Here is a 57671-nt window from a genome sequence, read left to right on the forward strand (position 1 = left end):
ACCTTTTACATGAGTCAAGTCGTCGGTTTGAGTTCGGGAGCTTCGCGACGTACCCTTAGTCGGTTGACTTGTGCCCTCGCGGCCGTCCCCGATTCATCGTCCCGGTGTGAGCATCCCGGCGACACCACATCCGGAAGTGATCTCATGAGCAAGCGTACGTTCCAGCCCAACAACCGCCGCCGCGCCAAGAAGCACGGCTTCCGCGCCCGCATGCGCACCCGCGCCGGCCGTGCCATCCTCTCGGCTCGCCGCGCCAAGGGTCGCAGCGAACTCTCGGCCTGACCTCACAGTGCTTGCGCGCGCCCACCGGATCACCCGGGGCGCGGACTATCGTTCCGTCGTCCGCCGGGGTCGGCGGTGTGTGGCTGCGCACCTCATGAGCTATACGACGGTTTCGGTGGATGCCGGGCCGTCTCGGTTCGGCTTCATCGTCAGTAAGCAGGTCGGCTCTGCGGTCACGCGCAACACTGTGCGTCGACGGCTGAAGGCGATCAGTGCCGGCCTCGTCGATGAGGTCCGCCCGGGGTCCCAGGTCGTCATCCGCGCATTGCCCGCCGCGGCTGACGCACCGTACGACGTTCTCGCCAGCGAGCTCAAGCGCTGTCTCACGGGAGAGCGTCGATGAGTCAGCTGCCCTCGTACGCTCTCGGCCACGCGCACCTCGATTCCGCCGACGTGGCTCGGGCTGTTCCCCTTGTTCCTCGCAACGCCGTGCTTGCGCTGTTGCACGGATACCGTGCGACGATCTCCCACCTTTACGGCGACGTGTGCCGGTACTATCCCTCGTGCTCGGCCTATGCCGTCGGCGCTGTACAACAGCACGGCGCTCTCAAGGGAGCAGCCCTCGCGGCGGCACGGCTGAGTCGATGCCATCCGTGGGCGAAGGGTGGCGTCGATGACGTTCCACCCCACGAGCACTTCCCCTTCGATCTCACCCGGCACGGGTTCGTCGTGCCACGCAGAAAGGACTGATCCTTGCTGGATCTCCTCGCCAATGCGACCCCCTCTCCGTCGCCCACCGCGGCGGCCGGCGGCGGCTTCGATCTGTTCGGCATCATCCTGTGGCCACTGAAGTGGGTAGTCGAACTCATCCTCGTCGCGTGGCACTGGCTCTTCACCGCGATCGGACTGCCTCCGGCCGAGGGCATCACCTGGGTCTTGGCGATCGTCGGCCTCGTCGTCGTCGTGCGTGCCGCACTCATCCCGCTGTTCGTCAAGCAGATCAAGTCGCAGCGCAAGATGATGGAGATCGCTCCCGAGCTCCGCAAGATCCAGGACAAGTACCGCGGCAAGAAGGATCAGCTCTCTCGCGAGGCCATGAGCCGCGAGACGATGGCGTTGTACAAGAAGCACGGGACGAGCCCCGTTTCCGGGTGCCTTCCGCTGCTCGTGCAGATGCCGGTGTTCTTCTCGCTGTACTCCGTGCTCAGCAGCGTCAAGGTCAACGCCGAACTCGGTCTCGGTGGTGTCGGCGTGCTCGGCCCGGAGCTCACCAAGCAGTTCTACGACGCCTCCCTCTTCGGAGTTGCGTCCCTGCACGAGACCCTCATCGACGCCTGGAACACCGGCAACACGCCTGCCGTGATGATCCTCGTCGTGCTCGTCATCCTGATGATCGCCTCGCAGTTCTTCACGCAGCTCCAGATCATCTCCAAGAACCTCTCCCCCGAGGCCAAGACCGGCCAGGCCTACCAGATGCAGCGCATCATGCTGTGGGTCCTGCCGTTCGCGTTCGTCTTCTCGGGTGTCTTCTTCCCGCTGGGTGTCGTGCTCTACTGGTTCACCAGCAACATCTGGACGATGGTTCAGCAGTTCATCGTCATCCGTGAGATGCCGACCCCGGGCTCCGAGGCGGCGAAGCAGCGCGAGGAGCGACTGGCTCGCAAGGGCAAGGCGATCGACTCCAGCGGCAAGGTCGTGCCGATGGACAAGTACTTGGCCGAGCAGCAGCGACTGCTGGAAGAGGCTGAGAAGGCGAAGGCTCAGGCTCCGAAGCGTGAGCAGCCGATGAGTAAGCAGCGCGCGAAGAAGCAGGGTAACCGCTCCGCTGGCGGCGCCACCTCTCGGCCACAGAATCCGCGCCCCACGGGCCGTGCAGCGGAGGGCCCATCACCCTCACCGGAATCGAACAAGTAGGAACAAGAGGGTGGAGATGACAACGACCCCCGGCACCGCTTCGTCTCGCGCAGAGGCGACGATCGAAGACCTGGAGCAGGAAGGCGACGTAGCCGCCGACTTCCTTGAAGGACTCCTCGACATCGCGGACATCGATGGCGACCTCGCCCTGGACGTTCGCAACGGTCGCGCGTACGTCTCTATCGAGCAGGACGGCGGTGAGGGAGCGGCAGATCTGGGTGCTCTAGCCGACCCGACGACCGTCCAGGCGCTCCAGGAACTTACGCGCATTGCTGTGCAGAACCGTACCGGGCGCTTCTCGCGCCTGATCCTGGACATCGGCGGTTCTCGCGACACGCGTCAGCGAGAGCTCGATGCCCTCGTGGATCGTGCTGTCGCTCGGCTGGACGAGGGTGCGTCGCAGGCCTCGCTCCCCCCGATGTCGAGCTACGAGCGCAAGCTCATCCACGACCTTGTTGCCGAGCGTGGCCTTGTCTCCGAGTCGTACGGCGAGGGCGCCGATCGACACACCGTGATCCGCCGCGCCTGAGTGCGCGTTTCACGTGAAACATCGATGACCACTCTTGAGGCCGAACCCGCCGCAGCGGCTGCCCTGTTCGGTGAGCGGATCGACCTTGCCCGTGAGTTCACGGCGGCTTTGGCCGAGCAGGGCGAGACCCGAGGACTCATCGGTCCCCTGGAGCTTCCGCGACTGTGGACGCGGCACATTCTGAATAGTGCGATCGCTGCCCCCCTCTTCGATGGGCGCGCTGCTGACATCGGCTCGGGGGCGGGCCTCCCGGGAATCGTCCTGGCTATCGCCCGACCCGACGTCACGTGGACGTTGGTCGAGCCGATGGAGCGGCGCGTCGCCTGGTTGACGGAGCAAGCCGACGCTTTGGGTCTCGGCAACGTCACCGTGGTTCGTGCTCGTGCGGAGGAATGGGCGCCCGAGGCATCCGTCGATGTCGTCACTGCGCGTGCTGTGAGTGCGCTTCGCACGCTGATTCCCATGACGGCTCCGCTGGTTCGTCCCGGAGGAAGGCTCATGCTCTTCAAGGGGCGAGGTGCCGAGGCGGAGATCGAAGCCGCCCAGAAGCAGATCCGTCGATTCGGACTCACCGACGTCGGGGTACTCACTCTCGGAGAGGGCGTTCTCGACGAGACAACCCGTGTCGTTCACGCTACCGTCGGTGGCTGAGCCGCTCGAGGCAGTCATGAGTGCGGCAGCATGTTTCACGTGGAACGGTGAGCCATCGGATCGACCCCGGGCCGGGTCGGAAGCCGCACGTAGAGTAGAGAAGCCCTTGACCCGATCGGAGCGTTTCACGTGAAACACGACGAGGATCCCGCGACGGACTCGTTCTACGACACCCCCTTGGCACGCGAGCTCGCAGACCTCACCGCCCGTCGTCGGGCCCTTGACGCGATCCCGCTGGAGTACGCGGGTCGACGACGGATCTTCACGGTGTCGAATCAGAAGGGCGGCGTAGGTAAGACAACGTCGACCGTCAACCTCGCAGCGGCATTCGCGCACATGGGTGCCCGGGTGCTGGTCGTCGACTTGGACCCCCAGGGCAATGCATCCACGGCGCTCAGCATCCCGCACAACGCGGAGACCCCGAGCGTGTACGACGTTCTGGTCGAGGAGCGACCGCTGTCCCAGGTCGTCCAGCAGAGTCCCGAGTCCCCCCGGTTGTTCTGTGCACCGAGCACGATCCATCTGGCTGGCGCCGAGATCGAGCTCGTTTCGCTCGTTGCTCGCGAACGACGGCTGCGTACCGCGCTGGAGAAGTACCTGTCGAAGAAGGGCGCGGATATCGACATCGTGCTCATCGACTGTCCGCCCTCGCTCGGCCTGCTCACGATCAACGCCTTCACCGCCGCAGACGAAGTACTCATTCCGATCCAGTGTGAGTACTACGCGCTCGAGGGGCTCAGCCAGCTGATGGGGACGGTGTCGATGATTCAGAAGCATCTGAATCCCACACTGACGCTCTCGACGATTCTTCTCACCATGTACGACGGGCGTACCCGCCTCTCGCAGCAGGTTGCTGACGAAGTCCGCGCGCACTTCCCGAACCAGGTGCTCACCACCGTCATCCCCCGTTCGGTGCGCATCTCCGAGGCCCCGAGCTTCGGGCAGACTGTGATCGCCTACGATGGTCAGTCGGTCGGGGCGGTGGCCTATCGCGAGGCGGCAGTGGAGATCGTCCGACGGGATCACCGTGCGGATAGCGCGGATGTCGACGCCGAGGGTTCAGCCCCGGATCGCGACGCTGAGGAAAGGGACGAGTGATGGCCAAGCGAACGGGACTCGGTCGAGGAATCGGCGCTCTCATCCCTACCGCCGATCAGGGCGAGAGTCGGCCGGTAGACGTGTTCTTCCCGGAGGCGCCTCCCGCGGAGGATCTCGTCACGGTACCGGGAGCCCGGCTGATCCACATCGACCCGAACACGATAGTTCCCAATCCGCGCCAGCCCCGCACGAACTTCGACCCTGACGAACTCGCGGAGCTCGTCCACAGTGTGCGCGAGTTCGGTGTGCTCCAGCCCGTCGTGGTCCGCGATCGCGGTGACGGGACCTATGAGCTCATCATGGGCGAGCGACGCACTCGGGCTTCCCGGGAGGCGGGACTCGACTCGATCCCAGCGATCGTCCGCGACACTGCAGACGAGCATCTCCTGCGGGACGCTCTGCTGGAGAATCTGCACCGCTCACAGCTGAATCCGCTGGAAGAGGCGTCGGCCTACCAGCAGTTGCTCGAGGACTTCGGCATCACGCAGGAGGAGCTCGCGGGACGCATAGGTCGCTCCAGGCCCCAGATCAGCAACACGATCCGCCTACTCAAGCTGCCGATCCCCGTGCAGCAGCGCGTGGCAGCCGGGGTCATCAGCGCCGGACACGCGCGCGCCATCTTGTCGGTCGAGGGAGATGACGCCATGGCGCGTCTCGCTGACAAGATCGTGAACGAAGACCTGTCGGTCCGTGAGGCTGAAGCTGCAGCGAAGGGCGCGGCATCCGCTGGCCGTAAGCCTGCGAAGCCTCAGGCTGGGGGCCGCCGCGGTCACCTCGACGAGTTGGCTGAGAGGCTCGGTGATCGCCTCGACACTCGGGTGAAGATCACACTCGCTGCAAAAAAAGGCCAGATCAGCATAGACTTCGCAAGTATTCAGGACCTCAACCGCATTCTTGCCGAGCTCGGTGTCGAGGGCTTCGGTTCCTGATCATTCACATCCGGGCGACGTAGCCTCAGAGCGACGTACGCTGGAGTAATGACGCGCGAGAATTCGGCCCCGACTCGTCGGGCGAGTGTCGAGCTGCTGCGCGCCGAAGCGGCTGATGAACTGTCGGTTCTGGTCGAGGAGCGGTTGCGCGCGGGCGAAGATCCCTGGGAGTTCATGGACGATCTCCCCACCGTGGATGAACTCGTCGTTCTGATGCTGCGTGCCGAGAACATCCTCACCACCGGCTTGCCCTCAACCGGCATCCGTCACTACCGGGTGCTCCGGCAGATCGCGCTGGACTACCCGCCGCTCACCCGTGCGGTGTGGCGGCTTCTCGGCTCCGCGCGCCACCGCACGTGGGATTCCCTGCTTCCCGACGTTCCGTGAGGCGATCCGTCAGCGCGACCCCGCGCGGAAGACGCACACCGCGCAAGGCCCAGAAATGACGGATGCCGCGGACCCTGAGGGAACCGCGGCATCCTGTGGGAACGAAGGGTCAGCCGATGAACTCGGCGAGATCCTGTTCCAGTGCGTACTTGGGCTTTGCACCAATGATCGTCGTCTTGACCTCGCCGCCCTGGAAGACCTTCATGGCGGGGATCGAGGTGATCTGATACTTCATCGCGAGGTCGGGGTTCTCGTCGACGTTGAGCTTGAGGATCGTGATCTTGTCGGGGTGCTCGGCCTGGATTTCATCCAGCACCGGGGCGACCATGCGACACGGGCCGCACCAGGCTGCCCAGAAGTCGACAAGAACGGGGCCTTCGGCCTGCAGGACATCCTGGTCCCACGTCGCCGAGGTCGTAGCTGAGGCACTCATGTGTTCTCCTTCGTCAAAACGTTCAGTTATGAAAACGCGTCAGGGGGCGCGATTGTTCCGATGCGTGCGCGGCGCTCAGGCCAATGCCTCGGAGGGGACGTCGACGGGCTCGTCAGGGAGGGGGTCGGTGGCGTCTTCGAGAAGAGCGGCGAGGTAGTGCTCCACATCCAGAGCTGCGACGGCGCCGGAGCCCGCGGCGGTGACAGCCTGTCGGTACGTCGGGTCGATGACATCGCCGGCGGCGAAAACGCCGGGGACCGACGTGCGCGACGACCGACCTTCGAGCTGGATCGTGCCGTCCTCGGTGAGTTCGAGCACGCCGTGAACGAGGTGCGTGCGCGGGTCGTGACCGATCGCCACGAAGATCCCGTCGAGCGCGAGCTCCGAGGTCTCGCCGGAGACGGTGTTACGCAGCGTCGCGCCAGTCACCTGGTCCCCGCCGCTGATGTCGATGATCTCGCTGTTCAAGATGAACTCGATCTTCTCGTTGGCGAACGCACGATCCTGCATGATCTTGGACGCACGAAGCTCGTCGCGACGGTGAATGATGTAGACCTTCGAGGCGAACTTGGTCAGGAACGTCGCCTCCTCCATCGCCGAGTCGCCCCCGCCCACGACCGCGATGACGCGCTCGCGGAAGAAGAACCCGTCGCAGGTGGCGCAGTAGGAAACGCCGCGACCCGAGAAGGTCTTCTCGCCCTCGATGCCGAGCTTGCGCGGGGCGGAACCTGTCGCGAAGATCACGGCGTGAGCGTCGTGGGTCGCGCCCGACCCAAGGGTGACGGACTTCACTGCACCGTCGAGCGACACGGAAACGACGTCGTCATAGACGATCTCGGAGCCGAATTTTTCCGCCTGGGCCTGCATTTTTGCCATCAGGTCGGGACCCATGATGCCGTCGGGAAAGCCGGGGAAGTTCTCCACCTCGGTGGTGTTCATGAGCTCGCCACCGGCTTCCACCGAGCTGGCGATAACGAGCGGCTGGTGCCCACCCCGGGCCGCATAGATAGCTGCGGTGTACCCGGCAGGACCGGACCCGATGATGATGACATTGCGCATGAGCGACCCTTCGTTGCGGTTCCGGATGCTTCAACACATGCTATCCGCGCGGCATTCCCCGGGCCTGGTTGCCCGCAGTGTCATTCACGGCTCAGTCGAGCGACGTTCACCGCCGAGAGATGATCCGCCGGACGGTCTGCCATGCCGTCGTGAGCTCGGGAACGCGCAGCAGGGCGAGGATGCCGACGTAGACCGCCAGGGCGACGATGCCGATCAGAGCAGAGCCGAGTGCGCCGGTGACCTGGTTCTCGAGCATCCAGCTGGTTTCAGCGCCGGACAGGAGGTACACGCCCCAGCCGACGAGACCCGCGGGAACAGCAGCTGCGGCAAACAGGGCAAGGGACGGCATCCATCGCCGGATTCCGATGCGAGACAGACGCCGACGCAGAAACCAGGTGGCCAGGGAGAGCTGGACGCACACGGCGAGGGACTGACCGAGCGCGATGCCGGCGGTGACGAATGCTGTCGGCAGGTTCAGTGCGAGCACCGCCGTGATCATGACGATGCTCGCCTGCACGAGGGTGAAGAAGAACGGGGTTCGCGTGTCGTTGTAGGCGTAGAAGACGCGTCCGATGATGAACAGGACGGTCTGGGGGATGAGCCCGACGAGGAAAGCCAGCAGCACCCACGACGCATCCACGGCGTAGTCCGGAGTGGTGGTGAAGATTCGGGAGGCCGGTACTGCGGCGGCGGCGAGGACCGCGGTGGAGATCACCATGAACAGGCCGAGAAGACGGATGCTGCGCGCGATGTCGGTGCGGACCTCTTCGTCTCGGCCAGCGGCGGCATGCTCGCTCAGCTGTGTGAAGTAGGGGGTGCCGATCGACAGGACGAACACCGAGAAGGGCAGCATGTACAGCAGCCACGCGTTCGCGGCGACGGTGGCGGCGGGCGCGTCACCAGACACGACCGACATGATCTGGCTCTGCACGATCCCGGCGATCTGCCCGACGATCACCATGAGGAAGGTCCAGCCGGCGAGGCGACCGATGTTGCGAAGACCCACGCCCCGCCACGCGAAGTCGGGGCGCAGATGCAATCCGGCTCGCACCCAGAAGACCATGAGCACTGCTGCCTGCACGACGATGCCGAGGGTGGCGGTTCCGGCGAGCAGCGCAATCATCGTCGGTGTCCAGTCGGATACCTCGGTGACCGGGCCGCCGAAGATCACGATGAAGGCGCCGAATCCCGCGATCGAGATGACGTTGTTGGCGATCGGGGCCCAGGTGAACGGGCCGTACACCCTCCGGGCGTTCAGGATTTCGCCGAGCAGCGCGTAGAGCCCGTAGAACAGCAGCTGCGGGATGCACCAGTACGCGAATGCGGTAGCCAGCGCGAACTGGGAGGGCGTGAACTGCGACGCATACAGCTGCACGAGGAGGGGAGCCGCGACCGTGCCAATGGCGGTGGTCACAACCAGGGCGACGGTGCCGAGGGTGAACAGTTTCGAGATGAAGGCGCGGCCGCCGTCGGCGTGCGCGGCAGCTTGCACGATCTGCGGCACGACGACCGCGGTCAGCAGGCCCGTCGAGATGATCGCGTAGAGGTTGTTCGGTAGCTGATTCGCGATCGTGAAGGCGTCAGCGGCGCGGCTCCCCACGGAGCCGACGGCCGCGACGAGCACCATCGAACGCAGGAACCCGGTGAGCCGCGACACCAGCGTGCCGGCGGCGATGAGGGTGCTTGCACGCCCGATCGAACTCACGACTGCTCCTTCGGCGCGGTGCTGTCGGCATCCGTCGCGGTGTCGGCGCCCGCGGTGTCGGTTGCTGCGGTCTCAGGGCCCCCGCTCTCGGGGCGGCGACGAATGCGACGGACGGTTCGAATCGCGCCGATAGCGAGGAACGCCGCCGCAAGGACCGACAGGATGACGAGCCCGATCGTCTCCCAGTCGGCGCGCACGTTCACTTCCAGCGACTGGTCGGTGCCGATACGGACGCCGGTGGGGCTGGTCAGTGACAGATCCACCTCGACGGTGCCGCTGCCAACCCGCGCCTTCACGGGGAGCGAGGCGCGCGTGCTCTGTTGCGGTCCGATCTCGACCTCGCTGCTTTCGGTGACCTCGAGTCGCAGGTCATCGCTGCGGGCGTGCAGGGTGACGGTCACGGGATAGGGCAGGTCATTCTTGATGCCCACGGGGATCTCGGCGTCGGCGGCGACCAGCTGGATCGGGCTCGGCGGCAGGATCGCAACCGACGAGAGGGTAGCCCGCGTGGCCTCGGCATGCGCGTCGAGGGCGTCGGCCCACGCGGCATCCTGCCCCGTCCAGCCGAGACTCAGGAGCTGCAGGATCTCGGCGCGCTCGGCACCCGTCAGCAGTGACGGCTCCGCGATGACACTGGCGAAGGACTCGATGCGCTGCTCACCGTCCAGCAGCGTCGGAACGACCTCGATCCGCGTCGTGGCGAGGGGTTGGTCGGTGATGGTCACCTCCCTCGATTCGCTGCTGATCAGAGCGGCGAGTCCCAGCGGCCGTGCGCCCGGGAGGGCCTGAGCCGCGTCGATGGCAGCACGCAGCGCGACGGCACTGCGCGTCGGGTTGCGGTCGAGGGCAACCACCGTCGCGCTTCCCGTCACGGGGAGCGCCTCAAGGGCGGATGCCTCGGCGAGGGCTGCCGCGCGGTCAAGCGCATCGGCGCTCACGGCAGCCGTCGAGAGCACGGCGCTCACGTCGGCATCGGCGACGAGCAGGCCTGCATCGCCGGCGCGAGCATGCGCCGCAGGCGACGGGGCTGCGATGGCTGTCGTGTCGGTGAGTGTCAGTGCCCCGCCTGCGCCGAGTGCGGCCACGACCTCGGCAGTGACAGCGTCGGGCCACCAGATGTCGGTTGTGGCGCCGACGTCCAGGAGCTCGTCGAGCGTGGGGAGCCCGGACTCGTCATCCGTGTCGGATTCGGAAGGCGTCGCGGTGGCGGTGGGGGTCGGCTCGGGATCGTTGCCCGAGAAGCCGGCCGGGTCGATGTAGGCGGCAAGCGAGGTCGGTGCCAGCGGCGGCACAACCCCGGCGGCGACCTGGGCCGAGGGGTCGGCGTCGCCGAACTGCAGCGCGAACCGGTCGTTGGGGAGCGCCTCGAAGCGTGCGAGCCAGTCTCGAGCGGTCGCCGGGGCGGTGGTGCCGAGGGCCCGGATCGCGGCAAGGATCGCGGGGTCGACCGCGAGGATCGCGTCAGTTCCCTGAACACCGGTGAGCACCGCGGTCAGTGCGCCGTCCTCAGCGGTCAGTGATGCCAGGTCGTCGGCGCTGAGCAGGCCTCGGCCCGTCGGTGGGGCAGTGATCGGCACGATGACCGCGACATCCGAGGCCGCCCCGGTGGGCACGACGAAGACTGACGCAGCCCGCAGGGTGCGCCCCGCCACCGTGACGTTCGCGAGCACGGGGTAGACGCCGGGGGTGCGGTCGGTGAGCACCGGGTCGGTTGCGGGGACGCGCACGATGGCGCTCGTGCGCTCGCCGGCCGCAGCCGGGTCGAGCGACGCGGTGCCGACGATCGTCGGGGTGCGCTCGGTCAGGGGGGAGGCGAGCCAGTCACCGACGTCGGTCCTGGTGGTCAGGGGTTCGGTGCCGATCGCGACGGTCACCTGCGTCGCGGCTAGCGGCGTGGATCCTGCGGTGAGGCCGATCGAGAGGGCGAGCGAGTCGCCGGGTGAAACAACACCGCCAGAGAGGGGAGCCGCTACGAGTTGCGGATCAACGGCGGTTGCCGTCGGGGTCGGCGTTGCTGCGGCAGCGGCTGGCGTGGCATCCGTCGCGAGCCCGCCGGCTGCAAAGAGCACCCCGATCGCGACAGTTGCCGAGAGGCGGCGGACGAGTCCGCTGAGACCGGTGCGGCGGCGCGGCACAGGGTGGCCGGGAGGCGCGGATGCGGGGAGCGGGGTGGGCGCGGTCATGTCGTATCGCGGGACGACCGCTGATCGTGCGGATCCCGCCGGAATTCTACGGTCCGCGCCTCGGAGCATCCCGCAGGCCGTCCGCGCTTGAATGGATCCGTGACGATGCCCCTTCATCCCGACTCCACGACGTGCGCCGCCCTGGCGTCTGACCTGACAGCCGCCGGCTACACGGCCGAGGCCTTGCGGAACGCCTGGGGTTCCGTGGGCGATGCCGCGATCGGGCGCGGTCTGCGGGGGCCGGCCGTCCGTGCGCTCGCGCCACGCGACGACGCTCTTGCAACCCTCGCACGCCTGCTCGGACTCGGGATGCAGCAGCCGGTGAACGCCGTCGACGGTGCACTGCCCCGCACCGGAGCTGCAGGACTCGTCACGCTCGGTCTCGCGATGATCGACGGTGAGACAGTGGTGCCGGCCGCCCTGGTCAGACCGCAGGAGTGGGGCGGCGAGACGGATGCCGATGCTGGCGAGTGGTGGATTGCGAGTGATCTCGACGAAGCGGCCCTCGAGGGAGCGTTGCCGACCGATCATGTGCTCGGGGTTGGTGGGGCGTCGCTGACCCTCGCGGCCCTGCAGCTGCCCACGCCGGCGGGTCGAGTGCTGGACCTCGGCACCGGATGCGGCATCCAGGCCCTTCGCGCGCGCCTCTACGCCGACCAGGTCGTCGCGACCGACATCTCGAGCCGTGCACTGGGGTTCGCGCGCCTGAGCGCCGCACTCAACGGCGCTGACGGCATCGATGTGCGCCACGGCAGCCTCTTCGACCCGGTCGCCGGCGAGCGGTTCGACCGTGTGGTCTCGAATCCGCCGTTTGTCATCACCCCGCGCGGTGCAACCGCCGACGGGGTCTCGGCTCCCGCCTACGAATACCGCGACGGCGGCGCTGTCGGGGATGATCTCGTGCGGCAGGTCGTCACCGGAGTGGCTGATGTGCTCGCGGACGGCGGTATCGCGCAGTTTCTCGGCAATTGGGAGTACCGCGACGGACGCGATGGCCTCGATCGTGTGCGGGAGTGGGTGGCCGCGGCATCCGTGCCGATGGATGCGTGGGTCATCGAACGCGAGATCCTCAGCCCCCTCGACTATGCCCAGCTGTGGGTGCGCGATGGCGGTACGCCGCCGGGCTCACCCGAGTACGCAGCCCTCATCGACCTGTGGCTGCAGGATTTCGAGCAGCGCGGGGTGACCGGCATCGGCTTCGGCTACGTCCTGCTGCGCCGCCCCGGGGCGGGCACGGCTCCCCTGTCGCGTTTCGAGCGCGTGAGCTCGCCCTCCCCGCAGGAGGGGCTGGGCGCGGACCTTGCCCGGGCCCTCGCGGTGCACGATGTGCTGGGAATCCGCGATGACGTCGGGCTCGCGGCATCCGTTTTCACGACCGCCCCTGACGTCACGGAAGCGCGCCATTTCGTGCCCGGCGCTGAGGACCCCACCGTCATCGAGCTGCATCAGGGTCGGGGTTTCGGCCGCACGCTCACGGTCGATCCGGGTCTCGCGGCGCTCGTCGGTGCGTGCGACGGTGACCTCCCAGTCGGAGTGCTCATCGACGCGATAGCCGAGCTGCTCGAGGTGGATGCCGCAGCACTTCGTGCCGACCTGCTGCCGCGGGTCCGCGAACTCGCCTTCCTCGGCTTCCTCGATCCCGTCGCCTAGGTCGCGGCGTTTCCCTTCCGGGAGCCGAGCGGGGCTGTCGCCTGAACCGCGGAGAGGCGCGCGGGCTCGAGCGAGGTATCCGACCGGAAACACCCCGCGGAGCGGATTCCAGGACCGCGCAGTTGGTGTTTGTTTCGTCGAGTTGGTGTTTGTTTCGCCGAGTTGGTGTTTGTTTCGTCGAGTTGGTCTTTGTTTCGCCGAGTTGGTCTTCCTCCGGAGGTGCAACTCGACTGAATGGAGTGCAACTCGGCTGGACGAGGGACAACTCGGCTGGGGGGTTTACGCGCAGCGGAGTCCACGGACCCCCACCGGTAGGCTCGGTCCCATGCTGAACATGGCTGAGGGTGTCGCGCGCCTGGGCGCCCTCGCCACCTCTCCCGTCGTCGCTGCAGTTGCGGCGGCGTTCGAGGAAGCGGGCTTCGAACTCGCGATCGTCGGCGGTCCTGTGCGCGATGCGCTGCTGGGCCGAACCACGCACGATCTCGACTTCACGACGAACGCGCGACCCGACGACATCCTGCGAATTGTTGCGCCGTTGAGCACGGCGCACTGGGACATCGGGCGGGATTTCGGCACGATCGGGGCGCGGATCGCGCTTCCCGGTGGAGGGGCCGAGCAGGTCGAGATCACGACCTATCGGGCCGACAGTTATGACGGGGTTACCCGCAAACCGACTGTCGAATTCGGTGACACGCTCGAAGGTGATCTCGTGCGCCGCGACTTCACTGTCAACGCCATGGCGCTGCGGGTTCCGTCGCAAAAGCTCGTCGATCCTTCCGGCGGAGTCGAGGATCTCCTCGCACAGCGACTGCGAACTCCGGCCGATCCCGCGGTGAGTTTCGGCGACGATCCGCTCCGGATGCTGCGCGCCGCCCGGTTCGCGTCCCAGCTGTCGTTCGACGTCGATTCCGAGACGGTTTCGGCGATGCAGCGGTTGCGCGAGAGCATCCGGATCGTCAGCGCTGAGCGGATCCACGGCGAGCTCGTGCGTCTCATGCAGACCGATGACCCGTTGCGCGGCATCCGTCTGCTTGTCGAGACGGGGCTGATGGAGCAGTTCCTGCCCGAGGTTCCGGCGCTGCGGCTCGAGATCGACGAACACCACCACCACAAGGATGTCTACGAGCACTCGCTGACGGTCGTGCGTCAGGCGATCGAGCTCGAGCACGAGCGGCATCCGGATGCCGAGCCCGACGTGCCGCTGCGGCTTGCTGCGCTGCTGCACGACATCGGCAAGCCCGCTACGCGCCGCCTGGAGCCGGGCGGCGGTGTGACGTTCCACCACCACGACATCAAGGGTGCGCGGATGGCGCGTAAGCGCCTGAAGGAGCTGCGGTTCGATGCGGCGACGATCGACACGATCACGACGCTCATCGAGCTGCACCTGCGGTTCTTCGGGTACGCGGAGGGGGCGTGGACCGACTCCGCGGTGCGGCGATATGTGCGGGATGCCGGCGACGAACTGGAGCGCCTCCACATCCTGACCCGCGCCGATGTCACGACCCGCAACAAGCGCAAGGCAGCGCGTCTGGCATCCGCGTATGACGACATCGAGCGACGGATCGCTGAACTTGCCGCGCAGGAGGAGCTCGACGCGATGCGCCCCGAGCTCGACGGGAACCGGATCCAGGAGGTGCTGGGTATCGGTCCCGGCCGCGAGGTTGGCGAGGCTTACCGGTTCTTGCTTGACCTGCGGCTGGATGAGGGAGTGCTCGGCGAGGCCGAGGCCGAGAAGCGCCTGCGGGACTGGTGGGCGTTCCGGGGCTGATCCCCCGGGCTCACGCCGTCGGTTCGGCGCAACGGCTTCGCTTGCCGCAACACGCCGTGGAGCGTTGGCGCACTGCGCGGTTTGGGGCAAGTGAATCGCTGCGGGACCGGCGCTTGCCCCGCACACTTGTCGCGACACGCCGCGCCTTCGGAGAGGAACACGGCGTGTTGCGGCAAGAGAAGACCGGGCGGGTGAGCTGATCCCCGCAGTGCGGCGCCAGCCTCAGCGCAGGTTCTGCGCGAGCGCGATGGCGTCGCCGGCGAGAGTGGCCGAGGTGTCGGCATCCCGCATCCACAGCGGAACCGCGCGAGACGCGATGCCGTCCGCGGTCAGCCCGGCGACGGATGCCGCGTCTTCTTCGGCGACAAGCCACCCATCGAGCACGCCGCCCGCGTGGCGGGTGCCATAGTGGCGGGCGATGGCGGCGGCATCCGTATCGACTCCGATCGCCGTGAGGCAGGCGTCAGCCATGCCCCGCACGACCCGACCGCCGATGACCGGTGCGACCCCGACGACGGGAGCGGATGCCGCGCGGAGCGCGTCGCGCATCCCCGGGATACCGAGGATCGGCCCGATCGAGACGACGGGGTTCGAGGGCGCGAGAAGAATCACGTCGGCATCCGCGACGGCGTCGAGGGCCTCGCCGGCTGGCCGCGCCCTCTCGATGTCGGCGTTCTCGAACCTCACCGCCGGGATGCTCGCGCGGTGCCGCGTCCACCATTCCTGAAAATGCATACGCTGACCGTCGGCAGTGTGCACGTAGGTATCGATTTCATCCTCGGTCGCCGGAACGAGGGTCGCCCCGAGTTGCCAGCGCGCGCCGAGTCGGCGATAGACCTCTCCGAGCGGCACTCCGCCCCGAAGCCAGGCGGTGCGCGCGATGTGCACACCGAGGTCGAGATCCCCGAGGGTGAACCACTCTGGCGTCACACCCCAGGTTTGGAGTTCTGACGCGACGCGCTCCGTCTCGTCGCGCCGACCCCATCCCCGATCCTGGTCGTTCTGTCCGCTCAGCGAGTACAGCAGAGAGTCATGGTCGGGGGCGATCCGCAGGCCCGCTAGCCACCAGTCGTCTCCGGTGTTCACGACCACGCGGATGTCGTGAGCGTCGTCGTCGGGAAGGCCCTGCGCCGCGGCATCCCGCCGCGCCCACCCGCGCACTCCGCTCACGAAACGAGCCCCGCCGACGCCGCCCGAAAGTACCGTGATCCGCACGCAGCCACGCTACCCGGCGACACCGGCCGCCGCCGCGCCTACACTGGACCGCACCGGCGCGCACAGCCGCCCGCGCCCATCACGATCAGTGCCGATCGGAGTCCCCATGCCCTCGCCGTGGTCCCCCGGGTCGGGTACCACCCCCGACGCCTCGAGGCTGATCATCGAGCGCGCCCGCGAGGAGTTCGTGCTCGGCAACGATACTGATGCGCGGGTCGGCGACGTGCGGGGCGTCGTGCGCGAGAGCTGGCGGCGTTCGCGCGACGGACGTGTGGGCGTCGAGGGTCTTCCCCCGCTCGCCCTGAGCGTCGAAGAACTCGAGCTGCTTCGGGCGCAGCATCCGCTCGGTTCTGTCATGGACATGATCCGGGGACTGCTGATCCCGGGAGCCGCCGAGGAATCGGGGGTGATCGTCGCGATCGGAGATGCCGCGGGACGGCTGCTGTGGGTCGAGGGCGACCGCACGTTGCGATCCCTCACCGGCGATATGGGCTTCGTGCCCGGAGCCGACTGGTCGGAGAAGGCAGTCGGCACGGCGGCGCCGGGAACCGCCCTCGCCCTGGATCGTTCGGTGCAGATCCGCGGCGCCGAGCACTTCAACCGGCTCGTGCAGCCCTGGTCATGTACCGCGGCGCCAGTGCACGACCCCGAGACCCGCCGCCTTCTCGGGGTCATCGACGTGACCGGAGGCGACCCTGCCGCGTCGGCCCAAGCGCAGCTGCTGGTGGATGCGACAGCCCGTGCCGTCGAGGGTGAGCTGCTGCTCTCTCGTCTGCGGGAGCGGGCTTCCGGCCCGCGCGCTGCCGCGGACGGGGTTGAGGTCGACACACCCAAACCCCGGCGGGCCCGGCCGGCTTCGGCATCCGTCGTGGCGACCCTTCGCGTGCTCGGCCGAGACCGCGCCCTGCTCGAGACCCTCTCAGACGGACACCTGCGGGTGAGTGAGCTGACAACGCGGCACGCCGAGATCCTGCTGTGCCTCGCGACCCATCGCCAGGGCGTCTCGGCCGAATCCCTCGGTGAACTCGTGTACGGCGATCCTGATGCGGGAACGACGCTGCGGGCCGAGATGGTTCGGCTGCGCAAGGTTCTCGAGCGGATCGCGCCGTCGCTCGCGCCGGAATCCCGGCCCTACCGGCTCACGGTGCCGCTCGAGACCGATGCGCATCAGCTGCTTTCGCTCCTTGATCGCGGCGCGCACCGGGTTGCGCTCGCGGCTTATCGCGGCGATGTGCTCCCCGACTCGGCGGCCCCCGGCGTCGAGGAGTTCCGCGATACCGTCCGGGTGACCCTGCGCGAAGCGATGCTGGCAGAGGCCAGCCTGGATGTGCTCCTCGCCTTCGCTGACACGGATGCCGGAGCCGACGACGTCGAGGTGCTTCGCCTGTGCCTGTCCATGCTCCCTGCCAGGTCTCCGAAGCGGGCCGGCTTGGTCGCGCGCATCGACCGTCTTGAGCGCGTCGACCCCTGACGCGTTCCCCGCCGAGTTGGTGTTCGTCTTGCCGAGTTGGTGTGCCCAGGTCAGGACAACTCGGCTGGATAAGGGACAACTCGGCTGAATGAAGTGCAACTCGCCTGGGGTGTTTCACGTGCAACGGATGCCGTGAGCCCCGTGCAACGGAATGCAACGTTGCCTCACCTAGCGTCGACCCATCGCGACGACGGCCGTCGCGACGCAGTCGAAGGAGACTCAGCATGACCATCGTCGAAGAGGGCGTTTCGAGCGTCTACGCCGCGCCGGGCGAGCGCGGGTCCGTTGCCACCTACCGTCCCCGATACGGCCACTACATCGGCGGCGAGTTCGTCGAACCGATCAAGGGCCAGTACTTCGAGAACATCACCCCCGTTACCGGCAAGCCCTTCTGCGAGGTCGGGCGAGGCACCGTCGAAGACATCGACCGCGCGGTGGATGTCGCATGGAAGGCGTTCCAGAGCTGGAAGCGCACCACTCCCGCCGAGCGAGCCAACATCCTCAACAAGATCGCCGACCGGATGGAGCAGAACCTCGAGGCCATCGCCGTCGCCGAGACATGGGAGAACGGCAAGCCCGTCCGCGAGACTCTCGCCGCCGACATCCCGCTCGCGATCGATCACTTCCGCTATTTCGCGGGCGTGCTTCGGGCCCAAGAAGGGTCGCTGAGCCAGATCGACGAAGACACCGTCGCCTACCACTTCAACGAGCCCCTCGGTGTGGTCGGCCAGATCATCCCCTGGAACTTCCCGATTCTCATGGCGACCTGGAAGCTCGCGCCGGCGCTCGCAGCCGGCAACTGCATCGTGCTCAAGCCGGCCGAGCAGACTCCCGCATCCATCCTGTTCCTGTTCGACCTCATCGGCGACCTGCTGCCGGCCGGTGTCGTCAACATCGTCAACGGCTTCGGCATCGAGGCAGGGGCGCCGCTCGCGCAGCACAAGGGCATCCGCAAGGTCGCCTTCACGGGTGAGACCACCACCGGGCGCCTGATCATGCAGTACGCGTCGCAGAACCTCATCCCGGTGACCCTCGAACTCGGAGGCAAGAGCGCGAACGTCTTCTTCGAGGATGTCGCGCGCGTACGCCACGATGACTACTACGACAAGGCGCTCGAGGGCTTCACGTTCTTCGCGCTCAACCAGGGTGAGGTGTGCACCTGCCCGTCGCGCGCGCTCATCCAGCGTTCGATCTACGACCAGTTCCTCGGGGACGGACTCGAGCGGGTGGGCAAGATCGTCCAGGGCAACCCGCTGGACCCGGCGACGATGATCGGTGCGCAGGCATCCAACGACCAGCTCGAGAAGATCCTCTCGTACATCCAGATCGGCAAGGACGGCGGGGCCAAGCTCCTCGCCGGCGGCGAGCGGGTCGACCTCGGCGGTGACCTCAGCGGCGGCTACTACGTCGCCCCGACCGTGTTCGAGGGCACGAACGACATGCGGATCTTCCAGGAGGAGATCTTCGGTCCGGTCGTCTCGGTGACCTCGTTCGACGGGTTCGACGACGCGATCCACATCGCCAACGACACGCTCTACGGCCTGGGCGCCGGGGTGTGGAGCCGGTCGGGTGACACCGCCTACCGTGCGGGGCGCGCCATCGAGGCCGGCCGCGTGTGGACGAATACGTACCACCAGTACCCGGCGCACGCCGCGTTCGGTGGCTACAAGCAGTCGGGCATCGGTCGCGAGAACCACCTGAAGATGCTCGATCATTACCAGCAGACCAAGAACCTCCTGGTCTCCTACGCCGAAGGCCCGATGGGCTTCTTCTAAGCCGACACGCCACGGGCGGCATCCGTCACGGATGTCGCCCCGCGTGCCGAATGCAGGATCAAACCGCCGTCCGGCCGGCGAATCACCCAGCCGGCGCCTGGTGATCCTGCGTTCGGCACCGGCTCGTAAGGGAGAGACACCATGGTCAGCATTGGAACCTACGAACGCGTTGCGGTCACCGAGGAGGCGGCAGCGCTGCTGCGGGAACTCGCAGGGCAGCACGGACCACTCATGTTCCATCAGTCGGGCGGATGCTGCGACGGCAGCGCCCCCATGTGCTACCCGGTCGGCATGTTCATGACCGGACCCAGCGACGTGAAGCTCGGGACCCTGGACATCGACGGGATCGAGCCGATCGAGTTCTTCATGTCGGAGTCGCAGTTCGAGTACTGGAAGTACACGCATCTCACCGTGGACGTGGTTCCAGGCCGGGGTGCCGGATTCAGCGTCGAGAGTCCGACCGGCAAGAGATTCCTCATTCGTTCGCGGATGCTCAACGACGCCGAACTCGAGTACTTTGGCCTCGGCCGCACGGCCTGACTCCGCCGCCCCACCCCCGCTCGGTGATACGGCGGTGCGGCGGGGTAGTACGGTGGCGGCATGACGGATGCCGAGTCTCGCGCGGACGAGCAGCGGTCGGCGGATGCCGAGCTGCCATCCGCCGAACGGCTGAAGGCATTCACGGATGCCGTCGTGGCGATCGCCATGACGCTGCTGATCCTGCCGCTCATGGACAGTGTGACCGACGCCACCGAGTCGGGGGCGGGAGCTTGGGTGGCTGCGGAGTGGCCGAGCCTGCTCACCTTCATGCTGAGCTTCGTGCTCATCGCCAACTTCTGGATCACCCACCACCGCATGTTCGCGAAGGTCGAGCGTGTGAACCAGGCCCTGCTGTGGCTGACCATCCTGTGGATGTTCACGATCGTGTGGCTCCCTGTGGCCACGGCGATCACCAGCACATTCGAGCCGGACCCGATCGAAAAGCTCTTGTACGTCGGTTCGCTCATCGTCACGAGCCTGGTGCTGACCCTGACGCGCGTCTACCTCATCCATCACCCCGAGCTGCACCGCGAGAAGCCGTCGCGGCTCCGGGAAGGGCTGATCGTCGGTGTCATCATCACGGCGCTCTTCACCGTCGCGCTCCTCATGATGCTCATCGTCCCGACGCTCAACTACTGGTGGATGTTCCTGCTGTTCCTGACCAGCCCACTGCACGCACTGGTGATGCGGATGCGGGGCGAGACGCCCGGACGCCGCGCCTGAGACCCGGGCCGCACCGGCAGCGGAGAACGGCCGGTTGGGCCGCGGATGCCGCATCCGATACACTGTGAAGGTTGTCCGGCATCCGCTCATGCGGAATCAGTCCGGACACGTGCACACACCCTCCTGCTGTCGGGAAATGCCCGACAGCCGTTCTAGTCCGAAGGAGGTGGGTCAGTGACGCACACACACCAGTACGAACTCATGGTGATCATCAACCCTGAGATCGACGAGCGCCAGGTCCCCACGACCCTCGACAAGTTCCTCGCAGTCATCACCAACGATGGTGGCTCGATCGAGAACGTCGATGTCTGGGGCCGCCGTCGCCTGGCTTACGAGATCCAGAAGAAGACCGAGGGCATCTACGCCGTCGTCAACTTCACCTCGACCAGCGATGCCGCGCAGGAGCTCGACCGTCAGCTCAAGCTGAACGAGCAGATCATGCGCACCAAGGTGCTTCGTGCCGAGGAGGCCATTGCGATGGTCGCGTCGGAGGCAAAGCGCGCCGAAGAGAAGGCTGCCCGCAAGGCTGCCGCACCGGCTCGGGCTGCGAAGGCGTAATCGTCATGGCCGGCGAAACCGTCATCACCGTTGTGGGCAACCTCACGGCTGATCCCGAGCTGCGCTACACGCAGAACGGGCTTCCGGTCGCGAACTTCACGATCGCATCGACGCCGCGCACTTTCGACCGTCAGGCCAATGAGTGGAAGGACGGCGAAGCGCTGTTCCTTCGCGCGAGCGTCTGGCGTGACTTCGCCGAGCACGTCGCCGGCTCGCTGACCAAGGGCTCCCGCGTCATCGCGACCGGGCGCCTCAAGCAGCGCAGCTACCAGGACCGCGAAGGCAACAACCGCACCGCCATCGAGCTGGAGGTCGACGAGATCGGCCCGTCGCTGCGTTACGCGACAGCTCAGGTCACGCGCGCCGCGAGCAGCGGTGGCGGCGGTGGCGGTAGCCAGTCCCGCGGTCAGGTTGCCGACGAGCCCTGGTCGACCCCCGGTTCCTCGAACGCCGACGCTTGGGCTGCCCCCGGCAGCTACGGCGACGACACCCCGTTCTAAGCACTACGGATGCCGCGGCATCCGTTCACACGTAAGGAAATCCCATGGCTGGAAAGTCAAGCGGCGATCGCCGCAAGCCGCGCAAGGGCGGCAAGCCGGTAGCACCGGCAAAGGCAATCCGGGTCGGCGTCATCGACTACAAGGATGTCGCAACCCTCCGCAAGTTCATCTCGGAGCGCGGCAAGATCCGCGCCCGTCGTATCACCGGTGTTTCGGTGCAGGAGCAGCGTCTGATCGCCCGCGCGATCAAGAACGCGCGCGAAATGGCGCTCCTGCCTTACGCCGGCGCTGGCCGCTAAGGAGTCCCCATGTCGAAGCTCATTCTCACGAACGAGGTCGCCGGGCTCGGTAGCGCCGGTGACGTTGTCGAGGTCAAGGACGGGTACGCCCGTAACTACCTCATCCCGCAGGGATTCGCCGTGGCCTGGAGCCGCGGTGGCGAGAAGCAGGTCGCCTCGATCCGCGCTGCACGCGAGGCTCGTGCGATCCACGACCACGAAGAGGCTGTTTCGCTCAAGCAGAACCTCGAGTCGAACAAGGTCAAGCTCGCCATCAAGGCTGGCGCCGAAGGCCGCCTGTTCGGTTCGGTCAAGCCCGCGGATGTCGCGGACGCTGTCAAGGCCGCCGGTTTTGGTGACCTCGACAAGCGCAAGATCCACATCACGTCGCCGATCAAGTCGGTCGGCGAGCACGAGGCCACGATCCGTCTGCGCGACGACGTGACCGCCGTGATCACGCTGCAGGTCGTCGCCGCGAAGTAATCGCGAGACGCCCCGAAGGGCGGATGCCGCAGACACGCAGTCTGCAGCATCCGCCCTTCTGCGTCAGCGGCGTGCAGGGCGTCGGGCGACCAGTGTCGCGGTGACGCCCGCGACGAGCAGTGCCGCCGCAATGCCCCACAGCGGCGCGGTGCCGCCGGTGCTGGCAAGGCCCGTTGCGCTCAGCGCTGCGGACTGGCCGCCGCCGGTGATCCCGCCGCCGGGGTTACCCGGTTGGCCAGGGCTGCCCGGGGTGCGGGTTCACCAGGGTTACTGGGGTTGCCCGGGTCACCGGGGTCACCGGGGTCACCAGGACCTGCAGGAGTCGTGGACCCTCCGGTCTCCGAGTCGCCGACGTCATCCGCTGAGGATGCGTGTCCATCGTTCGCCTCCGCTCCCCGAACAGCCGGTCATTGAACGCTCGATTTGCGCGGGATCAGACGCCGATTCGCGTGAAGCACAATCCCCCTTGCCCCTGCAGGACGTTTCGCCCTTTGCTCGTCCTACTTGCACGTTCGCGGGGTCCCTGGTAGGAGAATCCCCGCCGTTTGTACACAGTGGACGGTCCCGAAGCGAACCTTCAATCCCAGGTTCAACCACAACCTTGTCCACAATCTGTGCGTAAAACAAAACCCAGATCAGGTGGATATTCGCATGCCCATTTCCGTAGACCCCCAGGCTTTGTCCACAGGCACTTCTCACAAGCTCCACGGCGTTTCCCGCATCTTCTCCACAAAGTTATCCACAGGCTGTGTTGCGGGTGTCGGACCCCATCCCTAGCGTGGTCCTGCCCGGTGGGGAGGCGATCCGCATTCGGCGCGAAAACCGGATAGCTGTACGGCCTCGGCAACCAGCCCGAACGCTCGCCCCAGCGAGTCGCGGGCAGTGAACGCACGACGGTTGACGTCATCACAGTGAAGGGGGATACATGTCGATTGCGGACATCTCGGAGGATCGGCTCGGCGGACCCCGTGAGCACGAGCGCACTCCGCCGCACGACATCCTCGCCGAGCAGAGCGCACTCGGCGGCATGCTGCTGTCGAAGGATGCCGTCGCCGATGTCATCGAGACCCTGCGCGGCGCTGACTTCTACATCCCCAAGCACGAACTGATCTTCGAGGCGATCCTCACGCTCTACTCGCACGGTGAGCCGACCGATGTCATCACGGTCACCGACGAGCTCATCAAGACGGGTGAACTGCAGCGCGCCGGCGGCGCCGACTATCTGCACACGCTCACCTCGATCGTCCCTACCGCCGCCAACGCCGCCTATTACGCGTCGATCGTCGCGGAGCGCGCGCTCCTGCGTCGTCTCGTCGAGGCCGGTACCCGCATCGTCCAAATGGGATACGCCGGGCAGGGCGAAGCCGTAGACCTCGTCAACTCCGCGCAGGCGGAGATCTACTCGGTCACCGGCGCCGAGGCAGCCGAAGACTATGTGCCGCTCGAGACCGCGGTCGATGCCGCACTCGAAGAGATCGAGGCCGCGCGTGGCCGCGATGGCAAGATGACCGGCATCCCGACGGGCTTCAGCGGTCTCGATCAGCTCACGAACGGGTTGCACCCCGGGCAGATGATCATCATCGCCGCTCGTCCCGCGATGGGTAAGTCGACGCTCGCCCTCGACTTCGCGCGAGCCGCGGCGATCAAGAACAACATGCCGACGATCTTCTTCTCACTCGAAATGGGGCGCAGCGAGATCGCCATGCGCCTCATGAGTGCGGAGGGCGCCGTGCCGCTGCAGAACATGCGCAAGGGCACGCTCGACTCCCGCGACTGGACGACGATCGCCGCCACCCGAGGCCGCATCAATGAGGCACCGCTCTACATCGACGACAGCCCGAACATGACCCTCGTCGAGATCCGGGCAAAGTGCCGCCGACTCAAGCAGCGCGCCGGCCTGAAGATGGTCGTCATCGACTACCTGCAGCTCATGACAAGCGGCAAGCGGGTCGAGTCGCGTCAGCAGGAGGTCTCGGAATTCTCCCGTGCGCTGAAGCTGCTCGCCAAGGAACTCGGGGTTCCCGTGATCGCGTTGTCGCAGCTGAACCGTGGTCCCGAGCAGCGTGCCGACAAGAAGCCGGCGCTGTCTGACCTGCGTGAATCGGGTTCGATCGAGCAGGATGCCGACATGGTCGTGCTGCTGCACCGTGAAGCGGCCTACGAGAAGGACTCACCCCGCGCTGGCGAGGCCGACCTGATCGTCGCCAAGCACCGTAACGGACCCACCGACACGATCACCGTCGCATTCCAGGGCCATTACTCGCGCTTCGCCGACATGGCCCCCGGCGACTTCGGATAGGTGTAGGTTCCACGCCGAAATGACAGTTCCACGGGTAGTTGGCAGACACTTGGCAGTTCTGCCATTTGCTGTGGACGACGTCACGCTCAACGCAGAGGAAGGAGGGGCGGTGACGAGGTCGGACTACCTGTTCGATGACAACCCTGCAACGCAGGATCTGACTGGACTGCACGCGGTGGCGGTCGCAGTCGCGGATGTTGCCGTTGATGACCGTTTTGAGACGCTCACCGTTGGCCTGAACTCTCCTTGGGGCGGCGGCAAGAGCACGGCACTCAACCTGATCGAAGTGGAACTGCGGCGCCGCGACGACGTTGTCGTGGTCGTTATCGATCCATGGGAGTTCGTGGACTCTGGCGATCCGCGTGGCACGCTGATCAATCGTGTTCTGGAAGGTATCGCGGCAGAGCTGACCGCTGAGCGCCTCGCGAAGCGACAGGGTGGTTCGGCGAAACTCACGGGTGTGGCCTCTGATCTGATCGACAAGCTGAACGATCTCCGCAAGAGAGTCTCCTGGAGCAAGGTCGCTCAGGTCGCGATCACATCCGCCGTGACGTTGACGCCGAACATCGCTGAGTTGGTCAACGCTCTCACGCCTGAGCCAGCCAAAGCACCGGCCGCGAAGGGGATGCGCGACTTCCGCGCGGACTTTGGAAAGTTGCTCGCTGGGATGGGTGATGGGTGGCGTGTCGTCGTGCTCATCGACGATCTCGACCGCTCGCTCCCCGACGATGTGCTCGGAGCGCTTGAAGCGATCAAGCTATTCCTGAGCGTGAAGGGCATGTCCTTCGTGATTGCTGCGGACGACGACTTTATCCGGGAGAGCCTTCGCGACGCCCTCGATCGCAGTGGAGGAAGTCGAGGGCGTTTCGCCGACCGCTACACGGAGAAGATTGTTCAGCTGCCTTTCACATTGCCGCGATTGTCGTCGGCCGACGCCGTCGCCTACCTCGCAGCGCTCTTTGTTCAGGCGGATGCGGGCAGGGACTGCGCGGCGGCCGTTGCGGAGAAGGCTGCCCTCCGACGCATCAAGGGCGAGGTGCCCTATGTCGCAGCAAACCTTCACGAGTCGTTCCCGACAGAAGAGCACATCCGACTGGCGAACCAGATCGTTCGCGGAATGAGTACTTCACGGCGCGAGACCCCGCGGCAGCTCAAGCGGTTCCTAAACAACTTCGCCGTGCGTGCCGAGATGCTGGGAGCCCAGTTCGAGGGATTCCCGGTCGAGATCCTCATGAAGCTCTGGCTGCTCGAACAGAATCACCCCCATCAGTTCCGGGAGCTTGTCGGAACGAGCGAAACACAGAGGCGGCAGCTTCTCGGCGGGTGGGAGAGCGGAGCTATCGAGGCACCGGCAGAGATCACAGCATGGGCCAACGAGGAGCCAAAGGCGTCCGACGTCGGGGCATGGGTCGACCGGTATGTCTCATTCGCCACAGCCACGGTCGCAACACTCCAATCCGCCGCGGTGCTGGACGACGAGCAGAGTTCCCTCCTCGCGCAACTTACAGATACGAGTGGCCTTATCAGGACGGAAGCCATCAGCAGGCTAACAACGATGCCCTCCAGCGGAGACGAGGATGTCGCGCGGCACCTTGCGACGGCGATCGTCGGAGACCGCTCGTCGGCAGCTCTGGAGTCGTTGCAGGCGTTGGGCGTCAAGCGGCCCGATCTCCGTCCGATCATGAGCGCCGTGATACTGGACGAGTTCGTTCTGAACGCGCTCGATGCAGAGCACGTCCCGTGGCTAGCGGCATCCTTCCCAGAGGTCGTTGCCGCGCTTCGTACGCGGCCCGGTGCTACACCCGAACTATTGGCGGCGATCGATGAAGAATCCGACGGGGTTGTGCTCTGATGGGAACGTCGGGAGCGTTCGGTGGGTCCGGCGCATGGTCGGGCACGGTTGATTCGCTGTACGACGCCGCAGATGCATTGAACGTCTCGCCCGCAGCACCGATTGCAGGCGGCGTGATGTCGGCACTCGGCAAGTCACTGTCTCGCGGCGACAAACAGGGCAAGTCCTATAGGGTTCAGGATCTTCTTCGCGGCCGACGTGGTGACGGATCCTCAAGCTCCGGGGACGGGCGCGACAGCGGCGGCGCGACGTTCTCGCGGCAGGCTGCACGCGGATCCTTGGTACTGGACGCGCTGGCATCGATCCAGCAAGGCGACGTTCCCCACCTTGTCGAGTACGGCGTGGATTTCTCCACACTGGAGGGACTCAGCGGCGTCCGGCTGTTCACCGAACTCATCGCGCTCGTGCTGGGCCCGGCCTCGCATCCCGACGACGCTGCCCTCCAGCAGGCGCTCCTTGCCACCATGCGCTCCACGGAACAGAGCGCTGACGCGTCCCTCGCGGACACAGTAGGGCGCTTCGTGACCGAGCTCGCGTGGAAGACCACCCTCGTGCAACTCTCCGCAAGCGAACGTCGCGTCTCAATCGTGCGCAGTGCCCTGGTGCAGCTGGAGCAGAAGGTGCGCACATACATCGGTGGGAAGGTCAGACAGATCGCAGGCCAGCTCGTGAACGCCACGCCCCAAGCTGTGGCGGACTTCGCCTCTTCGCTTGCCGCGAAAGCGTGTCGCGTGTTCGGCAAGGGAGACGGCTAATGCAGACGCACCAGATCGAAGTTCTCCCTGCGGGTTCATCGTCCACCGGCGCGGGGCTCGCGTTCGCGTGGTCGACGAAAGACGTTTCGAGTGCGGACCTCGCCTCAACGATGACGTGGGACTTGGGCGAGTTTGCGGCCGCACCGGTCGTTGCACGCGACCTGTTTCGGATCGCGGCGGCTGCCTACTTCGCCGACACCGCTATCGCGAAGCCAGAGGTTTCGCTGCACCGGAACTTCGAGCTCACCGTCCACATAGAGGACCCCTCGTCGTGGCGTGGTAGTCCGATCTCCAGCTTCGCTGACATTCTCCACTGGCTGACAGGAGATTCGTGGAGTATCAGTCTGAAGCCGGCCACCGCGAGACTGCCGTTGGCTGTCTCGGAGCCTGCGGCACGAGTGCAGCTGCTCTCCGGGGGTCTGGACTCGTTGTGCGGTGCCGTGATCGGTCTTCGTGGGAGTGCGGCCGGTGTTCGTTTCGTTGGCCACCGAGATGCGTCCAAGGCGGTGCGGCGCGCGCAGAATGCGATCGCCGACACGATCGTCGGTCCCCCGTACGACCGCTACGAGCTTTACATTCGCGACTCGAAGCGGCGCAAGAACCACGGGCCGCGCTCTCGCTCGCTGATGTTCATGGCTCTCGGGGTAGTGACCGCTGCCGCGCATTCCGCTCCTGAGCTGTGGGTTCCGGAGAACGGGTTCACCAGCATCAACCCCCCGCTCGACGCCGGCCGGGGAGGTGCGTTGACCACTCGGTCCACGCACCCATACACGTTCCACTTATTGTCGAGGCTGCTGACCGCCCTTCAGATCGACGTCGTCGTCATCAATCCCTTCGCGAACCTCACAAAAGCGGAGCTGGTCGCCGTGGCGCTCCCGGAGTTGATGTCCGACCAGTATCGAGACTCGGCTACCACGTCGTTCTCGTGCGCGAAAGGCGGAACTCAGTTTCACCACGGCGACTCCAACCACAACTGCGGTCTTTGCGTCGCGTGCGTCGTGCGCCGCGCAGCATTTCTTGGCGCCGGTATCGACGACCCGACTCCGTACGATTGTGAGCTGCTGGTCGGTGCCAATCTGGCTGGCCTTGTCAAGCAACGTTGGCGCGACGTCATCAGCCTTCGCGACGTTATCGCCTACGGGATCGACGAGGATGCCATTCTCAGTGCGACCGTGTGGCCGCCCGACACCGACCTCGACGCCGTTCTGCAGTTGGTAGATCGGGGATTGGAAGAGTTGAGACGTGTTCCCCTTCCCGCCCCTTGACTGCCACGCCCACATCGCACCTGATGTGACGGCAGCGCAGACTCGCACACTGCACGGCGCGCAGGTGTTTGCCATGACACGCAGCCTCGACGAATTCGATGCTGCGATCGAGAACCCCCAGGCTGGCTTGCTCTGGGGTATCGGTACGCATCCTGGCGTGCCCGCTGCTCTCGCCCAATGGTCGGAGCAGCGCTTTCAAGATGCGGTGAGGCGCTCCATCCTGATCGGTGAAGTCGGGCTCGACCGACGGGGCGACGCTACGCGACAGAGCGAGATCCTCGCCACCATCCTGCGCGCCGCCCCGCCGGCGCTGATTTCCATCCACTCGACGGGACGTACTAAGCAGGTCGTAGACCTCGTTGAGAAACACCCGCACCCTGGCGTCATCCTGCACTGGTTCACCGGCGATCGCGACGACGCTGTTCGCGCATCTGATGCAGGTTGCTTCTTCTCGATCAACGCGGCAATGTCCGATGAGCAGATGACCGCCCTCCCACTCGACCGTGTGCTTCCAGAGACAGACTTCCCTTCTTCGAGATCTCGAACTCAGGCCCGCACACCGGGAGACACTGCAGCACTCGAACGAACGGTTTCCCGCCTTACGCGGCAAGACGCGAGCGACGTGCGACGCGGCTGGTATCGCAATCTCGGTGCGCTCTCGACACGAGTGGGGGTCAGACAACGACTCCCCACAGAGCTACAGGAACTCATCGACCGAGCCGAAGCTAGGTAATCAGCCGCTTGTCGCTGATGCGCGCGCGTACTCGCGAGCGGCGCGGATGTAGGGATTGTCGTTTGCCATGTACAGCGTGGTCTTCTCGCCGGGGACGCGCCCGATGTACTCGATGAAGTGCTGCGAGCGAAGCCGCTTGATGAGGGGGTGCACCAGCCCGCCGGGCAAACCGGTCGCGTCGATGATCTGCTTGGGCGAGAAGGTCTCTCCGTCGTGCTTGCTGATCTCGACGAGCACGGTATGCATGTAGCTGTTCCCGAAGAGCGCCTTGGACCCTTCGGGGGCAATCGGATCGATCGCCGTCGTCATGCTCCGAGTGTCTCATATGTGATGGGCAGTCCCCAGACGTGCCCGGAAAGCTTGTTGTGTACGTGACATGGACAACAGCTGTAGAGTAGTGAATGTGACATTTACTGTGAACAGCTTTTTATTGATTTGCAACAAAGCTGATCGCTGATTTCTGTCGTATCCACCGGTTCCGCGGGGGGCGTGTCAGGCAACAGCATGTCTGCATGCGCACGTTTACGGAACCGGTCTCCCGACGGGGGATCGGTCGGGGCGGGAGTGCGACCTGGGACGCGGATTCTCGATGAACCGGGCGGCGTCGAAGGTTCAGATCCGCAAATCGGAGGGTCTGGTCGACGTCGTTTCGATCGAGGATGTGCGCCTGCGTATGTTCGATGCCGCGGTTCCCTGGCGTCAGTTCCGCTGGTACAAGAACCAGGCGCACTTCTCGGGCAGCTACTGGTCGGCGACGATGGAGGCGCCGGTCGGCTACGAGTCGCGCCTCGAATACGCGAACCTCCTCCTGGCGGACTTCGACCCACAGGTCGAGTGGATTCTCTCGCAGCCGTTCCTGCTCGAAGGGGATGATCGCGGCAAGCGTTGCCGGCATATCCCGGACTACCTGATTGCGGGCACCGATCAGTCCGTGTGCGTGGTGGACGTGAAACCCGCGGAGAAGCTGTCGCTGCCCAAGGTGCGTGACTCGCTCGCCTGGTCGCGTCAGGTGATCACGGCACACGGTTGGGAGTACCGGGTGCTGTCCGAGCCGGATCCGACCCTGTTCGCGAATGTGCAGTTCCTCGCCGGGTATCGGCGGCCATTCCAGTTCGTTGACGCCGATGTCGCCGCGGCGGTTCAGGAGCTGTCGATTCCTCAGACGTTCGGAGAAGCGGTCCGTGCCGTGACTCCGATCGCGGGCGATGTCATGTTCGCCCGTTCTCTCGTGCTGCATCTGCTGTGGAGGCAGCGGCTGCGCACCGACCTCACCGCCCACCCATTGAGCACGACCAACCTGCTGGAGCCGATATGAACACCATCGAGACCTCCCACCCCGGCCGCGGCGACCTCAACGCGGCCGCCGAGTTGTCACCGGACCGCGTAGCCGTGGCTGGCGTCGACCGGGCGTGTGCGCTGCTCGGCATCCCCACCGCGGCGCCTGCCGCGACTGATGACGCGGCAGTGACAGCTGTCGTGTTCCAGGATGCCGAGGAGTACTTGAGGGAGCTGTTCGGCGAACGAACCGCCCTGGACGGCGCACAGATCCAGAAGCCTCGCGCGATCGTGCACCTCAACGTCGCCTCGCCAACCACCCCGCCTCGCGCAGCCTGACGGCGTCCATCCGAGGCAGAGCGACATGGCTAACACTTGGATGCTGAAGGCCGGCGCCGACCTGGCATACGACGGTGAAGCCTGCACCGTCATCGAAGTCTGCGACGGCGCGATCATCACCCGCACCAGAGACGGAAGACTCCGCCGACTACGACTTCTCGACGTGCTCCGACCGCGCAGCGAAGGCGGCCTCGCACACATCCCAGGCCGCACCCGAGCCGAGGAAGAAGCGATCCCGCTCGGTGTGATCTGGGACGACGCGACCGACGTGGCCCGAGCCACGTCGCTAGAACGCGCCGACCACGTCCGCGAGGTGCTCACCGGGTACAAGAGCGGTAGTGCGGAGGTTGCCCGTGTGGGTGAGCCTCGCCTGGCGTTCCATCCGGAGCGGCGGATGGAGGAACGCATCGCAGCGAAAGCCGCCGAACTCGGCAAGGGGCACCGTACCGTTGCGCGATGGATCGCACGATACAAGGAGGCCGGTGAGATCGGCCTGATCGACAACCGTTTGGCGCAGCCAGGTCAGGCGCTGGTGAATTTCGACGACCGATGGGTGGACGCCGCGCGGGAGATCATCAACGAGCAGACGAACGAGTCGAAGGTCGCGAAGCGCATCATCATCGCGCGCGTCAACTCCCGCGCGGAGCGCACGTTCGGTCCAGGCGCGGTCACTGCGCCGTCACGTAGCGCCGCGTATAAGATCCTCGACGAACTCTCCCGGGGCAGGGCAACGTTCTCGGGCAGTACGAAGCGGAAGCGCTCCAACGCCAATCGGCCTCCGGCCCCGTACGGTCGATTGCACGCCACGAGACCGGGGCAGTACGTGTTCATGGACACGACCCCTCTGAACGTGTTCGCCGTCGCACCGGTCACAGGCAAGTGGGTGTGCGCTGACCTTACCGTCGCTATGGATCTCTACTCACGCTGCATTCTCGGATTGCGCCTCACCCCAGGCTCGACGAAGTCCATCGATGTCGCCGGCGTGCTGATGGAGGCTTGCCAGCCGTTCGACACTCCGACCGAATGGGACGCTCGCGCCCGCTGGCCCTACCACGGGGTGCCTGACACGCTGCTCGCCGATCCCTCCCGGATCGGCATGCCCCGATTCACTCGTGCGGGCATTCTCCCGGAAACGATCATCGTCGACCACGGCGCGCCCTACCTGTCTGAGCATGTCACGAGCGCCTGCGCCCGCATCGGAATGTCGATCCAGCCCGCTCGCGTCTACCAACCGACCGACAAGGGTCCCATGGAACGGTTCTTCCGAACCCTCGACACGTTCCTCCAGGAGCTGCCGGGGTACAAGGGCGCGGACGTGGCCAGCCGCGGCGACGACATCGAGGGCGACGCGGTCTACACCGTCCCACAGCTTGAGCAGATCATCCGCGAATGGGCGGCCACCGTCTACCACCTTCGTCCTCATGGCTCCCTGGAGGACCCGATGCTTCCCGGTGTGAAGCTGAGCCCCGCCGAACGGTACGACCAGGGCCTCGCCGTCGCAGGACAACTGCGGATGCCGGTCGACCGCAGCGTCCTCCTCGAGCTGCTCCCGGTCGTCAAACGCCAGTTCAACCACTACGGGGTGGAGATCCACAAGCTCCGCTACACGGGCGAGTCCGTCGCGAAGTACCGCAACCGCGCCAGATCGATCCACCGGGACAAGGGCACCGACTGGCCGTTCGTGATCAACCCCGACGACCTCTCACAGATCTACTTCCGAGACCCCGAGGACAACACGTGGCACACCCTCGAGTGGGAGCACAAAGGCGCATTCGACACCCCATTCAGCCTCGACGCGCTCGAGTACGCGAAGAAGATCGCCATCAAACAGGGGCGTCCCTCCCAGGTTGAGGACGTCGCCGCCCAGCTGCTCGAGGACTGGGGCGCCGGCCGCGCGCTCACCCCGTCTGAACGGCGGATGAGCGCACGGACGGCCGCGCGACTCAATGACCGGGAGCCCGACCCGGACGGAGTGTGGTCGCTTCGATCAATCCAGCGGATCCTCGACGCGGAACTGACCCCGTCCCCTGACCTTACGGACGAGCTGACCGGGTCCGTGCGGGATCCGCGCCGGCGCGTCGAGGTGCCAGAGGGTGGCGATGACGACGACGAGGACGACATCGACGAACCCACTATCCGATCCGACTATCACTTCGAGCCGATGGAGATGATCCAATGACCGCCACCGCCCGTGCTTTCGAAGGGGCTTCAACGCGTCGGCAGCGGAGCCTGTCGACCTACGAGGGCTGGAAGGATTTCGCCGAGCGCCCGCCCCGAGCGCGCCCCGAACACCTCGCTCGGGACCAGGTCGAGGCGCTCGACCCGGAGGCGCGGGCACGGTACGACGCGGACCGGCGGGTGTGGCACGCGAACATCCTTCTGCGCACCCGCCAGGTCCACGGCGTGCACACCCAGCTGGCCGACATCCTCGACAGTAACCTGCAGGACTCCGACAGGGTCAAGTCCGCGGCCGCCCTGGACGCCCCGCCGGCGCTCGGCAAGTCCACGGTGGTGAACACATTCGGGCGGGACTTCCACCGGCAGCGGATCGCCGAGATCGGCGAACAACTCGACGCCGACGAGGACATCCTGCATCTCCCGGTGTGCCACATCACTGTGCCCGGCAGGCTGACCATCAAGGGCCTGCACATGATGATCCTCGGGTTCTATGCGCACCCTGCGACGGCGGGCATCCTGCACCGTTCGATGGCCGGCCGTGACCTGGCTCGCGCTGCCGCGGACTGCATCGAACGGCACGACACCCGCCTGGTGATCATCGACGACCTGCACTTCCTGAGCATGCGGACCCGAGACGGCGTGGAGGTCGCAAACCAGTTGAAGTGGCTGTCCAACGAGTACAGCGCCACCTTCCTATTCGCCGGCGTCGCCCTCCGCGAACGTGGTCTAGTCGGCGAAGGCGCGGTGGGAAGGGAGGCTGCAATGGCGCAGACATTCCGGCGGTGGACGGTGTTCAGCCTGGACCCCTACAGCCTGCGCACCAAGCACACCCGCGAAGAATGGTGCAGCCTGCTCTGGCACATCGAACAGGCACTGGTTCTCGCCGAAGGGTGCGACGGGATGCTCGTCGATATGTCCCGCTACCTCTTCGCCCGCACCACCGGCAACATCGGCTCGCTCATGGACCTGATCCGCCGGGGAGCGTCCCGCGCTATCCGCACCGGCCAGGAGAGCATCGACCGAACATTGCTCGACGACATCCGCATCGATGAGGGCGCGGAGACGGAGCGCGGCGAACTCGAAGCGCGCCTCGACAAGCAGGAGGCCGCACGTCGAGCACGGCGCCGCGCCAAGGAAGCACCCAAGCAGCAGCCCCACGCGGGAAAGAAGTCGGCCGCCTGATGAGCGACATCGCCGACGAGGTCCGCGTGCTGCCGTTTCGGGTGCGGCCGCTTCCGGATGAGCCGTTCGATTCGTGGGTGGAGGCGTTGGCGGCCGCGAACAGGGCGACGATCGCGGAGGTCGGGTGCGCGCTGGGCCTGATCGAGCAGCGTGATGGGACGGCGGTGTCGGCGACGTGGTGGATGGCGAACGCGTGGGCGACCGAGCTGACCGATGCGCAGGCGGGTCGGGTGGAGCAGGCGACGGGTATCCCGGCGGCGCAGTTCCAGGAGATGACGAGGATGCGGTTCGCGCGGCATGCGATCCGCCGCACACGCAACGGGAGGATCAGCGTCCGGTGCGCTGCCGCGGGGACGGCAGGCCGGTTCTGCCCGGAGTGTCTGGCTGACTCGGGTGGGCGGTGGCGGATGTCGTGGCAGTTCCCATTCGCGTTCGCGTGCAACAGGCATCGTCGGATCCTCGTCGACGCCTGCCCCGCATGCGGTAAGCATCCACGCCATGTAGGGCATCCGCTCGCCGTGATCCCCGTACCCGGCCAATGCCACAACAGGGTGCCCGGTGCGGGGATCGGGCCGATCGCCAGCCGTTGCCGCGCCGATCTCACCGTCGACGCGGAACGGATCCCCGCGTCAGAGGCGGTCCTGCACGCCCAGCGGACGATGATGCGGGTCGTGTCCACGGGGGAGGGCAGGTTCGGGATCTACGCGGATGCCCCGCAGCCCGCGGTTCGTGTGCTCGAGGACGTCCGCCTTCTCTCCCGCGCCGCCCGCGTCGCGCTGAACGACGGCCAGGTCGACGACACGGTGCTCGGCGCGCAGCTGCTCGACCATCTGCACAGGGGAGACATCGACACATCCTGGTCCTCGTCGTCGACCTCGGCCGCCTCGGCGGCGGGGACGGCGATCGCCATCACTGCGCTGGCCGACTCCGGTCACACGATCGATCTGATGCGTGGCCACCTCGCTGCCAGTACGTCCTACACTCTCAGCACCCCGCAGGTGCAGTCGCTGATCGCGGCGTCGTTCGGTCGCACCCGCCGCCCCACCGGGTTTCTCCAGTCCGCGGGCCTGTCCGATGTCGATGCGAGAGAGAGGGCACGAAAGGTGCCCGCCCAGTTATGGGACGAGTGGACCGCCATGCTCGCCCCAGGACGCATGAACAGGGAGATCGCCGCATCCGCTCTCGCCGCGGCCGTCGTGTTCGCCGGCACACGACTGACCCACGCCGCCGCCCTCGCCCTGTTGGACTCGGATGCGCCGGTGCGGCAGGTCACGAACGTGATGCGCGAGTTCGGGCGCGGACAGCATGAACATCTCGCACTGGGCGTGATTCTCCGCCTCGTCGCTTACCTCGACAGCCAGGGGTCACCGATCGACTACGCGCGCCGCCGCGAGCTCGACTGCAGCCCTCTGCTGCCCGAAGCGCAGTGGCGCGACCTATGCAGCGGGCACAATGTGCACCCAGGAGCGGGGCGCCGACACCGACACGCTCGTGCGTACCTGTTCCGCCAGATCACCGGGAACCCGCTGCGAGCAATGCCAGGAGACTGGGACGCGACCGATGTCACGGTCGCGTCTCAGACGAGGCTTGTGGGCCGCATCCCCGAGGAACTGCGCGTGGACCTTGCCCGGGTTGGCGATGAGTTCCTCGCCGCCCACGGCATCGACGAACCGCTCGCATGGACGCCACCGCTCGCACAGTTCGACATCGACACAGCCGTGGACACCCCCGGCGAGGCATCGTGGCCTCCCGCCCGACCTTCGAGCGCTCGGATCGATGAAAGCGTCGGCGCGGACGGCATCGCTGATCGGTACCAGGCCGGTTCCAGCACCTACGAGCTCGCCGGACTGGCCGGGGTGTCCCGACAGACTGTCTCCCGGCTGCTCGCTGACCGATCCACCTCGACGCGTCGTGGCAGGCCGCCCATGCATGTGATCGACGAGCGGTGGCTGCGCCACCAGTACCTCGACCAACGGCTCACCATCGGCCAGATCGCCGCCCTCGTCGGATGCACCACACCGACGATCAGTCGCCGACTGCGGGACGCGGGGGTCCCGATCCGCCCCGCCGGGAGCGCGAGCGAAGCCGCGACCCTGCACCCGCACCCGCTCGCGGGAGCATCGCCGCTCCCGCGCCGCACCATCATCGGCCGGTACCCGATCGAGCGTGCCCGTCGCTTCCTGATCGCCGCCCGACACACCAGCATCCGGGCCGCGGCCACCGAAATCGGGACAACCCAAAGCACCCTCAGCAAGCAACTAGCACGGCTCAGCCGCGACGCCGGCGGTCCCCTCCTGACCGCAGGAGCCCGCGGCCGCCCCATGACTCTCACACACCTCGGCGCGCGCCTGGCCCGCGAGCTCGAAAGAGTACTGCCGGACGAGAGCGCCCGCCTCGAACCGGGAAGGAAAGCAGCATGACCGGCGAGAAGAGCACCACAGGCGGAGGCGCCCTGTTCGGCGACGATGCCGCGCGGCTCGGACGCGACATCGTCGAGAAGAGCATCGCGCACGACATCGCCGCCGTCCGGGAAAGGCTGCGCGAGCTCTGGACCGACCCCGCCATCGAGGTCTGGCTGACCAGCACCAACTCCCATCTCGATGGAGCCCGACCAATCGACGTACTTGCCCTGAACGGCGTCGAGACCGTCATGGGTGCCATCGACGTGGAAATAGCCGGCGGATCACGCTGAGGTGACGCATAGAGAGGCATGGACGTCACCGCCGGGGCCGAACGTGACGATCGTGCATTGACGGCGCGACGGCTGGATCCGCTTCCGACCTGAACCGCGACTCTCTAATCCGGTCCCGCCGGCGGCGAACTGTTCACACCCACGGCGCCGAGAAGATGCCAGCCGTGGTCCCCATTCAAGTGATGTTCGGGGGTGAGTCGGGGTAGGTGGAGTCGAGTGCTCCGAGGAGTTCTTCCATCGCGATTCGCAGTTCGTTATACCCCATCATGTAGAACAGTGCGTCGGAGTTCGAGGTTTCGCTGCCGTCGAGCTCTGCGATGGTCTGGCGGGCTTCACGGATCGCGACATCGAGCCACGGTTCGACGTCCGGCAGCCCGCGGATCCAGGCGTCGATGACGGTGAACGGGATGGGCGCGTAGCCGTGGGCGTCGACGCCGACGTGGAACTGGTGCCCGTTGGGTCCGTGGTCGCGGGCGTGGGTGTGGCCGTGCAGTAGCGGGATCCCGTCGTCCCACCGCGGCCGGTGTGTGGTGTGCCGGTCCGACTCCTGCGAGTCGCCCTTGTACGGGTAGTGGGAGGCAAGGATCCGGTACCCGCGCCGGATGCCTTCTATGACTTCCGGCAGAATCGTCCATCCGGCTGCCTCGTAGAGCGGCGCGAACCGTTCGATCGCCTTCTTCGACTGCGTCGCCGGCGACACCCGGTCATGGTTTCCGGGCACAAGGTACCGGCGACCGTGCAGCTGCGCGCTGAGGGCGATCGATTCTTCGATCGGTCCGAGCGCGACATCCCCGAGATGCAGCACCACATCTGACGGGCCGACGGTTTCGTTCCACCGGCGGATGAGTTCAGTGTTCATCTCGTCGACCCTGGTGAACGGACGTTCGGCGAGTCCGCTGATCCGAGCGTGGCTGAAGTGAGTGTCCGCGGTGACGAAGTCCACCTGGTCGAACTCGAACCACGGATACTCACTCACGTCCTCGCACCTGCCCCTCGGATGCTCGTTGTATTGCAGAATCTAGCGGTGTCTAGCGTTTCGATAGACCTCGGTAGATATCGCTAGAGTTCGTCGAGATCTATCCCGAACTTCCGGGCGAGATCGGCGAGCGGGATCTCTGCACTGTCGGCGGGCCGTCCCCGCACGATGCGGGCGATCTCCATTTCCTCCGCCGCATCCTCCGCATCTGCGATTTCGGCCAACTCTTCGATCAGCACCTGAACGGATGCGCCGCCGTTCATCGCGCGGCGGCGAATCTCGGCGGCAGCGTGGGCGAGGGTGTACATCCGCTCCCACGGGTGATCGCCGTGGCGGGCGGTGGCGACGGTGTCGCGGGTGTAGCTGCGCTCATCACCGGGGACGAGCCACCGTTCGGTGCCGTCGGAGGCGTGGAAGAAGTCGACATAGCAGTTCCCGCATGGCATCCGGTAGACGCCGGGCTCGGTGGGTGCGGACTCGGTGCTCCGCGCGATCATGTGCAGGACGACCTGCTCCCAGTCGTCATTGGCCTCATCATCTGACACAGCATCCCCCTTCGATGCGGAACCCACTAGTCTCGCACCCGCGTAGGGCGGTGTCTGCACCGTTCGCGGTAGGCGCGTTGGTCCCGCTAGGAGGTGGGATTCTGACCTTGTCCGGGTCGAGCGTTACTGGTTGTCCCTACGATGAGTTCAGCGGTCGACATCGGGTAGCCCTCGTGCCAGATGCCTCACGCGCACGGTGACGAAGTCGGCTAGGGCATCCGTGAGCTCACCGCTGAGGGCGCGAATTCGCGCTGTCGGCGTCGTCGGCTGGCGAGAAACTGATGCGCTGGAAAAACCGGAGCTTGGAAACGGAGTGGGCTCCCGCTCACCGACTCTCTTGGCTTCACTTCAGGCGAGTCAGTGCCCGTTGGATGGATCGTCGGAGTCGCGTGCGGCGTCTTCTCCGCGGTCGAGGGTGTCGAGAACGCTCATCTGGGCGGGGGAGAGTTCGAAGTCGAAGAGGTCGAGGTTCTGGGCGAGCTGTTGACTATTGGACGAGCGTGGGATGGGCACGATCCCCATCTGGACGTGCCATCTCAGCAGTACCTGGGCGGGTGAGCGGCCCAGGTGGTGGGCGATCGCGGTGACCTGCTCGTTGTCGCGGAGTGTTGCGCCTCGTCCGAGGGGGCTCCACGCTTCGGTGGTGATTCCCAGGTTGTCGTGGGCAGTACGGGGGAGTGTTCTGGCGATGTCGATGCTCAACTGGATCTGGTTGACATCGGGGACGTAGCCGGTTGCCGCGATGATCCGGTCAAGGTGTGCCGGTTTGAAGTTCGACACCCCGATAGCACGCACCGATCCCGCCTCGAGCAGGGCAACCAGACCCTCCCATGCGTCCACGTACCGGTTGAGCGCTGGTACCGGCCAATGGATGAGGAACAGGTCGAGGTAGTCCAGGCCGGTGCGTCTGAGGCTCTCCTCGTAGGCGGTTCTCACGCCGTCGACACTGTGGTTCTCCTTGTTGAACTTGCTGGTCACGAACAACTCATCGCGGGGGATTCCGGAGCGGCGGATGGCCTCCCCCACGGCATCTTCGTTGTCGTACTTGTGTGACGTGTCGATGAGGCGGTATCCGAGGTCGAGTGCGGTGCGTACGATTTGCTGGCACTCCTCGCCCACGAACGGCCACGTGCCGAGCCCGATCCGCGGGATGTCGACGCCGTGCAGCAGGGTGATCGGTGGGGGGGTCATCAGGGTGCTCCGAACTGTGTGGTGAATCGGGCACCCTGGTCGTTCAGTCGAGCACCTCGGCGAGCCGTTGCGCTGCGGTCTGAAGGGTGCGGGCGAAGTCTTTGGTCTTTCGTGCCGGTAGTCGGTGAATGGGCGCGGAGGCGTTGATCGCGATCTTTAGCCCGGATGCCGTCGGGACGGCGACTGCGACGGAGCCGACGCCATCTTCGCTCTCTTCTCGGTTCACTGCGTATCCCGCCTGGCGCACTTGTTCGAGCTGGGCCTCGAGTTCGGCGCGGGATCGGACCGAGTGGGAGGTGACGGGTTCGAGCTCTTGGTTCGGGTAGAGGGTGTGCAGTTGGTCTGTGGTCAGCTCTGCCAGCAGTGCTTTTCCTGTCGACGTGGCGTGGGCGGGCATGATTTTGCCCAGTCGCGAGGCGACTCTCACTGCGATGTCCGGTTCCGACACCGCAAGGAACCGCAGACGACTGCCCTCGAGCACTCCCAGGTGGCTGGTCTCGCCGAGTGCGGAGCTGACCTCGTTGAGGATGGGCTCCGCGAGGCGCTGAAGGTCCATCCTCTTGAACACGGAGAACGCGATCGTGGTGAGAGCCGGCCCGGGCAGGTAGGCCTTGGACGCGCGATCCTGTCGCATGAACCCGCGCCAGACGAGCATGGCGAGGATGCGGTGAGCGGTGGATGACGCGACCCCGAGATGCGCGCTTGCGTCGGTCAACCTGATCTCGGGACGTTCGCCGAGCAGGAGGATGAGTTTCAGGGCGTTGTCGACGGATTCGATCGGATACTGCGGCGGGCTGGTTGGATCGGAGGAGTGGCTCTTGCGTTTCTGCACAACAGAAACCGTACCGGGTAACGTGGACCACGACTAGATGCATGGGCTTATGCGCGCGCGCGAGCGTCGGCGGATGTGGCGGCGAGGCGGGCGAGCGAGTCGCGGACGGAGGCGATGTCCGTCCCGTCGGCGATTGCCCTGCGGCAGGTCACGAGCGCTCGGGGCCAGTTGACGATCACCGCGCCGGTGAGCTTTCGGCCGTCGGCTGTGTAGGTCACCGCGAAGCGTCCGTCCTCGGGGGCGCCGATGAGTTCGTGGTCGGTCGCGCCGGTGCGGCCGACGACCTGGATTTTCCAGTCGTATTGATCGCTCCAGACGTACTCGATCGCCTCGTATGCGCGCTGCGCGGTGGGGTTGACGATGTTGTGGGCGACGATCGGCGCCTGGTCGGTGGCATTGGTCCAATGTTCGAGGCGGATGGTCTCGCCCCGTGTTGCGTCTGTCCAACGGCAGACGTCTCCGACTGCGTAGATGTCATCCACTCCGACAGCGGCGAGCCCGGGGGTGCAGAGGACACCGTTGTCCAGCACGAGCCCGGACCCTTCCAGCCACTCGGTGTTGACGACGGCCCCGATGCCCACAAGTACAGCGTCGACGTCCAGGCGGGTGCCGTCTGTCAGGGCTACGTGGAACCCGCCGCCATCGGCCCGCTCCACGGATGACACGGAATGTCCGAGGATCAGGTCGACCCCCTCCGTGTTGTGTTTGTCGCCGAAGATCTGTCCGACGTCGTCGTTCAGCACGCGTGACATCGGGGCCGGCAGGGGGTCGACCATGGTCACTGTCACGCCGGCCTTCGTCGCTGTGGCGGCGATCTCGGCGCCGATGAACCCAGCCCCGACGATGAGGAGTCTGCGGGCGGGGAGAAGTTCTGCGCGGAGGGCTTCGGCATCCGCGCTGGTCCGCAGCACGTGCATGCCCGGGCCCTCCCCCCACGGAGAGCGGCGGGCGCGGGCGCCTGTGGCGATGACGAGGGAATCGTAGCCGAGTTGTTCGCCGTCCTCGAGGGTGACGAGCTTCCTCGTGGGGTCGAGGGCGGTGGCGGCCGCGCCGTACCGGACCTGAACATCTATGGCGGCAAGCTCGTCTGCGGTGGTGAGGGCGATCTGCGCGAGTGCCGCTTCGGGAGCCAGGTAGCCCTTGGATAGCGGCGGCCGGTCGTAGGGGTGGGCGACCGCTTCTGCCTCCACGATCACGATCTGCCCGGTGTGCCCGGCCGCGCGCAGCGCCTGGGCGGTTTTCACACCGCCGACGGAGGCTCCGACGATGAGGGCACGGTTCATTCGTCCACGACCATCAGAGCCGAGACCGGGCAGCTGCGGGCGGCTTCCTCCACGCGTTTGCGGTCGTCTTCGGGCACGTCCACGCGTAGCAGCACGACGAGCCCGTCGTCGTCGATGTCGAAGTAGTCGGAGGCTCCGACGACGCAGTTGGCATATCCCTGGCAGGCGCCGAGGTCGGCTTTGACGACAGGCACGGGCACTCCTTGTCTTGTGGGTGGACGTCAGCCCCGGCTGTCCGGGAACATAGGTTCGAACGGTGAGGCGATCATCGCCGAGAAGGTCTGGGTGGTCTGCCAGGTGAGCGCTTCCAGCTCGAGCGGGTCCACGGCGATCCACTGGCCCGATTTGGGGGACTCGATCAGCAGACGGGACCCGTTGCGGGTCTCCACGTGTGAGACGCGGATCTCACTGAACTCGTTCGCAATCGTCAGCGGCACCCCGACGGTGCGTTCGACCAGCCGATCATGTTCGAGGGCGGCGCGCCGGGCGTTGTCCCGGTCGATGTCCTCGCCTTCCCATTCGAGGGTCACAGGAAGATCGCCAGATTCTGGGTATGTAGCACTGACTCGTCGACCAGGATCACCCGGCGGGCCAGCTGGTAGGTGTCTCCGACGCGGCGGAGCACGTCTTCGCGCTGCGCAGACACGAGCGATGCCGGGTTGGTGTCGCCACGGCTGCGGAACATCAGCACGGCCGAATCGGCGATCAACTCGCCGGTGACATCCGTGTCGAAGGTGCGGATATTCGTGACGTAGTGACGCAGACGCGAAGGGGGATCCTCGGTCCACGCGTGCTCTGTGAGGAAACGCGCCACGCGCCTGCTGAGGGAGTACTTGTTCTCGTCCCAGTGCGCCATCCCCGGACTGGTCGAATAGCCCGCGCCGAGAGCGGTCGTGACCCGCACCGGCATCAGGTAGTGGATGTCCTCAGTCAGGGTCTCGAGCCAGTCCTCGTATCTCTGATCGTCGAGCGTGTAGGCCTCTTCGATGAGCCAGCGCGAGGCGTCGAGGTGCCGGGGGTCACCGAATCCGAGCGACACGCCGGCCTTGCGTGCCGGGGTGGCATGCGCGCCGAGCACCGACTGGGAGGAGAGGTCGGCTCCGATGAGGCTCACGCGGACGCCTCCTTCTGCACGCCTGCGGCGGCAAGAGCGTTCTCAGCGGCGAGCACGGACGGTGTCTTGCGGATGAGACCGACGACGACCGGGCGGGTCGGCTCGGCGGGCTCGTCCTCGAGGTAGTCCGCCCACCGGTTGAGGAGGTGGCGCTGGTTGTACTCCCCGTAGCCGACGTGAGCTTCCCCGGGTCCGGCGAATTCTTCGGCGGTCAGCGGCTCCACCACGGGGGTGCCGTCCTTGAGCATGCCCATGCGTCCGTTCAGGAGGAGCCGCCGTGCCATGGAGCCTTTCGCGGTGTTGGTGAGGGACACCCAGTTCTCGACGTCGTCCTGCTCGAACATGCCGGTGGAGCCGAAGCACATCAGGTAGGCCTTGTAGCTGAGCTCCTTGAACTCCTCGGGAGCCTCGGCGTCGACGGCGAACCAGGAGAGCACCTCGGTCTCGTTCTCGCTGATCGGCTGCCACAGCCGGATGGAGATGAACGGCAGCACATCGTCGCCGTCCTCGACCTTCGGCCAGTTGTGCACGAAGCTCATGTTCGGGAACGCGGAGGCCGCAGAGATCATGAACCCGTTCTCGCCGATGACATCCATCTGCTCCTGCGACCAGACGGTCTTCATCCGGTCGATCATCTCCTGCGGGTAGCCGACGTATCGCAGCTTCTCCTCGAGAGTGCCCGGGGGCAGCTTGTAGGTCGTGCCCCCGCCGTTGCCGGCCCAGTAGGTGTTGCCGTCCTTGCGTTTCTCGGCCTTCGGCTCGCGGAACAGCCCGATCTCCACCACCGACGTGTGCGTCTGCGGGGTGTGGTACATGTCGCCGGCGAAGTTCTCGGCGCCGATCTTCCAGTTCGCGTTCACCCGCCACCGTTGCGGTCCGCGCAACTCGATGCCGGAGGGTGACTGCCGGGTGTAGTAGTCGAGGTAGAAGGTGAAATCGCCCAGATACTCCCGCAGCGGGGGAGCGTCGGGGTCCATGCTGATGAAGATCAGCCCGTTGTAGCTGTCCAGGCTCGGAGCAGGCAGGAGCCTGGCGCCTTTGCGGCTGAATCCCTCTTCCCCGCCGTACGCCTCCTGATGGAAAGGGAGCCCGATGATCCGTCCATCGTTGCGGTATGACCAGCCGTGATACGGGCACCGGAAGTGGGACGCGTTTCCGATCTCGGCCCGGCAGACTTGCATTCCGCGATGCAGGCACATGTTGAAGTGCGCTTTGATCTCACCCTTCTCGTCGCGAACCACGATGAACGAGTCGTCGAGCACCTTGCGGACCACGTAGTCACCGGGCTGCGGAATCTCCGACTCGTGCGCAACGAACAGCCAGGCCCGGCTGAACAGGTTCCTCTTCTCGAGCTCGAACACGTCCCGGTCGTTGTAGATGTGTGCGGGGATCATCCCTTCCCGCACTTCGTCGAAGATGGTGGATTCGGTGGTCATCGGGCCGTCGCCTCAGATCGTCGTTGAAAGAAGAACTATCTGTCTCGCAGAGAACGTAGACCGTTTCCGATCCAACCTCAAGTTGGATTCTGGCAGACAGAGATGGATTCTGCTAGCGTCGAAGTGTGCAGAGCTGGACGGACGAGCGAACGGCGGTCGCCAACGCCTGCCGGGTGCTCGCCTATCGCGGGCTCGTCTCCGACGTGCTTGGGCACGTCAGCGTGAGAGTCGGCGAGGATGCTGTGCTCGTGCGCTGCCGCGGGCCCAAGGAACGCGGTCTTGCGTTCACCACTGCGGAGGATGTGCACGAGGTCGGCCTTGATGGTTCGCACGATCTGCCCGACGGGTGGTCGGTGCCGAACGAACTCCCGCTGCATCTTGCCGTGATCGCGGCCTCGCCCGAGACCCGTTCCGTGGTGCACGCGCATCCGCCTGCGGTTGTCGCAATGACGCTCACGGGCGTCCCGTTGCGCCCGATCGTTGGCGCCTACAACATCCCGGCCATGCAGTTGGCAACCGCGGGGATCCCGGTGCATCCGAGCTCCGCGCTCATCCGCACCCGTGCGCGGGCGGACGCGATGCTCGCCAGCATGGGCCACTCCCCGGTGGTGCTGCTGTCCGGACACGGGCTCACCGCCGCCGGGGCAACAATCCAACAGGCCGTGATCCGAGCCCTCAACGTCGATGCCCTCGCCCGAATGCACCTCAGCGTCCTGTCGACGGGGGCGGTTCCTTCCGACATCGATGACGGCGACCGCGACGACTTGCCCGATCTGGGATCGGCATTCAACGACGAGGCCGTGTGGCGGTATCACCTCGCCGCACTCGAACACGAGGCACGATTGAGCCCGTGAGACAGGAGTCCCCATGAACCCCGATCCCCGCGGCCAGGGCGCCATCAGCCAACGGGAGTGGCACGTCCTCGTCGACGGTGAGCACCTCGCCGTCGACGCGCGGTACCAGGTGGAGAACCCGGCATCCGGCCGGATGCTCACCACGGTCCCGGACTGCTCAGAAGCCGACGTCGACCGGGCAGTCCGCGCCGCCCAGGCGGCCCAGCCCGCGTGGGCGGCTACACCGCCGCGGCAGCGGGCCGCCACGCTTCGAGCATTCGCCGACCACGTTCGCCGGCATGCCGAGGAACTGGCGATCCTGGACGCGATGGACGGAGGATTCACCCTCTCCATGATGCGCCGGGACGTGGAGGCGGGACTCGAACTGATCGACATCTTCGCGGACATGGCGCTGCAACTGGGCGGGCGGACCGTACCGCTGAGCGAGAACCTGCACTACACCACACACGAACCCTACGGTGTGGTGGCGCGGATCGGCGCATTCAACCACCCGATCTTCTTCGCCCTATCCAAGATCGCCGCGCCGTTGATGGCCGGCAACGCCGTCATCCTGAAGGCCCCGGACCAGACTCCGCTGTCCTCGCTGCGGCTTGCGGAACTGGCAACCGAGGTGCTGCCCACGAACCTGCTGATCACGATCAGCGGTCGAGGAGCGGTAGCGGGTCGGGCGATCGTTCGGCACCCCGATGTGCGCCGAATCGGGTTCATCGGCTCCACCACCACCGGGCAGGCGATCCAGCGGGACGCATCCGAGACGGGTGTCAAGCACGTCTCGCTGGAGCTCGGCGGCAAGAACGCCCAGATCGTCTTTGCTGACGCCGACCTGGAGAAGGCGGCCCAGGGCGCGGTGAGCGGGATGAACTTCACCTGGACGGCGGGACAGAGTTGTGGGTCCACCAGCAGGCTCCTCGTGCACAGATCGATCGCGGAACCGGTCACCGCCCGCGTGGCCGAGCTCGTCTCCGCCATCCGCGTCGGACACCCGCTCGACGAGCTCACCGAGATGGGGCCCCTCGTGTCCGAGGCCCAGCTCGACAAGTCCGAGCACGCCATCCGCACCGCCGTCGCGGAGGGCGCCCGCATCGTCGCAGGCGGAAGCCGCCCTGAAGGGCTTGCTGCCGGCGGGTGGTACCTGGCACCCACGGTGCTGGCAGGAGTGACGCCGGGTTCCTTGGTCGAACAGAATGAGATATTCGGCCCGGTCCTGTCCGTGATCGTGTTCGACACCGAGGAAGAAGCGATTCGGATCGCCAATGGCGTCGAGTACGGACTGACCGCCACGGTCTGGACCTCGGACATCACCCGCGCGCTCACCGTGGCTCACCGGGTGGAGGCGGGGTACGTCGTCGTCAACGGGGGCAGCCGACACTATTGGGGCTTGCCGTTCGGGGGGACGAAGGCGTCGGGCGTCGGGCGGGAGGAGTCCATCGACGAGCTCCTCTCCTACACCGAGGTCAAAGCGACCACCGTCGTGATCTAGCTAGAGACGTTCAGCGATGGGGGAACCGCTCGCGCTGCCCGTGCTGGTGTACATCTCCCGGCGTGCCCTGCCGGGCAGGGAGGACGACCTGTTGCAGTGGGCGGACGCCCTGTGCTCCGACGCATCCCGGTTCACCGGCTACCTCGGCTCGAGCGTGCGGACAGCGCCTGACCCCGACGGCGCCACGTTCATTGTCGGAGTGCGGTTCCGTTCGGCGATGAACCTGCTCGCGTGGGAGAAGAGCGAGCAACGGCACCGGCGACTCGAAGAGGGCTCCCCCCTCACCGCGGGCCGCCCCGTCGCGATCAGCCTGCAAGAACTCGAGGCGGGACTTGCGGGGGAGCCCGGTCGCATCGTTCCCAAGTGGCGGACAGCGCTCATGGTGTGGCTGGCACTGTTCCCGCTCGCCCTGCTCTCCGGTGCTGTCCTGCTGCCGTGGCTGGCGGCACTGCCCTGGCCGCTACCCACAGCGATCTCGACACTCGCCACCGTCGCCGCAGTGATCTGGATCACCCTGCCACTGGTACACCGGGCCTTCCGCATCCGCATCAGGCGCCACTAGCCGGGCACGCGCCCAATCACGACTCTACTGTGCAGAAAATGACTATGGACAAAGGAAACACCTTCGTGGTTGAGTGTTGACCGATGGCTTCCCGGGCCGTCGATCAACGATGACGCAAGTCCAATGGAGGCCTTATGACGTATGTAATCGGAATCGACATCGGTGGCACATTCACCGACGCCTTCGTCGCCGACGAGAGCGGACGGGTCGCCGCAGCCAAGACCCCGTCGACCCCCCCGGATTTCGCTCACGGGTTCCTCCAGGTCGTCGACGACCTCGCCGACTCGCTGGGCATCCCCACGAGGTCGCTGCTCGAGCAGACCGACTACATCGTGCACGGCACAACCACGACTCTCAACGCGCTCGTGACCGGCGATGTCGCCAGGGTCGGGTTCCTCACCACCGCCGGTCATGCGGACTCGATCACGATCATGAACCTGGAGGGTCGATACGCGGGCCTGGGCGCGGACAAGATCCAGGACATGGTCCGCACCAACAAGCCGCAGCCGCTGGTGCCACCGCACCTCATCCACGAGATCGACGAACGTGTGGACTACAAGGGCACCGTCGTGGTCCGGCTGGACGAGGCCGCGACCCGAGAGTCGGTCCGTGCGTTGCTGGCAGAGGGCGTGGAGGCCTTCGCGGTCTCTTTCCTGTGGTCTTTCCTCAATCCCGTCCATGAGCAGCGGGCGCGGGAGATCATCCAGGAGGAGGCCCCGGGCCGCTACGTCGCCCTCTCGAGCGATGTCAGCCCGCGCATCCGCGAGTTCTCGCGGAGCGTCACGACGATCATGAACACCCAGGTCGGGCCGCGACTGCGCGCCTACCTGGAGCCGCTCGAGGCGTCGTTGCGGGACCGGGGGCTGCGCGGCAGCCTGCTGGTGATGCAGGGCAGCGGAGGATGTGTCACCGCGGAGGACGCTCCGGCACGCGCGATCACCACGATCGGTTCCGTGCTGACCGGGGGAGTCGTCGGCTGCACTCGGCTGGCGGATGAACTCGGTCACCGTAACGTGATTTCTACCGACATGGGCGGCACGACGTTCCTGACCGGGCTGGTGGTCGACGGGGAACCGGTCTCCTCGACCAGCACCGTCCTGAACCAGTACCAGGTGAACGTGCCCATGGTCGATGTGCACACCATCGGCGCTGGTGGGGGTGCGATCGCCTGGGTCGATGCCGGCGGGAACCTTCACGTCGGCCCCCGCAGCGCCGGCGCCCGGCCTGGACCGGCCTGCTATGGCGAGGGCGGCACAGAGCCGACCGTCACCGATGTGGACCTCGTGCTCGGGATCGTCAACCCCGACAACTTCCTGGGCGGCAAGAAGAAGCTGCACCGTCACCTCGCGGAGGAGGCGATCCGGGTGAAGATCGCGGAGCCGCTGGGGATGTCGGTGGAGAGCGCGGCCGCCGCCGTCTACGCGATCCAGAACGCGCAGACCGCCGACCTGGTGCGGAAAGTCGTCGTCACCTCCGGCCGCGACCCGCGGGACTTCGTGCTCTACGCGTTCGGCGGCGCGGGCCCTATGCACTGCGCCGCCTACGCCGCCGATCTCGAGGTGCAGCAGGTCGTCGTCCCTCTCGGGACTGCAGCGGCCGTGTTCTCTGCGTACGGCTTGGCGGCGTCGGACATCGCGCTCACCGCCGAGATGTCGCAGCCGTCAAACTTCCCCCCGGCCGCGGACGAGTTCACCGGGGTGTTCGAGGAGCTGGACCGTGAACTGGACGCCCGGCTCGCGGCCCAGGAGCTCAAGTTCGCGAGTGTGATCCACAACCGCGAGGTGGATATGCGCTACACGATGCAGCTCGCCGAGGTGACCACACCGGTGCTGGAGGAGGTGCCGGATCTGCCGGGGATGGACCGGCTGGCCGCGCAGTTCGGCGACCAGTACGAACGGCTGTACGGGAAGGGCGCGGGCTTCGCTGACGCGGGTCTGCAGCTGATCACCTACCGCACCCGGGCGATCGGAGTCCTCCCCATCCGGCCGCGGCTGAACGAGGCGAGCCGCTCACCGGAGCCGCCCGCACCCGGCAGCCACCGCCAGGTGCTGCTCGACCCGCTGACCGGATGGGAGGAGGCGGCGATCTACGACTACACCGCACTGGCCCGCGATCACGAGATCCCAGGGCCTGCCGTCGTCGAAGCGCCGACCACCACGGTCGCTATTCCCCGAGGATGCCGGGCGGTCGTGGACCGGCTCGGAAACCTCGTCATCCACTACGCATCGAACTGAGGGAGCACATCGTGCCGATCATCCCCGTCGCGGGTTCCGAGGAATTCGCCAACCAACCCGTCACCGCGGACGAGACCCGCCGCCTGCTCGCCGGCAAGATCGCCCTCCATTCCGTGGCACCCGACCTCGTCGAAGGACTCGACCCGTTGACGTACGAGGTCATCAGACACCGCCTCACCTCCATCACCGAGGAGATGGGGGAGGCGCTGAAGAAGATGTCCGGATCCGTCGTGGTCACCGACTGCAACGACTTCGACGCCGCCATCATGGACGAGGTCGGCGATGTGGTCCAGGTGGGCCTGTACAACACCGAGCTGGCCGCATCCCTGGACATGGCGGCGAACTGGACGCTGCGCAACCGGGTGGACTCGCCCGGTATCGCCCCCGGCGACATGTTCCTGTGCAACGACCCCTGGGTGGGCGGCGGGCTGCATCAGAGCGATGTGAGCCTGTTCGCCCCGCTGTTCCATGAGGGTGAGCTGTTCGCCTGGACGGGCGCGGTCGCCCATCAGGTCGACCTCGGCGGAGTGTCCCCGGGCAGCTGGTCGGTCGGCGCGACCGACGTGTTCTGGGAGTCCGTACCCACCCCGCCGGTGAAGATCGTGGACGGCGGAGTGATCCGCAAGGACGTGGAGGACGTCTACCTGCGTCGATCCCGCGTCCCCAAACTCGTCGCCCTGGACCTTCGAGCGAAGATCGGCGCCAACAACGTCGCGCACGAACGCCTTCGGGCGCTCATCGCACGGTACGGCGCCGACACGGTCAAGGCCGTGATGCGCCGCACCATGGACGACGCCGAACGGCGGCTGCGCGCCAAGCTGCTCGAGATCCCCGATGGCACCTGGTCCGCGGTAGCCCACCAGGACTCCGCCCGGGCCGGAGACGACGGCGTCTACAAGATCGTGCTCACCCTCTCCAAGACCGGCGACCGGCTCACGTTCGACTTCACCGGCACGGACCCGCAGGTGGAGGGCCTCATCAACTGCACCTATGCGGGCCTGCGCGGGGGGATCATGCCGATCCTCCTCACCACCCTGTGCGGAGACATCCCCTGGGCGCCCGGCGGGATCTACCGCTGCCTGGACATCATCAGCGAACCCGGCACGATCAACAACTGCACCTTCCCCGCCGGCATCGGGAAAGCATCGGTGGCATCCGCATGGGCGACCCAGAACGTCGTCACCGAATGCCTGGCCGGCCTGCTGGACACGCACGTCGAGCACCGTCAACGGCTGATGAGCGTGTGCTGCGGAACCTGGGACTTCGCGCTGCTCGCCGGCGTCGACCAGCGCGGCGGCGGCTTCGTGACCATGCTGTGCGACTCCATGGCCGGCGGCCTCGGCGCACGCACCGACTCCGACGGCGTCGACACCGGCGGGCTGGCCTGCATCCCGATGGGACGCATCGCCGACTCGGAGATGAACGAGTTCGCCTTCCCCATGCTCTATCTCTGGCGACGAGAGGAAGCAGACTCGGGCGGTCCCGGCCGCCACCGCGGCGGTGTCGGCGCCTCCAGCTGCTTCATCCCCTGGGACAGCCCGATCGGCGGAGTCCACCTCGTGGTGTCCGCCCCGGGCAAGGCCCTCCCCCTGGCAACCGGGATCAGCGGCGGGATGCCGGCCGGCACCCAGTACGACGTCCTCGTCCGCAACAGCCTCGTGCAGGATCTCTTCGCGCAGGGCAGGATCCCCCGATCCATCGACGAGCTCGGAGGAGACGAGCAGCTCGTCCCGACCCATCACGAGACCGATCTCGGCCCCACCGACGTGTACTTCACCCACTGGCAGGGCGGAGGAGGATACGGAGACCCGCTGCTCCGAGAGCCGGAACTTGTCGCCGCCGACGTCCTCGCCCGCAAGGTCAGCCCGGCCGCCGCCGCCCAGGTGTACGGCGTCGTGCTGGACGGTCACGCGACCGTCGACCACATCGCCACCAACGAGACACGCAACCGCCTGCGACACGACAGGGCCGGAATAGAGGAGGGGGTGGCGCGATGACCACGAGAATCGACGACAACCTGCTCCTGGACGGCGCCATCGTGACATGCCGCCACTGCGGCACGATCCTGGGAGACGACCACGATCCGATCAGGGACGCGGTCGTACGCGAGTCCGAACCGAGCGAAGCCGGCCCGGGGGTGAGAGCCGCGGCCACCAACTTCGCCACCCGGCGGATCCTCCTGCGCCGCGCGTTCTGCCCATCCTGTCTGGTGCAGCTGAAGTTCGAGATCGTCCCCGCAGACGAAGCATCCTTCCGGTCAAGCCGGGTCGGAGCCGGCCTGTGAGCGACGCCGGGAGCCCGAGGCCGTCGGCGGCCCGCTCGCTCGCCGACCGCGTCGTCGTCATCACCGGCGGCGGGCAGGGAATCGGGCGCGCGTATGCCCGCGAGATCGCGGCGGACGGGGGAATCGCCGTGATCGCCGACGTCAACGAGACCACGGGGCGCTCCGTCGAACAGGAGATCCTCGCCGCCGGCGGGGAGGCGGTCTTCCACCCCCTCGATGTCAGCGATGCCGGCAGCTGCCAGGCGCTGGGCCGGTTCGTGTCCCAGCGCTACGGCAGGGTCGATGGTCTGGTCAACAACGCCGCAGTGTTCTCCACGATCACGATGCGGCCGTTCTGGGAGATCCCCGTCGAGGAGTGGGATCGGCTCATGGCGATCAATCTGCGCGGACCGTGGCTTCTCACCACCGCCTTGCTGAACAGTCTTAGAGCCTCGCCGGCAGCGTCGATCGTCAACATCTCCTCGGACGCGGTCTGGCTCGGCCGCGGCGGGTACCTCCACTACGTCGCAAGCAAGGGCGGCGTCGCAGCGTTGAGCTTCGCCATGTCGCACGAGCTCGGCGCAGACGGCATCCGGGTCAACACCGTCGCGCCCGGCCCCACCTACACCGAAGTCGAACGCGCGACCGTGTCCCCTGCGCAGAAGACCGCCATGCTCGAACGTCAATCGCTGCACCGGGAGGCGCATCCCGAGGACATGGTCGGCGCGGTGCTCTTCCTCCTCTCCGATGCGAGCGGATTCATCACGGGCCAGACCCTCCACGTCAACGGGGGAATGCTGCACGCCTGATCGGAGATCGGGCTGGGAAAAAGCCAGGAAAGACCGTCGTTGCCACGCTCTAGAAGCAAGGCGACGACGGTCTCTCTGTTGCTGATCGTTGGAATCCGGTATGACCGGCCCGGCCCACTATCTCCACCGACGACAGCATCATGGGCTTGCTTTATCTGCTCAACAGAACTAATCTCTGAGAAGTGCTACGCGCGTAGATGCGTCATGTTGCAGATTGGAATGCAGTCGATGAGGATGCTTCCCCGCTCGTCGGAGGCGGTGGCGACGATTGTCCCAGCGGATGCCACCTCTAGGCAGTGCGCCGCGCACTGGTCGACGCAACCTGCCCACGACACGCGGAGTGCACGGAAATGACGTTTGTCACCCGCGCCGACGTCGCCGCACGTGCGGGCACCTCGGTGGCGGTCGTCAGCTACGTCGTCAATGACGGCCCGAGATCCGTCGCTCCTGCCACCCGCCAGCGCGTGCAACGAGCCATCGAGGAACTGGGGTACGTGCCCAATCGCAGCGCGCAAGCACTGGCGGGCTCACGAACATTCGCCTGTGGTCTCCTGCTCCCGGACATTTCCAACCCGTTCTTCGCGTCACTGGCGCACGCACTCCAGGACGAGGCGATGCGGCATGGCCTGACGTTGCTGCTGGGCGACTCGGGCGGGGACAAAGACCGTGAACAGCGACTGCTCGCCACCTTCCTGGAGCAGCGTGTTCGTGCGCTCATCGTGGTCGGCGTGGACGACTCGCCGCACCTGGAAGCGGCGACACGCTATGGGGTGCCTGTCGTGATGCTCGACCGTGGCAACAGCAGTCCGGAGTTCTCTTCGGTATGCATCGACAACTACGCGGCGGCCCGACACGGTACCGAGTTTTTGATCGAGGCCGGACACCGCCGCGTCGGGTTCGTCGGAGGACCGCACGGACTCGGTGTTGCGGCGCAGAGGCTCGCCGGGTTCCGAGCCGCGTTGCAAGACCATGGCATCGAAGAAGTCCCCGCGTGGAACTTCTCGGGTGAGTTCTCCAAGCAGAGCGGCTACGAGATCGGATCGACGATCAGTCAGCTGCCGGATCGGCCCGATGCGGTGTTCGTCTCCAGCGACCAGCAAGCGATCGGCCTTCTCGCGGCTCTGCTGGACCGGTCGGTCAGGGTGCCCGCCGACGTGGCGATGGTCTCCCTGGACGGCACCGACGACGGCCGGTACACGCGGCCGCCGCTCACCTCGGTGCTGCAGCCGGTCGACCAGATCGCCCGGCAGACCATGGACATGGTCACCGGCTCCCGGCACACAGCCCCCAGCCGTGTCACCATCCCGCACCGGCTCATCCTGGGCCGGTCGAGCGGGTCGGCTCGTGAAGCCGACCCCGCACACAGCCCTCCTCACCCTGGAGGAGACCTGGAAGCACACACCGCAGTCAACACACAGCAAAGGAGCTACGAATGAAGACAACTCGATGGGCCGCGGCGGCGGCAGTATTCGCCACGGCCACGCTCGTCACCGCGTGCACCGCCAGCGGAACACCCGACTCCTCGGAGGGCGGCGACGTGACCATCACGTTCCTGCACATCTTCGGGGAAGGATTCGACGACGCGATCGCGGCCTTCGAAGACGCCCACCCCAACATCACCGTGTCCTCCGAGTCGGTGCCCTTTGACCAGCTGGTCTCCCAGACGCAGGCCCGCCTCGGCTCCGGAGACACCTCGATCGATGTGATCGCAGTCGACCCGCCCCGTCTGCCCGCCATGGTCACCGACGGATATCTGCTGGACGTGAGCAGCGACTTCGCAGATCCCCCGGTGAGCCTTTCCGAGCCTGGCGTCCAGTCGGTGACGTGGGAGGGCAAGCAGTACTCGTACCCGCTCTGGTCCTCAGACGGATTCCTGCTCTACAACAAGGCGCTGCTGGAGCAGGCCGGCATCACCCCGCCGTCCAGCGACGATTCGTCACGACTGACATGGGAACAGGTCCTCGCGGACGCACAGCGCGCCAAAGAGGCAGGAGCCGCGTACGGGCTCGGATTCGAGCAGGTCGACCGCTACTACCAGCTGCAGCCGCTCATCGAGTCCTTCGGGGCGACAAGCGGGCTCGGCGGGGAAGGCAATCTCACCCCCGACGTCAACTCGGACGACTGGAAGAAGTGGGGGAAGTGGTATCAGCAGATTCACACGAGTGGTCTCGCGCCGATCGGAGTGGACGCGACGCAGATGCCGGAGATGTTCACAACCGGTCAGATCGCCTACTTCGTGGCGTCATCGTCCAGAGTCAAGCAGTTCCAGGACTCTCCGCTGGCTGACGGGTGGGGCGTCGCCCCTCTGCCGTACTTCGCAGGCGGCGAGATCTACACACCCACGGACAGCTGGGCAGTCGGGGTGAGCGCCTACAGCGAACATAAGGACGCCGCGGAGGAGTTCGGCCGCTTCCTCTCGATGTCCACGGACGGCGGGAACCTCATCAGCCAGATCTACACGTTGCCCCCGGTGAACCAGGACGTCTATCCGGACTTCATCGCCGGCCTGGAAGCGATCGCGCCCGAGCCTGCCAAGGCGATGGATTCCCTCTTCCCTGTCGACTCGGAAAAGCACGCCCTGCATCGTCCCTCCAGCATCGGATACGTGGAGTTCGAAACGGTCATGAACAAGGCGTTTTCCGACATCCGCAACGGTGGCGACGTGAGCGGCATCCTCGATTCAGCGCAACAGCAACTCGAATCCCAACTCGCCCAGTACCGGTGAATTGGGTGGGGTCGGCCGCTGAGCCGACCCCACCCCTCTGAGGAGAGCAGCACATGTCCGTCACCCGGACCGTCACATCCCGTTCACGGACCCGAACACGCCGGTCCGCGCTGACCGCCCTGGCCTTTCTGGCGCCCGCGGTCGTCGGAGTCGTCTTGCTCCGCCTCTGGCCTGCCGTGGAGGCGCTGGTCGGCTCCTTCACTAGCCGAAGCGGGGATGTCAGCTTCGGAACATTCGAACGGCTTTTCAGTGATCCGACCTTCATCGGATCGCTGAAGGTGACCCTCCTCTTTTCCGTCGTCATCAACCCGCTCCAGATCGCCCTGGCGCTGCTTCTCGCCGTGCTCCTGACGCAGACAGTCCCCCTGGTCGGCCTCTGGCGCACGTTCATCTTGCTTCCCGTCGCGGTCCCGCAGATCGTCTCCGCGATCATCTGGGGCGTGCTCTTCCGACCCGACGGCCCGTTCAACAGTGTGCTCGTCGCACTCGGTCTTCCGGCCGTCCCGTGGCTCACCAGCCCGGACATGGCGCTGTGGTCCATCGTTATCATCTGCAGCTGGGTCGGCGTCGGATACTGGATGACGTTCCTCGTCGCGGGCATCAAAGACATTCCCGAGACGCTGTACGAGGCGGCCCAACTGGACGGCGCCGGTCCATGGCGGAGATTCACGAACATCACGCTGCCAGGGCTGCGCCGCCCGCTTCTGTTCGTGCTCGTGGCCGACACGGTCGCGAACTTCCTCGTGTTCGCGCCGGTCCGGCAGCTCACTCGAGGAGGCCCCGAGGGTTCCACCAACCTCATCATGAACACGATCTTTGAACGCGCCTACCAGATCGGCGATCTGCCCGCAGCATCCGCTGCCACCACGATCCTGGTGCTCATCGTCGTCGTGGTGGTCGGCATCCAATTCCGCCTCCTCCCAGGGAAGGACTGATATGACCCTCGATGTCTCGACGGCCAGAGAACGGCGATACGGCCGGTGGCTGCTGCTGGCTGTGCTCCCCATCGTCGCGGTGTCGCTGCTGCCCCTCTTCTATACGTTCATCTCGTCCTTCCGCCCCGGAAGCGAGATCTTCCAGTACCTCAGCCCGCTCTCCGTCCACACGTTCTGGCCGAAAGAACTCACGCTCGAGAACTATGCCACTCTCTTGTCGGGTACCTTTCTGCCCGCGCTACTCAACAGCGTGATAGTCACGACCGTGACTGTCGTGATCGGGCTGACTGTGGCGTCGCTCGCAGCATTCGGGCTCGCAGTGTTCGACTTTCCGCTCAAGAACGCGCTGTTCGTGGCACTGGTATTGAGCTTCCTGATCCCGTTCGAAGCGGTTGCCATCCCGCTGTCCTCGATGTTCCGTGACCTGGGTCTTGCGAACACCTACGCGGGCCTGATCCTGCCGGGCATCGGCAACGGGCTCGCGATCTTTCTCCTACGACAGTTCTTTCTCGGGATACCTCCGTCATTGTCCGAAGCCGCCCGCATCGACGGCGCGTCGTGGCTCAGAGTGTTCTGGACGATCTACCTGCCGCTGTCGCGCCCGTCGCTCGTGGGGGCGGGACTGATCCTGTTCGTCTTTCAATGGCAGTCGTTCCTCTGGCCGTTGATCATCGCCCCCAGCCCCACGATGAAAGTCGCCCCGATCGCGATCGCCGACCTGGCCGGTGAGGCGGAGATCGACTTCGGCGCTATGTTCGCCGGCGCACTGCTTACCGCCGCCCTGCCCCTGATTCTCCTTCTCGTCTTCCAGCGGCAGTTCACCAACTCCCTCGCCTCCAGCGGAACGAAAGAATGACCCTTCGTCACCATCTCATCATCGACTGCGATCCGGGCAGCGGGGTCCCGTTCTCCGACGTGGACGACGGGCTCGCGCTAGCCCTTGCGCTCGCACACCCTGACGTGCACGTGGACGGAATAACGATCGTCGCAGGGAACACGCCACGGGAACTCGGCTATGCATCCGCGGCGGAGCTCGTATCTCTTGCGAAGACGCATACGCCGATCTTCGTCGGCGCTGACGACCCTCCCGGCGGGGACGACACGGTCTGGAGGCCGCTGCTCGACGACAGGCGCGACGCGACGGCCTGGAAGAGCGAGTACGGCGGCTCCATCTTCCTCGCACCCACCGGGCACACAACGACTCGAACGGCTGTCGATTTCCTCGTGGACACGGTGAAGGCATCACCGGGTCAGATCACGATCGCAGCATTGGGGCCTCTGACCAACATCGCCGCCGCGATCCGCCGCGATCCGGGATTCGTTCGCGCCGTCAAACACATCGCCGTCATGGGCGGAGCGTTCCTTCAGGACAGCTTGCCGCAAGAGCTCAACTTCGGATACGACCCGGACGCCGCGCACATCGTCATGACATCAGGGGCAGACCTGTCCCTGATCCCCTTCGATGTCACATCGACGACGTTGCTCACCCATCAGCAGCTCGAGCTGCTCGATGAGGACGACCCGCTGCAGGCATTCCTCAAGGCCACGACCTCGCCCTGGATGAGGTATACCGATTCCCGGTTCGGGCTCGGCGGCTGCTACCTGCATGACCCCCTCGTCATCGCCAGCCTCATCGACCCGAGCCTGGTCACCTGGAAGACCGCATCCGTGGACGTCGTCCTGGCCGATCCGGTGGCGCGCGGACGACCGATCCGTTGGGACCCGCAAGGAACCATCTTCGGCGGAGGGTCCCAAGTACTGCCCCATATCGGGTCCGCGCATGTCGCGGAA

Annotated in this window: 57 protein-coding genes (1 of these 57 running past the window's edge); 42 read left to right on the forward strand and 15 right to left on the reverse strand. The window is 66.2% G+C overall.

Annotation, left to right across the window (positions count from 1 at the left end):
* Nucleotides 1–144: 144 nt before the first annotated feature.
* From rpmH to B3587_RS12345, 9 genes are all read left to right on the forward strand, one after another.
* A complete protein-coding gene (rpmH, locus tag B3587_RS12305; protein WP_193597422.1) occupies nt 145–282 on the forward strand; it encodes a 50S ribosomal protein L34 in 138 nt (45 codons plus the stop codon).
* Between the two features lie 7 nt (nt 283–289).
* Nucleotides 290–625: a ribonuclease P protein component gene (gene rnpA, locus B3587_RS12310; protein ID WP_292729084.1), complete on the forward strand. Its 336-nt coding sequence runs from the start codon at nt 290–292 to the stop codon at nt 623–625.
* Nucleotides 622–972, forward strand: coding sequence for a membrane protein insertion efficiency factor YidD (gene yidD / locus B3587_RS12315; protein ID WP_228179208.1), 351 nt, complete (start codon nt 622–624; stop codon nt 970–972). Before rnpA ends, yidD begins: the two co-directional genes overlap by 4 nt.
* Nucleotides 973–978: 6 nt before the next feature.
* A complete protein-coding gene (gene yidC / locus B3587_RS12320) occupies nt 979–2136 on the forward strand; it encodes a membrane protein insertase YidC (RefSeq protein ID WP_375236743.1) in 1158 nt (385 codons plus the stop codon).
* 16 nt (nt 2137–2152) lie between these two features.
* On the forward strand, nt 2153–2665 hold the full coding sequence (locus tag B3587_RS12325) for a protein jag (protein WP_292729090.1): 513 nt from the start codon (nt 2153–2155) through the stop codon (nt 2663–2665).
* Nucleotides 2666–2689: 24 nt separating this feature from the next.
* Entirely contained in the window at nt 2690–3316 is a 627-nt protein-coding gene (rsmG, locus tag B3587_RS12330) for a 16S rRNA (guanine(527)-N(7))-methyltransferase RsmG (RefSeq protein ID WP_228179205.1), read from the forward strand.
* A gap of 129 nt (nt 3317–3445) precedes the next feature.
* Complete coding sequence (locus tag B3587_RS12335; protein WP_292729093.1) at nt 3446–4414, forward strand: ParA family protein; 969 nt, start codon at nt 3446–3448, stop codon at nt 4412–4414.
* Nucleotides 4414–5343: a ParB/RepB/Spo0J family partition protein gene (locus B3587_RS12340; protein WP_228179204.1), complete on the forward strand. Its 930-nt coding sequence runs from the start codon at nt 4414–4416 to the stop codon at nt 5341–5343. Before B3587_RS12335 ends, B3587_RS12340 begins: the two co-directional genes overlap by 1 nt.
* Nucleotides 5344–5391: 48 nt before the next feature.
* Nucleotides 5392–5730 (forward strand): tryptophan synthase subunit alpha, encoded by a 339-nt coding sequence (locus tag B3587_RS12345; RefSeq protein WP_292729097.1) that lies wholly within the window; start codon nt 5392–5394, stop codon nt 5728–5730.
* 109 nt (nt 5731–5839) lie between these two features.
* On the opposite strand, the gene trxA is transcribed toward B3587_RS12345, so the two are convergent.
* The 4 genes from trxA to B3587_RS12365 all read right to left on the reverse strand — a co-directional run bounded on the left by trxA (nt 5840) and on the right by B3587_RS12365 (nt 11110).
* Entirely contained in the window at nt 5840–6163 is a 324-nt protein-coding gene (gene trxA / locus B3587_RS12350) for a thioredoxin (RefSeq protein ID WP_228179202.1), read from the reverse strand.
* 75 nt (nt 6164–6238) lie between these two features.
* Complete coding sequence (trxB, locus tag B3587_RS12355; protein ID WP_292729101.1) at nt 6239–7222, reverse strand: thioredoxin-disulfide reductase; 984 nt, start codon at nt 7220–7222, stop codon at nt 6239–6241.
* Nucleotides 7223–7328: 106 nt separating this feature from the next.
* Complete coding sequence (gene murJ, locus B3587_RS12360) at nt 7329–8927, reverse strand: murein biosynthesis integral membrane protein MurJ (protein ID WP_292729104.1); 1599 nt, start codon at nt 8925–8927, stop codon at nt 7329–7331.
* Nucleotides 8924–11110: a DUF6049 family protein gene (locus tag B3587_RS12365; protein WP_292729106.1), complete on the reverse strand. Its 2187-nt coding sequence runs from the start codon at nt 11108–11110 to the stop codon at nt 8924–8926. The genes murJ and B3587_RS12365 overlap by 4 nt, the downstream gene beginning before the upstream one ends.
* A gap of 105 nt (nt 11111–11215) precedes the next feature.
* Here B3587_RS12365 and B3587_RS12370 point away from each other — a divergent pair, with 105 nt between their 5' ends.
* Nucleotides 11216–12760, forward strand: a complete 1545-nt coding sequence (locus tag B3587_RS12370) for a class I SAM-dependent methyltransferase (RefSeq protein ID WP_292729173.1) — start codon at nt 11216–11218, stop codon at nt 12758–12760.
* A 325-nt stretch (nt 12761–13085) separates the two neighbouring features.
* Nucleotides 13086–14528, forward strand: coding sequence for a CCA tRNA nucleotidyltransferase (locus B3587_RS12375; RefSeq protein ID WP_292729108.1), 1443 nt, complete (start codon nt 13086–13088; stop codon nt 14526–14528).
* A 222-nt stretch (nt 14529–14750) separates the two neighbouring features.
* Here B3587_RS12375 and cofD read toward each other — a convergent pair whose 3' ends face one another.
* Nucleotides 14751–15743: a 2-phospho-L-lactate transferase gene (gene cofD, locus B3587_RS12380; protein ID WP_228179197.1), complete on the reverse strand. Its 993-nt coding sequence runs from the start codon at nt 15741–15743 to the stop codon at nt 14751–14753.
* A 106-nt stretch (nt 15744–15849) separates the two neighbouring features.
* On the opposite strand from cofD, the gene B3587_RS12385 reads away from it, so the two are divergent.
* The 13 genes from B3587_RS12385 to B3587_RS12445 all read left to right on the forward strand — a co-directional run bounded on the left by B3587_RS12385 (nt 15850) and on the right by B3587_RS12445 (nt 28975).
* A complete protein-coding gene (locus B3587_RS12385; RefSeq protein ID WP_292729111.1) occupies nt 15850–17214 on the forward strand; it encodes a GAF domain-containing protein in 1365 nt (454 codons plus the stop codon).
* 224 nt (nt 17215–17438) lie between these two features.
* On the forward strand, nt 17439–18989 hold the full coding sequence (locus B3587_RS12390; protein WP_228179195.1) for an aldehyde dehydrogenase family protein: 1551 nt from the start codon (nt 17439–17441) through the stop codon (nt 18987–18989).
* A gap of 141 nt (nt 18990–19130) precedes the next feature.
* Nucleotides 19131–19529, forward strand: a complete 399-nt coding sequence (locus B3587_RS12395; protein ID WP_292729114.1) for a DUF779 domain-containing protein — start codon at nt 19131–19133, stop codon at nt 19527–19529.
* Between the two features lie 60 nt (nt 19530–19589).
* On the forward strand, nt 19590–20252 hold the full coding sequence (locus B3587_RS12400) for a TMEM175 family protein (protein ID WP_228179193.1): 663 nt from the start codon (nt 19590–19592) through the stop codon (nt 20250–20252).
* A gap of 201 nt (nt 20253–20453) precedes the next feature.
* The gene (gene rpsF / locus B3587_RS12405) at nt 20454–20810 is read left to right on the forward strand and encodes a 30S ribosomal protein S6 (RefSeq protein WP_228179254.1); all 357 of its coding nucleotides are present in this window, start codon (nt 20454–20456) and stop codon (nt 20808–20810) included.
* 5 nt (nt 20811–20815) lie between these two features.
* Nucleotides 20816–21310, forward strand: coding sequence for a single-stranded DNA-binding protein (locus B3587_RS12410; RefSeq protein ID WP_228179192.1), 495 nt, complete (start codon nt 20816–20818; stop codon nt 21308–21310).
* A 44-nt stretch (nt 21311–21354) separates the two neighbouring features.
* A complete protein-coding gene (rpsR, locus tag B3587_RS12415) occupies nt 21355–21609 on the forward strand; it encodes a 30S ribosomal protein S18 (RefSeq protein ID WP_195692622.1) in 255 nt (84 codons plus the stop codon).
* Between the two features lie 9 nt (nt 21610–21618).
* Nucleotides 21619–22071: a 50S ribosomal protein L9 gene (rplI, locus tag B3587_RS12420; RefSeq protein WP_228179191.1), complete on the forward strand. Its 453-nt coding sequence runs from the start codon at nt 21619–21621 to the stop codon at nt 22069–22071.
* A gap of 925 nt (nt 22072–22996) precedes the next feature.
* Nucleotides 22997–24370 carry a replicative DNA helicase gene (dnaB, locus tag B3587_RS12425; protein ID WP_228179190.1) on the forward strand — a complete coding sequence of 458 codons (1374 nt, stop codon included), beginning with the start codon at nt 22997–22999 and terminating at the stop codon, nt 24368–24370.
* A gap of 109 nt (nt 24371–24479) precedes the next feature.
* The gene (locus tag B3587_RS12430) at nt 24480–26222 is read left to right on the forward strand and encodes a KAP family P-loop NTPase fold protein (RefSeq protein WP_292729119.1); all 1743 of its coding nucleotides are present in this window, start codon (nt 24480–24482) and stop codon (nt 26220–26222) included.
* Nucleotides 26222–26977 (forward strand): hypothetical protein, encoded by a 756-nt coding sequence (locus B3587_RS12435; RefSeq protein WP_292729121.1) that lies wholly within the window; start codon nt 26222–26224, stop codon nt 26975–26977. Before B3587_RS12430 ends, B3587_RS12435 begins: the two co-directional genes overlap by 1 nt.
* Complete coding sequence (locus B3587_RS12440; RefSeq protein ID WP_292729125.1) at nt 26977–28242, forward strand: 7-cyano-7-deazaguanine synthase; 1266 nt, start codon at nt 26977–26979, stop codon at nt 28240–28242. Before B3587_RS12435 ends, B3587_RS12440 begins: the two co-directional genes overlap by 1 nt.
* Nucleotides 28220–28975 (forward strand): TatD family hydrolase, encoded by a 756-nt coding sequence (locus B3587_RS12445; RefSeq protein ID WP_292729128.1) that lies wholly within the window; start codon nt 28220–28222, stop codon nt 28973–28975. The genes B3587_RS12440 and B3587_RS12445 overlap by 23 nt, the downstream gene beginning before the upstream one ends.
* Here B3587_RS12445 and B3587_RS12450 read toward each other — a convergent pair whose 3' ends face one another.
* Entirely contained in the window at nt 28976–29284 is a 309-nt protein-coding gene (locus tag B3587_RS12450; protein ID WP_292729130.1) for a hypothetical protein, read from the reverse strand.
* Nucleotides 29285–29564: 280 nt separating this feature from the next.
* Here B3587_RS12450 and B3587_RS12455 point away from each other — a divergent pair, with 280 nt between their 5' ends.
* The 6 genes from B3587_RS12455 to B3587_RS12480 are packed head-to-tail and all read left to right on the forward strand — an operon-like array spanning nt 29565 to nt 36641.
* Nucleotides 29565–30290, forward strand: coding sequence for a TnsA-like heteromeric transposase endonuclease subunit (locus B3587_RS12455; protein WP_292729132.1), 726 nt, complete (start codon nt 29565–29567; stop codon nt 30288–30290).
* Entirely contained in the window at nt 30287–30589 is a 303-nt protein-coding gene (locus B3587_RS12460) for a hypothetical protein (RefSeq protein ID WP_292729133.1), read from the forward strand. Before B3587_RS12455 ends, B3587_RS12460 begins: the two co-directional genes overlap by 4 nt.
* A 25-nt stretch (nt 30590–30614) precedes the next feature.
* On the forward strand, nt 30615–32768 hold the full coding sequence (locus B3587_RS12465) for an integrase (RefSeq protein ID WP_292729136.1): 2154 nt from the start codon (nt 30615–30617) through the stop codon (nt 32766–32768).
* Nucleotides 32765–33949, forward strand: a complete 1185-nt coding sequence (locus B3587_RS12470) for a TniB family NTP-binding protein (protein WP_137878369.1) — start codon at nt 32765–32767, stop codon at nt 33947–33949. The genes B3587_RS12465 and B3587_RS12470 overlap by 4 nt, the downstream gene beginning before the upstream one ends.
* Nucleotides 33949–36369, forward strand: coding sequence for a TniQ family protein (locus tag B3587_RS12475; protein WP_292729138.1), 2421 nt, complete (start codon nt 33949–33951; stop codon nt 36367–36369). The genes B3587_RS12470 and B3587_RS12475 overlap by 1 nt, the downstream gene beginning before the upstream one ends.
* A complete protein-coding gene (locus B3587_RS12480; protein WP_137878367.1) occupies nt 36366–36641 on the forward strand; it encodes an antitoxin Xre/MbcA/ParS toxin-binding domain-containing protein in 276 nt (91 codons plus the stop codon). Before B3587_RS12475 ends, B3587_RS12480 begins: the two co-directional genes overlap by 4 nt.
* Nucleotides 36642–36816: 175 nt before the next feature.
* Here B3587_RS12480 and B3587_RS12485 read toward each other — a convergent pair whose 3' ends face one another.
* The 9 genes from B3587_RS12485 to B3587_RS12525 form a co-directional block, all read right to left on the reverse strand.
* Nucleotides 36817–37617 (reverse strand): metallophosphoesterase, encoded by an 801-nt coding sequence (locus B3587_RS12485; RefSeq protein ID WP_171006164.1) that lies wholly within the window; start codon nt 37615–37617, stop codon nt 36817–36819.
* Nucleotides 37618–37700: 83 nt separating this feature from the next.
* Nucleotides 37701–38162: a zinc ABC transporter ATPase gene (locus B3587_RS12490; RefSeq protein ID WP_137878365.1), complete on the reverse strand. Its 462-nt coding sequence runs from the start codon at nt 38160–38162 to the stop codon at nt 37701–37703.
* A gap of 357 nt (nt 38163–38519) precedes the next feature.
* Nucleotides 38520–39353 carry an aldo/keto reductase gene (locus B3587_RS12495; protein WP_137878364.1) on the reverse strand — a complete coding sequence of 278 codons (834 nt, stop codon included), beginning with the start codon at nt 39351–39353 and terminating at the stop codon, nt 38520–38522.
* Nucleotides 39354–39396: 43 nt separating this feature from the next.
* The gene (locus B3587_RS12500) at nt 39397–40185 is read right to left on the reverse strand and encodes an IclR family transcriptional regulator (RefSeq protein ID WP_292729140.1); all 789 of its coding nucleotides are present in this window, start codon (nt 40183–40185) and stop codon (nt 39397–39399) included.
* A gap of 47 nt (nt 40186–40232) precedes the next feature.
* The gene (locus B3587_RS12505; RefSeq protein WP_292729142.1) at nt 40233–41468 is read right to left on the reverse strand and encodes an NAD(P)/FAD-dependent oxidoreductase; all 1236 of its coding nucleotides are present in this window, start codon (nt 41466–41468) and stop codon (nt 40233–40235) included.
* Entirely contained in the window at nt 41465–41662 is a 198-nt protein-coding gene (locus B3587_RS12510) for a ferredoxin (RefSeq protein ID WP_137878361.1), read from the reverse strand. The genes B3587_RS12505 and B3587_RS12510 overlap by 4 nt, the downstream gene beginning before the upstream one ends.
* 27 nt (nt 41663–41689) lie before the next feature.
* Entirely contained in the window at nt 41690–41998 is a 309-nt protein-coding gene (locus B3587_RS12515; protein WP_137878360.1) for a hypothetical protein, read from the reverse strand.
* Nucleotides 41995–42582, reverse strand: coding sequence for a 3-phenylpropionate/cinnamic acid dioxygenase subunit beta (locus B3587_RS12520; RefSeq protein WP_292729144.1), 588 nt, complete (start codon nt 42580–42582; stop codon nt 41995–41997). The genes B3587_RS12515 and B3587_RS12520 overlap by 4 nt, the downstream gene beginning before the upstream one ends.
* Complete coding sequence (locus tag B3587_RS12525; RefSeq protein WP_292729147.1) at nt 42579–44018, reverse strand: Rieske 2Fe-2S domain-containing protein; 1440 nt, start codon at nt 44016–44018, stop codon at nt 42579–42581. Before B3587_RS12525 ends, B3587_RS12520 begins: the two co-directional genes overlap by 4 nt.
* Before the next feature lie 125 nt (nt 44019–44143).
* On the opposite strand from B3587_RS12525, the gene B3587_RS12530 reads away from it, so the two are divergent.
* From B3587_RS12530 to B3587_RS12585, 12 genes are all read left to right on the forward strand, one after another.
* Nucleotides 44144–44872 carry a class II aldolase/adducin family protein gene (locus B3587_RS12530; protein ID WP_137878358.1) on the forward strand — a complete coding sequence of 243 codons (729 nt, stop codon included), beginning with the start codon at nt 44144–44146 and terminating at the stop codon, nt 44870–44872.
* Between the two features lie 13 nt (nt 44873–44885).
* Entirely contained in the window at nt 44886–46352 is a 1467-nt protein-coding gene (locus tag B3587_RS12535; RefSeq protein WP_137878357.1) for an aldehyde dehydrogenase family protein, read from the forward strand.
* A gap of 16 nt (nt 46353–46368) precedes the next feature.
* Nucleotides 46369–46914 (forward strand): hypothetical protein, encoded by a 546-nt coding sequence (locus tag B3587_RS12540; RefSeq protein WP_137878356.1) that lies wholly within the window; start codon nt 46369–46371, stop codon nt 46912–46914.
* A 134-nt stretch (nt 46915–47048) separates the two neighbouring features.
* Nucleotides 47049–49148 (forward strand): hydantoinase/oxoprolinase family protein, encoded by a 2100-nt coding sequence (locus tag B3587_RS12545; protein WP_137878355.1) that lies wholly within the window; start codon nt 47049–47051, stop codon nt 49146–49148.
* 11 nt (nt 49149–49159) lie between these two features.
* Nucleotides 49160–51145, forward strand: a complete 1986-nt coding sequence (locus B3587_RS12550) for a hydantoinase B/oxoprolinase family protein (protein ID WP_212742813.1) — start codon at nt 49160–49162, stop codon at nt 51143–51145.
* On the forward strand, nt 51142–51432 hold the full coding sequence (locus B3587_RS12555) for a hypothetical protein (RefSeq protein WP_137878353.1): 291 nt from the start codon (nt 51142–51144) through the stop codon (nt 51430–51432). Before B3587_RS12550 ends, B3587_RS12555 begins: the two co-directional genes overlap by 4 nt.
* The gene (locus tag B3587_RS12560; protein ID WP_137878352.1) at nt 51429–52220 is read left to right on the forward strand and encodes an SDR family NAD(P)-dependent oxidoreductase; all 792 of its coding nucleotides are present in this window, start codon (nt 51429–51431) and stop codon (nt 52218–52220) included. The genes B3587_RS12555 and B3587_RS12560 overlap by 4 nt, the downstream gene beginning before the upstream one ends.
* A gap of 350 nt (nt 52221–52570) precedes the next feature.
* Nucleotides 52571–53656: a LacI family DNA-binding transcriptional regulator gene (locus B3587_RS12565; RefSeq protein ID WP_137878351.1), complete on the forward strand. Its 1086-nt coding sequence runs from the start codon at nt 52571–52573 to the stop codon at nt 53654–53656.
* Nucleotides 53653–54945, forward strand: a complete 1293-nt coding sequence (locus B3587_RS12570; protein ID WP_137878350.1) for an ABC transporter substrate-binding protein — start codon at nt 53653–53655, stop codon at nt 54943–54945. The genes B3587_RS12565 and B3587_RS12570 overlap by 4 nt, the downstream gene beginning before the upstream one ends.
* A gap of 53 nt (nt 54946–54998) precedes the next feature.
* The gene (locus B3587_RS12575) at nt 54999–55880 is read left to right on the forward strand and encodes a carbohydrate ABC transporter permease (protein WP_137878349.1); all 882 of its coding nucleotides are present in this window, start codon (nt 54999–55001) and stop codon (nt 55878–55880) included.
* Nucleotide 55881: 1 nt separating this feature from the next.
* Nucleotides 55882–56736 carry a carbohydrate ABC transporter permease gene (locus B3587_RS12580; RefSeq protein ID WP_137878348.1) on the forward strand — a complete coding sequence of 285 codons (855 nt, stop codon included), beginning with the start codon at nt 55882–55884 and terminating at the stop codon, nt 56734–56736.
* Nucleotides 56733–57671 carry the 5' portion of a nucleoside hydrolase gene (locus tag B3587_RS12585; RefSeq protein WP_137878347.1) on the forward strand. The gene runs 66 nt beyond the window's last position, so the window shows 939 of its 1005 coding nt (coding positions 1–939); the start codon lies at nt 56733–56735; its stop codon lies beyond the right edge, outside the window. Before B3587_RS12580 ends, B3587_RS12585 begins: the two co-directional genes overlap by 4 nt.

The sequence above is a fragment of the Microbacterium sp. UBA837 genome (genome assembly GCF_002296025.1).
GTDB lineage: Bacteria > Actinomycetota > Actinomycetes > Actinomycetales > Microbacteriaceae > Microbacterium.

Bases quoted from the DNA above. Each gene is read 5' to 3' on its own strand.
- rpmH (WP_193597422.1), top strand. From the start codon at position 145: ATGAGCAAGCGTACGTTCCAGCCCAACAACCGCCGCCGCGCCAAGAAG.
- yidD (WP_228179208.1), top strand. From the start codon at position 622: ATGAGTCAGCTGCCCTCGTACGCTCTCGGCCACGCGCACCTCGATTCC.
- B3587_RS12325 (WP_292729090.1), top strand. From the start codon at position 2,153: ATGACAACGACCCCCGGCACCGCTTCGTCTCGCGCAGAGGCGACGATC.
- rsmG (WP_228179205.1), top strand. From the start codon at position 2,690: ATGACCACTCTTGAGGCCGAACCCGCCGCAGCGGCTGCCCTGTTCGGT.
- B3587_RS12340 (WP_228179204.1), top strand. From the start codon at position 4,414: ATGGCCAAGCGAACGGGACTCGGTCGAGGAATCGGCGCTCTCATCCCT.
- B3587_RS12345 (WP_292729097.1), top strand. From the start codon at position 5,392: ATGACGCGCGAGAATTCGGCCCCGACTCGTCGGGCGAGTGTCGAGCTG.
- trxA (WP_228179202.1), bottom strand. From the start codon at position 6,163: ATGAGTGCCTCAGCTACGACCTCGGCGACGTGGGACCAGGATGTCCTG.
- trxB (WP_292729101.1), bottom strand. From the start codon at position 7,222: ATGCGCAATGTCATCATCATCGGGTCCGGTCCTGCCGGGTACACCGCA.
- B3587_RS12365 (WP_292729106.1), bottom strand. From the start codon at position 11,110: ATGACCGCGCCCACCCCGCTCCCCGCATCCGCGCCTCCCGGCCACCCT.
- B3587_RS12370 (WP_292729173.1), top strand. From the start codon at position 11,216: ATGCCCCTTCATCCCGACTCCACGACGTGCGCCGCCCTGGCGTCTGAC.
- B3587_RS12375 (WP_292729108.1), top strand. From the start codon at position 13,086: ATGCTGAACATGGCTGAGGGTGTCGCGCGCCTGGGCGCCCTCGCCACC.
- B3587_RS12385 (WP_292729111.1), top strand. From the start codon at position 15,850: ATGCCCTCGCCGTGGTCCCCCGGGTCGGGTACCACCCCCGACGCCTCG.
- B3587_RS12390 (WP_228179195.1), top strand. From the start codon at position 17,439: ATGACCATCGTCGAAGAGGGCGTTTCGAGCGTCTACGCCGCGCCGGGC.
- B3587_RS12395 (WP_292729114.1), top strand. From the start codon at position 19,131: ATGGTCAGCATTGGAACCTACGAACGCGTTGCGGTCACCGAGGAGGCG.
- B3587_RS12400 (WP_228179193.1), top strand. From the start codon at position 19,590: ATGACGGATGCCGAGTCTCGCGCGGACGAGCAGCGGTCGGCGGATGCC.
- rpsF (WP_228179254.1), top strand. From the start codon at position 20,454: ATGGTGATCATCAACCCTGAGATCGACGAGCGCCAGGTCCCCACGACC.
- B3587_RS12410 (WP_228179192.1), top strand. From the start codon at position 20,816: ATGGCCGGCGAAACCGTCATCACCGTTGTGGGCAACCTCACGGCTGAT.
- rpsR (WP_195692622.1), top strand. From the start codon at position 21,355: ATGGCTGGAAAGTCAAGCGGCGATCGCCGCAAGCCGCGCAAGGGCGGC.
- rplI (WP_228179191.1), top strand. From the start codon at position 21,619: ATGTCGAAGCTCATTCTCACGAACGAGGTCGCCGGGCTCGGTAGCGCC.
- dnaB (WP_228179190.1), top strand. From the start codon at position 22,997: ATGTCGATTGCGGACATCTCGGAGGATCGGCTCGGCGGACCCCGTGAG.
- B3587_RS12435 (WP_292729121.1), top strand. From the start codon at position 26,222: ATGGGAACGTCGGGAGCGTTCGGTGGGTCCGGCGCATGGTCGGGCACG.
- B3587_RS12440 (WP_292729125.1), top strand. From the start codon at position 26,977: ATGCAGACGCACCAGATCGAAGTTCTCCCTGCGGGTTCATCGTCCACC.
- B3587_RS12450 (WP_292729130.1), bottom strand. From the start codon at position 29,284: ATGACGACGGCGATCGATCCGATTGCCCCCGAAGGGTCCAAGGCGCTC.
- B3587_RS12455 (WP_292729132.1), top strand. From the start codon at position 29,565: ATGAACCGGGCGGCGTCGAAGGTTCAGATCCGCAAATCGGAGGGTCTG.
- B3587_RS12460 (WP_292729133.1), top strand. From the start codon at position 30,287: ATGAACACCATCGAGACCTCCCACCCCGGCCGCGGCGACCTCAACGCG.
- B3587_RS12465 (WP_292729136.1), top strand. From the start codon at position 30,615: ATGGCTAACACTTGGATGCTGAAGGCCGGCGCCGACCTGGCATACGAC.
- B3587_RS12470 (WP_137878369.1), top strand. From the start codon at position 32,765: ATGACCGCCACCGCCCGTGCTTTCGAAGGGGCTTCAACGCGTCGGCAG.
- B3587_RS12475 (WP_292729138.1), top strand. From the start codon at position 33,949: ATGAGCGACATCGCCGACGAGGTCCGCGTGCTGCCGTTTCGGGTGCGG.
- B3587_RS12480 (WP_137878367.1), top strand. From the start codon at position 36,366: ATGACCGGCGAGAAGAGCACCACAGGCGGAGGCGCCCTGTTCGGCGAC.
- B3587_RS12495 (WP_137878364.1), bottom strand. From the start codon at position 39,353: ATGACCCCCCCACCGATCACCCTGCTGCACGGCGTCGACATCCCGCGG.
- B3587_RS12505 (WP_292729142.1), bottom strand. From the start codon at position 41,468: ATGAACCGTGCCCTCATCGTCGGAGCCTCCGTCGGCGGTGTGAAAACC.
- B3587_RS12525 (WP_292729147.1), bottom strand. From the start codon at position 44,018: ATGACCACCGAATCCACCATCTTCGACGAAGTGCGGGAAGGGATGATC.
- B3587_RS12535 (WP_137878357.1), top strand. From the start codon at position 44,886: ATGAACCCCGATCCCCGCGGCCAGGGCGCCATCAGCCAACGGGAGTGG.
- B3587_RS12540 (WP_137878356.1), top strand. From the start codon at position 46,369: ATGGGGGAACCGCTCGCGCTGCCCGTGCTGGTGTACATCTCCCGGCGT.
- B3587_RS12545 (WP_137878355.1), top strand. From the start codon at position 47,049: ATGACGTATGTAATCGGAATCGACATCGGTGGCACATTCACCGACGCC.
- B3587_RS12555 (WP_137878353.1), top strand. From the start codon at position 51,142: ATGACCACGAGAATCGACGACAACCTGCTCCTGGACGGCGCCATCGTG.
- B3587_RS12565 (WP_137878351.1), top strand. From the start codon at position 52,571: ATGACGTTTGTCACCCGCGCCGACGTCGCCGCACGTGCGGGCACCTCG.
- B3587_RS12570 (WP_137878350.1), top strand. From the start codon at position 53,653: ATGAAGACAACTCGATGGGCCGCGGCGGCGGCAGTATTCGCCACGGCC.
- B3587_RS12575 (WP_137878349.1), top strand. From the start codon at position 54,999: ATGTCCGTCACCCGGACCGTCACATCCCGTTCACGGACCCGAACACGC.
- B3587_RS12580 (WP_137878348.1), top strand. From the start codon at position 55,882: ATGACCCTCGATGTCTCGACGGCCAGAGAACGGCGATACGGCCGGTGG.